Source organism: Streptomyces sp. E-08, assembly GCF_049913095.1.
Lineage (GTDB): Bacteria > Actinomycetota > Actinomycetes > Streptomycetales > Streptomycetaceae > Streptomyces.
In genome coordinates this window covers 1697212-1752693 of the sequence record NZ_CP183971.1, presented here as the reverse complement: position 1 = coordinate 1752693, position 55482 = coordinate 1697212, and the positions used below count along the sequence as shown (strand labels likewise).

The 55482-nt window shown below is 72.6% G+C and carries 53 protein-coding genes and 8 tRNA genes (2 of these 61 cut by a window edge); 42 read left to right on the top strand and 19 right to left on the bottom strand.

All coding sequences use genetic code 11. The annotated features are described in order from the left end of the window. Both ACN9MM_RS08005 and ACN9MM_RS08000 read left to right on the top strand, forming a co-directional pair. Positions 1–527 carry the 3' portion of a sigma-70 family RNA polymerase sigma factor gene (locus ACN9MM_RS08005; protein WP_426362969.1) on the top strand. The gene continues 100 nt to the left of window position 1, outside the view, so the window shows 527 of its 627 coding nt (coding positions 101–627); its start codon lies off the left edge, out of view; its stop codon occupies positions 525–527. 37 nt (positions 528–564) lie between these two features. After that, a complete protein-coding gene (locus tag ACN9MM_RS08000; protein ID WP_426362968.1) occupies positions 565–1056 on the top strand; it encodes a GNAT family N-acetyltransferase in 492 nt (163 codons plus the stop codon). Here ACN9MM_RS08000 and ACN9MM_RS07995 read toward each other — a convergent pair. Together ACN9MM_RS07995 and ACN9MM_RS07990 are read right to left on the bottom strand one after the other, a co-directional pair. Beyond that, on the bottom strand, positions 1053–1469 hold the full coding sequence (locus tag ACN9MM_RS07995) for a hypothetical protein (protein WP_426362967.1): 417 nt from the start codon (positions 1467–1469) through the stop codon (positions 1053–1055). The genes ACN9MM_RS08000 and ACN9MM_RS07995 overlap by 4 nt on opposite strands. A 2-nt stretch (positions 1470–1471) precedes the next feature. Next, a complete protein-coding gene (locus tag ACN9MM_RS07990; protein ID WP_382867021.1) occupies positions 1472–1834 on the bottom strand; it encodes a hypothetical protein in 363 nt (120 codons plus the stop codon). Positions 1835–2406: 572 nt separating this feature from the next. Here ACN9MM_RS07990 and ACN9MM_RS07985 point away from each other — a divergent pair. The 8 genes from ACN9MM_RS07985 to ACN9MM_RS07950 all read left to right on the top strand — a co-directional run bounded on the left by ACN9MM_RS07985 (position 2407) and on the right by ACN9MM_RS07950 (position 13437). After that, the gene (locus tag ACN9MM_RS07985; protein WP_426362966.1) at positions 2407–3462 is read left to right on the top strand and encodes a methionine ABC transporter ATP-binding protein; all 1056 of its coding nucleotides are present in this window, start codon (positions 2407–2409) and stop codon (positions 3460–3462) included. Continuing rightward, positions 3459–4127: a methionine ABC transporter permease gene (locus ACN9MM_RS07980; RefSeq protein ID WP_426362965.1), complete on the top strand. Its 669-nt coding sequence runs from the start codon at positions 3459–3461 to the stop codon at positions 4125–4127. The genes ACN9MM_RS07985 and ACN9MM_RS07980 overlap by 4 nt, the downstream gene beginning before the upstream one ends. 94 nt (positions 4128–4221) lie before the next feature. Further along, entirely contained in the window at positions 4222–5076 is an 855-nt protein-coding gene (locus ACN9MM_RS07975) for a MetQ/NlpA family ABC transporter substrate-binding protein (protein WP_426362964.1), read from the top strand. A gap of 207 nt (positions 5077–5283) precedes the next feature. Further along, positions 5284–5919 carry a GNAT family N-acetyltransferase gene (locus ACN9MM_RS07970; RefSeq protein WP_426362963.1) on the top strand — a complete coding sequence of 212 codons (636 nt, stop codon included), beginning with the start codon at positions 5284–5286 and terminating at the stop codon, positions 5917–5919. 72 nt (positions 5920–5991) lie between these two features. Next, positions 5992–7233, top strand: coding sequence for a precorrin-6y C5,15-methyltransferase (decarboxylating) subunit CbiE (gene cbiE, locus ACN9MM_RS07965; RefSeq protein WP_426362962.1), 1242 nt, complete (start codon positions 5992–5994; stop codon positions 7231–7233). Positions 7234–7566: 333 nt separating this feature from the next. Further along, the gene (gene cobT, locus ACN9MM_RS07960; protein ID WP_426362961.1) at positions 7567–11127 is read left to right on the top strand and encodes a nicotinate-nucleotide--dimethylbenzimidazole phosphoribosyltransferase; all 3561 of its coding nucleotides are present in this window, start codon (positions 7567–7569) and stop codon (positions 11125–11127) included. A 172-nt stretch (positions 11128–11299) separates the two neighbouring features. Then, positions 11300–12565 carry a uroporphyrinogen-III C-methyltransferase gene (gene cobA, locus ACN9MM_RS07955; RefSeq protein ID WP_426362960.1) on the top strand — a complete coding sequence of 422 codons (1266 nt, stop codon included), beginning with the start codon at positions 11300–11302 and terminating at the stop codon, positions 12563–12565. A gap of 53 nt (positions 12566–12618) precedes the next feature. Then, complete coding sequence (locus tag ACN9MM_RS07950) at positions 12619–13437, top strand: TrmH family RNA methyltransferase (RefSeq protein WP_382866997.1); 819 nt, start codon at positions 12619–12621, stop codon at positions 13435–13437. Between the two features lie 78 nt (positions 13438–13515). Here the strand turns inward: ACN9MM_RS07950 and ACN9MM_RS07945 are convergent, their stop codons facing one another. Next, positions 13516–14703, bottom strand: a complete 1188-nt coding sequence (locus ACN9MM_RS07945) for a serine/threonine-protein kinase (protein ID WP_426362959.1) — start codon at positions 14701–14703, stop codon at positions 13516–13518. A gap of 512 nt (positions 14704–15215) precedes the next feature. Here ACN9MM_RS07945 and ACN9MM_RS07940 point away from each other — a divergent pair. From ACN9MM_RS07940 to ACN9MM_RS07930, 3 genes are all read left to right on the top strand, one after another. After that, the gene (locus ACN9MM_RS07940) at positions 15216–15383 is read left to right on the top strand and encodes a hypothetical protein (protein ID WP_369143204.1); all 168 of its coding nucleotides are present in this window, start codon (positions 15216–15218) and stop codon (positions 15381–15383) included. A 172-nt stretch (positions 15384–15555) separates the two neighbouring features. After that, entirely contained in the window at positions 15556–16518 is a 963-nt protein-coding gene (locus ACN9MM_RS07935) for a phosphotransferase family protein (RefSeq protein ID WP_426362958.1), read from the top strand. A 67-nt stretch (positions 16519–16585) separates the two neighbouring features. Continuing rightward, positions 16586–16879 carry a zf-TFIIB domain-containing protein gene (locus ACN9MM_RS07930; RefSeq protein ID WP_382866987.1) on the top strand — a complete coding sequence of 98 codons (294 nt, stop codon included), beginning with the start codon at positions 16586–16588 and terminating at the stop codon, positions 16877–16879. Positions 16880–16963: 84 nt separating this feature from the next. Here ACN9MM_RS07930 and ACN9MM_RS07925 read toward each other — a convergent pair. The 6 genes from ACN9MM_RS07925 to ACN9MM_RS07900 all read right to left on the bottom strand — a co-directional run bounded on the left by ACN9MM_RS07925 (position 16964) and on the right by ACN9MM_RS07900 (position 17534). Further along, positions 16964–17038 (bottom strand) — tRNA-Val (locus ACN9MM_RS07925). A gap of 29 nt (positions 17039–17067) precedes the next feature. Further along, a tRNA-Val gene (locus ACN9MM_RS07920) sits at positions 17068–17139 on the bottom strand. A 27-nt stretch (positions 17140–17166) separates the two neighbouring features. Then, positions 17167–17241: transfer RNA gene (locus tag ACN9MM_RS07915), tRNA-Val, on the bottom strand. Between the two features lie 34 nt (positions 17242–17275). After that, positions 17276–17347, bottom strand: a tRNA-Val gene (locus ACN9MM_RS07910). Between the two features lies 1 nt (position 17348). Beyond that, a tRNA-Cys gene (locus ACN9MM_RS07905) sits at positions 17349–17422 on the bottom strand. A gap of 39 nt (positions 17423–17461) precedes the next feature. Beyond that, positions 17462–17534, bottom strand: a tRNA-Gly gene (locus tag ACN9MM_RS07900). A gap of 257 nt (positions 17535–17791) precedes the next feature. On the opposite strand from ACN9MM_RS07900, the gene ACN9MM_RS07895 reads away from it, so the two are divergent. From ACN9MM_RS07895 to ACN9MM_RS07885, 3 genes are read left to right on the top strand one after another with little or no spacing between them, the layout of a single operon-like run. Continuing rightward, positions 17792–18877 carry a chorismate-binding protein gene (locus ACN9MM_RS07895; RefSeq protein WP_426362957.1) on the top strand — a complete coding sequence of 362 codons (1086 nt, stop codon included), beginning with the start codon at positions 17792–17794 and terminating at the stop codon, positions 18875–18877. Continuing rightward, positions 18874–19704, top strand: coding sequence for an aminotransferase class IV (locus ACN9MM_RS07890; protein WP_426362956.1), 831 nt, complete (start codon positions 18874–18876; stop codon positions 19702–19704). Before ACN9MM_RS07895 ends, ACN9MM_RS07890 begins: the two co-directional genes overlap by 4 nt. 42 nt (positions 19705–19746) lie before the next feature. Beyond that, the gene (locus ACN9MM_RS07885; protein WP_426362955.1) at positions 19747–20586 is read left to right on the top strand and encodes a GNAT family N-acetyltransferase; all 840 of its coding nucleotides are present in this window, start codon (positions 19747–19749) and stop codon (positions 20584–20586) included. A gap of 3 nt (positions 20587–20589) precedes the next feature. On the opposite strand, the gene ACN9MM_RS07880 is transcribed toward ACN9MM_RS07885, so the two are convergent. Beyond that, positions 20590–21108: a DsbA family protein gene (locus tag ACN9MM_RS07880; protein WP_426362954.1), complete on the bottom strand. Its 519-nt coding sequence runs from the start codon at positions 21106–21108 to the stop codon at positions 20590–20592. Positions 21109–21257: 149 nt separating this feature from the next. On the opposite strand from ACN9MM_RS07880, the gene ACN9MM_RS07875 reads away from it, so the two are divergent. Further along, positions 21258–21671, top strand: a complete 414-nt coding sequence (locus tag ACN9MM_RS07875; protein WP_426362953.1) for a hypothetical protein — start codon at positions 21258–21260, stop codon at positions 21669–21671. A gap of 122 nt (positions 21672–21793) precedes the next feature. Further along, the gene (locus ACN9MM_RS07870; protein ID WP_177181792.1) at positions 21794–21958 is read left to right on the top strand and encodes a hypothetical protein; all 165 of its coding nucleotides are present in this window, start codon (positions 21794–21796) and stop codon (positions 21956–21958) included. 62 nt (positions 21959–22020) lie between these two features. Here the strand turns inward: ACN9MM_RS07870 and ACN9MM_RS07865 are convergent, their stop codons facing one another. Both ACN9MM_RS07865 and ACN9MM_RS07860 read right to left on the bottom strand, forming a co-directional pair. Beyond that, positions 22021–22578 (bottom strand): CGNR zinc finger domain-containing protein, encoded by a 558-nt coding sequence (locus tag ACN9MM_RS07865; protein ID WP_382866969.1) that lies wholly within the window; start codon positions 22576–22578, stop codon positions 22021–22023. Between the two features lie 191 nt (positions 22579–22769). After that, positions 22770–23183 carry an SsgA family sporulation/cell division regulator gene (locus ACN9MM_RS07860; RefSeq protein WP_015032345.1) on the bottom strand — a complete coding sequence of 138 codons (414 nt, stop codon included), beginning with the start codon at positions 23181–23183 and terminating at the stop codon, positions 22770–22772. 190 nt (positions 23184–23373) lie between these two features. Between ACN9MM_RS07860 and ACN9MM_RS07855 the strand changes: the two genes are divergently transcribed. Beyond that, positions 23374–23796 (top strand): TIGR02611 family protein, encoded by a 423-nt coding sequence (locus ACN9MM_RS07855; protein WP_383670073.1) that lies wholly within the window; start codon positions 23374–23376, stop codon positions 23794–23796. Between the two features lie 54 nt (positions 23797–23850). After that, a tRNA-Val gene (locus ACN9MM_RS07850) sits at positions 23851–23925 on the top strand. A gap of 50 nt (positions 23926–23975) precedes the next feature. On the opposite strand, the gene ACN9MM_RS07845 is transcribed toward ACN9MM_RS07850, so the two are convergent. Beyond that, the gene (locus ACN9MM_RS07845) at positions 23976–26654 is read right to left on the bottom strand and encodes an SCO7613 C-terminal domain-containing membrane protein (protein WP_426362952.1); all 2679 of its coding nucleotides are present in this window, start codon (positions 26652–26654) and stop codon (positions 23976–23978) included. An 83-nt stretch (positions 26655–26737) separates the two neighbouring features. On the opposite strand from ACN9MM_RS07845, the gene ACN9MM_RS07840 reads away from it, so the two are divergent. Together ACN9MM_RS07840 and ACN9MM_RS07835 are read left to right on the top strand one after the other, a co-directional pair. Then, positions 26738–27184 (top strand): SRPBCC family protein, encoded by a 447-nt coding sequence (locus ACN9MM_RS07840; RefSeq protein WP_426362951.1) that lies wholly within the window; start codon positions 26738–26740, stop codon positions 27182–27184. A gap of 39 nt (positions 27185–27223) precedes the next feature. After that, positions 27224–27295, top strand: a tRNA-Val gene (locus ACN9MM_RS07835). 49 nt (positions 27296–27344) lie between these two features. Here the strand turns inward: ACN9MM_RS07835 and ACN9MM_RS07830 are convergent. Next, on the bottom strand, positions 27345–28073 hold the full coding sequence (locus ACN9MM_RS07830; RefSeq protein ID WP_426362950.1) for a 3'-5' exonuclease: 729 nt from the start codon (positions 28071–28073) through the stop codon (positions 27345–27347). A gap of 122 nt (positions 28074–28195) precedes the next feature. On the opposite strand from ACN9MM_RS07830, the gene ACN9MM_RS07825 reads away from it, so the two are divergent. From ACN9MM_RS07825 to thrS, 3 genes are all read left to right on the top strand, one after another. Then, a complete protein-coding gene (locus tag ACN9MM_RS07825; RefSeq protein ID WP_382866955.1) occupies positions 28196–28771 on the top strand; it encodes a DUF4365 domain-containing protein in 576 nt (191 codons plus the stop codon). After that, a complete protein-coding gene (locus tag ACN9MM_RS07820) occupies positions 28771–30084 on the top strand; it encodes a hypothetical protein (RefSeq protein WP_426362949.1) in 1314 nt (437 codons plus the stop codon). Before ACN9MM_RS07825 ends, ACN9MM_RS07820 begins: the two co-directional genes overlap by 1 nt. A gap of 200 nt (positions 30085–30284) precedes the next feature. Further along, positions 30285–32261 (top strand): threonine--tRNA ligase, encoded by a 1977-nt coding sequence (gene thrS / locus ACN9MM_RS07815; protein ID WP_426362948.1) that lies wholly within the window; start codon positions 30285–30287, stop codon positions 32259–32261. A 68-nt stretch (positions 32262–32329) separates the two neighbouring features. Here thrS and ACN9MM_RS07810 read toward each other — a convergent pair whose 3' ends face one another. Continuing rightward, complete coding sequence (locus ACN9MM_RS07810) at positions 32330–32986, bottom strand: potassium channel family protein (protein ID WP_426362947.1); 657 nt, start codon at positions 32984–32986, stop codon at positions 32330–32332. Between the two features lie 65 nt (positions 32987–33051). Between ACN9MM_RS07810 and ACN9MM_RS07805 the strand changes: the two genes are divergently transcribed. Continuing rightward, positions 33052–33615 (top strand): HIT family protein, encoded by a 564-nt coding sequence (locus ACN9MM_RS07805; RefSeq protein WP_426362946.1) that lies wholly within the window; start codon positions 33052–33054, stop codon positions 33613–33615. Between the two features lie 69 nt (positions 33616–33684). On the opposite strand, the gene ACN9MM_RS07800 is transcribed toward ACN9MM_RS07805, so the two are convergent. Together ACN9MM_RS07800 and ACN9MM_RS07795 are read right to left on the bottom strand one after the other, a co-directional pair. Then, the gene (locus ACN9MM_RS07800; protein ID WP_426362945.1) at positions 33685–35340 is read right to left on the bottom strand and encodes a hypothetical protein; all 1656 of its coding nucleotides are present in this window, start codon (positions 35338–35340) and stop codon (positions 33685–33687) included. 176 nt (positions 35341–35516) lie between these two features. Further along, positions 35517–37733, bottom strand: coding sequence for an elongation factor G-like protein EF-G2 (locus tag ACN9MM_RS07795; RefSeq protein WP_426362944.1), 2217 nt, complete (start codon positions 37731–37733; stop codon positions 35517–35519). Between the two features lie 282 nt (positions 37734–38015). Between ACN9MM_RS07795 and pgsA the strand changes: the two genes are divergently transcribed. The 16 genes from pgsA to ACN9MM_RS07715 all read left to right on the top strand — a co-directional run bounded on the left by pgsA (position 38016) and on the right by ACN9MM_RS07715 (position 53796). After that, entirely contained in the window at positions 38016–38678 is a 663-nt protein-coding gene (gene pgsA, locus ACN9MM_RS07790) for a phosphatidylinositol phosphate synthase (RefSeq protein ID WP_382866934.1), read from the top strand. Further along, positions 38675–39589 (top strand): phosphatidylinositol mannoside acyltransferase, encoded by a 915-nt coding sequence (locus tag ACN9MM_RS07785; RefSeq protein ID WP_426362943.1) that lies wholly within the window; start codon positions 38675–38677, stop codon positions 39587–39589. Before pgsA ends, ACN9MM_RS07785 begins: the two co-directional genes overlap by 4 nt. Beyond that, the gene (locus ACN9MM_RS07780; RefSeq protein ID WP_426362942.1) at positions 39586–40740 is read left to right on the top strand and encodes a glycosyltransferase family 4 protein; all 1155 of its coding nucleotides are present in this window, start codon (positions 39586–39588) and stop codon (positions 40738–40740) included. Before ACN9MM_RS07785 ends, ACN9MM_RS07780 begins: the two co-directional genes overlap by 4 nt. Before the next feature lie 193 nt (positions 40741–40933). Beyond that, the gene (locus ACN9MM_RS07775; protein WP_426362941.1) at positions 40934–41569 is read left to right on the top strand and encodes an MBL fold metallo-hydrolase; all 636 of its coding nucleotides are present in this window, start codon (positions 40934–40936) and stop codon (positions 41567–41569) included. A gap of 11 nt (positions 41570–41580) precedes the next feature. Beyond that, positions 41581–42123: a hypothetical protein gene (locus ACN9MM_RS07770; RefSeq protein ID WP_382866922.1), complete on the top strand. Its 543-nt coding sequence runs from the start codon at positions 41581–41583 to the stop codon at positions 42121–42123. 114 nt (positions 42124–42237) lie between these two features. Further along, a complete protein-coding gene (pdxS, locus tag ACN9MM_RS07765) occupies positions 42238–43152 on the top strand; it encodes a pyridoxal 5'-phosphate synthase lyase subunit PdxS (protein WP_189804419.1) in 915 nt (304 codons plus the stop codon). Positions 43153–43158: 6 nt separating this feature from the next. Beyond that, positions 43159–43746 carry a pyridoxal 5'-phosphate synthase glutaminase subunit PdxT gene (gene pdxT, locus ACN9MM_RS07760; RefSeq protein ID WP_382866916.1) on the top strand — a complete coding sequence of 196 codons (588 nt, stop codon included), beginning with the start codon at positions 43159–43161 and terminating at the stop codon, positions 43744–43746. A gap of 63 nt (positions 43747–43809) precedes the next feature. Further along, entirely contained in the window at positions 43810–44562 is a 753-nt protein-coding gene (locus tag ACN9MM_RS07755) for a YebC/PmpR family DNA-binding transcriptional regulator (protein ID WP_382866913.1), read from the top strand. 107 nt (positions 44563–44669) lie between these two features. After that, complete coding sequence (ruvC, locus tag ACN9MM_RS07750) at positions 44670–45221, top strand: crossover junction endodeoxyribonuclease RuvC (RefSeq protein ID WP_189804416.1); 552 nt, start codon at positions 44670–44672, stop codon at positions 45219–45221. Then, positions 45218–45850, top strand: coding sequence for a Holliday junction branch migration protein RuvA (gene ruvA / locus ACN9MM_RS07745; protein WP_382866909.1), 633 nt, complete (start codon positions 45218–45220; stop codon positions 45848–45850). The genes ruvC and ruvA overlap by 4 nt, the downstream gene beginning before the upstream one ends. A 29-nt stretch (positions 45851–45879) precedes the next feature. Next, positions 45880–46959 carry a Holliday junction branch migration DNA helicase RuvB gene (gene ruvB, locus ACN9MM_RS07740; RefSeq protein ID WP_426362940.1) on the top strand — a complete coding sequence of 360 codons (1080 nt, stop codon included), beginning with the start codon at positions 45880–45882 and terminating at the stop codon, positions 46957–46959. A 165-nt stretch (positions 46960–47124) separates the two neighbouring features. Then, on the top strand, positions 47125–47604 hold the full coding sequence (gene yajC, locus ACN9MM_RS07735) for a preprotein translocase subunit YajC (protein WP_426362939.1): 480 nt from the start codon (positions 47125–47127) through the stop codon (positions 47602–47604). A gap of 144 nt (positions 47605–47748) precedes the next feature. After that, positions 47749–49497, top strand: coding sequence for a protein translocase subunit SecD (secD, locus tag ACN9MM_RS07730; protein WP_426362938.1), 1749 nt, complete (start codon positions 47749–47751; stop codon positions 49495–49497). Between the two features lies 1 nt (position 49498). Beyond that, a complete protein-coding gene (secF, locus tag ACN9MM_RS07725; protein WP_426362937.1) occupies positions 49499–50566 on the top strand; it encodes a protein translocase subunit SecF in 1068 nt (355 codons plus the stop codon). Next, positions 50563–51114, top strand: coding sequence for an adenine phosphoribosyltransferase (locus tag ACN9MM_RS07720; RefSeq protein ID WP_426362936.1), 552 nt, complete (start codon positions 50563–50565; stop codon positions 51112–51114). The genes secF and ACN9MM_RS07720 overlap by 4 nt, the downstream gene beginning before the upstream one ends. A gap of 219 nt (positions 51115–51333) precedes the next feature. Next, entirely contained in the window at positions 51334–53796 is a 2463-nt protein-coding gene (locus ACN9MM_RS07715; protein ID WP_426362935.1) for a RelA/SpoT family protein, read from the top strand. Positions 53797–53866: 70 nt separating this feature from the next. Here ACN9MM_RS07715 and ACN9MM_RS07710 read toward each other — a convergent pair whose 3' ends face one another. Together ACN9MM_RS07710 and ACN9MM_RS07705 are read right to left on the bottom strand one after the other, a co-directional pair. Continuing rightward, positions 53867–55096 carry a DUF349 domain-containing protein gene (locus ACN9MM_RS07710; RefSeq protein WP_426362934.1) on the bottom strand — a complete coding sequence of 410 codons (1230 nt, stop codon included), beginning with the start codon at positions 55094–55096 and terminating at the stop codon, positions 53867–53869. Positions 55097–55314: 218 nt separating this feature from the next. After that, positions 55315–55482, bottom strand: the end of a protein-coding gene (locus tag ACN9MM_RS07705) for a peptidylprolyl isomerase (RefSeq protein ID WP_426362933.1). Its footprint extends 636 nt past the window's final position; 168 of the gene's 804 nt are visible here — the last part of the coding sequence; its start codon lies beyond the right edge, outside the window — the gene reads right to left on this strand; its stop codon occupies positions 55315–55317.

Below are 55482 nucleotides of genomic sequence, written 5' to 3'. Positions count from 1 at the left end.
CCGGCCTCCTCGCCGCCCTCGCCCCGCTGCTCTCCGCCGAGTCCGACGCCGAGGCGCCGGCCGCCGGCGTCGAGCCGAGTGACCTCGAACAGGCCGTCTGGCTCCGCCTCCTGGAGCAGCTCGAGGAGACCGGCGCCGCCCCGGAACGCCCCGCCGAATGGCTGCGCCGGGCCGTCCGCGCGGAGGCGCGCCGCGCCCGCAGGACCCACGACCGGGAACGCCCCTACCAGGACGAACCCGTCGACGCGTCCGGCGGCGCCGAACCCCACGGCTCCCCGGAACGCTCGCTGTTGGCCGCCGAAGGGCGCCGCAGCCTCCGCGCCGCCGTCACCAGGACACCCGGCCGCTGCCCGAAGGTGCTCACCGCGATGCTCGACCCGGAGGACCCCACGTACCGGGAAATCGCAGGAGAGTTGGGTATCTCACAGGGCAGTCTGGGGCCGATGCGTTCCCGATGCCTGGGATGCCTGCGCAGAATGCTCGCGGCAGAGGTTCCCGCCCCGGGTCGACGGGGAAGGGTGCGGTAAACCGATGATCGACCAGATGAGCGGGAGGCGTGCACACATGGGTCTGAGTGTGACCATCTCAGCGGCGGACGCGCAGGACGCGGAGCACATCCTGAAGCTGCAGTACCTCTGCTACCAGAGCGAGGCGGAGCTGTACGGGGACTGGTCCATCGAACCGCTCACCCAGTCGCTCGACGCCCTGCGCGCCGAACTGGACGAGGGGTACGGGCTCGTGGCCCGGCTCGGCAACGAGGTCGTCGCCTCCGTGCGGGCCCGCCTCGACGAGGACGGCACCGTGCGGATCGCCAAGCTGATCGTCCACCCGCGCATGCAGCGGCACGGCCTCGGCGGACGCCTCCTCGACGGCATCGAGCGCCACTTCGCGGCCGCCACCGCTCCCGCGACGGCGTCCGCCAAGCGCTTCCAGCTCTTCACCGGCCACCGCAGCGAGGGCAACCTGCGTCTCTACCGCAGCAAGGGCTACGCGCAGGTGGGCACCCGGGAGCTCGGCCCGAGGCTCACCCTCGTGACCCTGGAGAAGGCCGCCTAGGCGGCCTTGGCCGCCTTCCGCAGCCACCAGATGCCGGTCAGCGGCAGCAGCACCGGAATGAAGACGTAGCCGTAGCCGAAGTCCGACCAGACCGTGGCGTCCGGGAAGGCGGACGGATCCACCAGCGTCCAGGTCCCCACGATCAGTACGCCCGCGAGCTCGGCGGCGCAGCACACCAGCGCCGCCCTGCGGGCCTTCTCCCCGCCGCGCACCAGCGTGTACGTGATGAAGACGTAGACCACCGCCGCCACCGCCGACAGGCTGTACGCGAGCGGCGCGCGGTCGAACTCGGTGGCGATCTGGTAGATCGAGCGGGAGACCGCGCCGACCGACATCACGCCGTACAGCCAGACCAGCAGCATGCCCGGGCCCGTGACGAGCCGGGCCTTTCCCTGGGTCTCGGTCGCGGTCATGGTCAGCCCACCGTCCAGATGTCGTAGAGACGCACTTCGAGCACGGCCAGGACGACCGCGCCGGCCGCCACCGTCGCCGAACCCCACCGGCTCCGCTCCGCGAGCGACATGAAGCCGGCGATGGGGACCGCGCACAGCGCGCCGAGCAGATAGGCGACGAAGATCGTCGTGCCTTCCTCGGCCTTCTCGCCGCGCGCCAGCTGCACGATGCCGGCGATCAGCTGGACCAGGACCAGGAAGGTCACCACGGCCATGCCGATGAAGTGCCAGTCCTTGGTCGGCTGGTCACGGAAGGCGGCGAAGCCGCACCAGGCGGCGAGGGCGAGCGCGGCCACGGAGACCGCGACCGTCAGGGCGTCAAGCATGCGCCCGAGGGTATTACGGGCCGAATGGCCCGATGCGCTCGACCCCCGGCTCGCCGGGGGAGGGGCCGGGGCCCGCCGGCCGCGTGGCCTTGGCCACATCCGGGCCCCGGTGACGGTCCCCGCCGGGTCCGCGCCCGGGGGCGCTTCCCTCCAGGCCACGCGGGGGAAGGCACGCCGGCCGGCGCCTCCTGCGCGTCCGCATGGCGTCTCAACGACGTCCGCTATTCGGACACGCCCCTTCCCTTCGCAGCTGCGCATGTTTTACTTGCAGACATGACCACGACGAGCAGCCGCACCCTTGCGACCGAGGCGAACACGACGCCCGGTGCTCGTTGTATGTGTCGAATGTGCGCCATCTGAGGGCCCCCGCCTGAGCCTCGCGCCCCGAAGCGAGACCCCGACGGCCGAGCCGATCCGCCCGCCATCCGGCGCCGGACCGTGCCTGCCCCGCGCACCGCTGCCGCCCGGCCACCAGCCAGAGCAGCCTCCACCGTGCGCCTGACTGTCCGAATGACGAATGCCCCGTGCACGACGGACCCCGCGTCGCGCACTCGACAGTGACGGAAACCCCTGTGATCACCACTTCGGGCCTGACCAAGGTCTACGAGTCGCGCGGCCGGCAGGTCACCGCTCTGGACGGTGTCGACCTCCACGTCCGCGAGGGCGAGGTGTTCGGCGTGATCGGCCAGAGCGGCGCCGGAAAGTCCTCGCTCATCCGCTGCGTCAACCTCCTGGAGCGCCCCACCTCCGGCACCGTGACCGTCGACGGAGTCGACCTCACCGCCCTCGCCGGGAAGGGCCGCCGCGCCGGGAAGGACCTGCGCCGGGCGCGCAGCAGCATCGGCATGGTCTTCCAGCACTTCAACCTGCTGTCCTCCCGCACGGTCAAGGACAACATCGAACTTCCCCTGGAGATCCTGGGCGTCCCCGGCGCCGAGCGCTCCCGCCGCGCCCTGGAACTCCTCGACCTGGTCGGCCTCGCCGACAAGGCGAAGTCCTACCCCGGTCAGCTCTCCGGCGGCCAGAAGCAGCGCGTCGGCATCGCCCGCGCCCTCGCCGGCGAGCCGAAGGTCCTGCTCTCCGACGAGGCCACCAGCGCCCTCGACCCGGAGACCACCCGCTCCATCCTCCAGCTCCTGCGCGACCTCAACCAGCAGCTCGGCCTCACCGTCCTGCTCATCACGCACGAGATGGACGTCGTCAAGACGATCTGCGACTCCGCCGCCCTGATGCAGCACGGCCGCGTCGTCGAGTCCGGCACCGTCGGCGAACTGCTCGCCACCCCCGGCTCCCAGCTGGCGGCCGAGCTGTTCCCGGTCAGCGGCGCGCCCACCGGCCCCGACCGCACCGTCGTCGACGTCACGTTCCACGGCGAGGCCGCGACCCAGCCGGTGATCTCCCAGCTCTCCCGCACGTACAACATCGACATCTCGATCCTCGGGGCGGCGATGGACACCGTGGGCGGGAAGCAGATCGGCCGGATGCGGATCGAACTGCCCGGACGGTACGAGGAGAACGTCGTCCCGGTCGGCTTCCTGCGCGAGCAGGGCCTCCAGGTCGAGATCGTGGAAGACGTCGTGGCCGTGGCGGACGCCGCGCCCGCACTGGTCAAGGAAGGTGCCAAGTGACCTGGTCGGAGATGCAGCCCCTCCTGGAGCAGGGCACCCTCGACACCCTCTACATGGTCCTGTGGGCCACCGTCGTCACCATCGCCGGCGGTCTGCCGCTCGGCATCCTCCTCGTCCTCACGGACAAGGGCGGACTGCTGCAGAACCGGCCCGTGAACAAGGTCGTCGGTGCGATCGTGAACATCGGGCGTTCGCTCCCGTTCATCATCCTGCTGATCGCCCTGATCCCCTTCACGACCTTCGTCGTCGGCACCTTCATCGGCCCGACCGCGATGATCGTGCCGCTCGCCATCGGCGCCATCCCCTTCTTCGCGCGCCTCGTCGAGACGGCGATCCGCGAGGTCGACCACGGACTCGTCGAAGCCGTCCAGGCCATGGGCGGCGGCATCCCCACCATCGTCCGCAAGGTACTGCTCCCGCAGGCCCTGCCCTCGCTGGTCTCGGGCGTCACCACCACCGTGATCGTGCTCATCGGCTACTCCGCGATGGCCGGCGCGGTCGGCGGCGAAGGCCTCGGCTCCAAGGCCGTCACCTACGGATACCAGCGCTTCGACACGACGTTCATGCTCGTCACCGTCGTCGTCCTGGTCGCCATCGTGACCGTCGTCCAGCTCATCGGCGACGGAGTCGTCCGACTCCTCGCCCGCCGGGGCCGCACCGCCTGACGGCCTCCCGGCCACCCCAAAGACTTCGTCTTCGAAGAACAGCCCGGACTTGTTGTCCAGGCGTCCACCGCTCCACCGGAAAGAGGCACTCTTCGTGCGTAAGAACATCAAGCTCACCGCCGGTATCGCCGCCACCGCAGCCCTGGCCCTCGGCCTCACCGCCTGCGGCACGTCCTCGGACCCGTCCTCCTCCAAGGACGCGGCCGGCTCCGCCGACAAGCCGCTCGTCGTCGCCGCGTCCCCGACGCCGCACGCCGACATCCTCAACTTCGTCAAGGACAACCTGGCCGAGAAGGCCGGCCTGAAGCTGGAGGTGAAGGAGTTCACGGACTACGTCCTGCCGAACACCGCCACCGACACTGGCCAGGTCGACGCCAACTTCTTCCAGCACAAGCCGTACCTCGACGACTTCAACAAGAAGAACGGCACCCACATCGTCCCGGTGGTCGACGTCCACCTGGAGCCGCTGGGCCTCTACTCCAAGAGCCTCAAGTCGGTGAAGGACATCAAGGCCGGCCAGACCATCGCCGTCCCGAACGACACCACCAACGGCGGCCGCGCCCTCCAGCTGCTCGCCGAGAACGGCCTGATCACCATCAAGCCGGGTGTCGGCACCAACGCCAAGCTCTCCGACATCACCGACAAGAAGGGCCTGGAGTTCAAGGAGCTGGAGGCCGCCACCGTGCCCCGCGCCCTGAACGACGTGGACGCCGCCGTCATCAACGGCAACTACGCCATCGAGGCCAAGCTCTCCCCGGCGAAGGACGCCCTCGTCCTGGAGAAGGCGGAGGGCAACCCGTACGCCAACTTCCTCGCCGTCAAGGCCGGCAACGAGAAGGACGCCCGCGTGCAGAAGCTCGCCAAGCTCCTCAACTCGCCCGAGGTGAAGAAGTACATCGAGGACACCTACAAGGGCTCGGTCATCCCGGCCTTCGGCGCCGCGAAGTAAGGCACGCCGCCCGAGGGACCGTCAGACCGGCTCCCCCGTACAGTCCTTGAGCAGAAGGCCCCCGCATCCCGTCCGGTGCGCGGGGCCTTCGCCATGCCCCCGCCCCGCACCCCCGCCACACCCGACCCGGCCATGCGCACCGGCGGTCGCATGCTGCATGCTGTGCGTTCACGGTCGATTCGGACGGTCCACGGCATGGAGCTGCGCATGACTACCACCTTTCCGGACATCTCCATCAACACGGACCGGTTGGTGCTGCGCGCGCTCGAGGAGGCGGACGCCCCCGCCCTCGCCGAGATGATGAACGACGAGATGGTCGCCGCCTGGACCGCGGTCCCCCAGCCGTACACCGAGGACGCCGCACACCGCTGGATCACCGAGTACGCCCCAACCGAACGCACCGCCGGCCGGGGCCTCGACCTCGCCGTCACCGAGTTCCTCACCCAGCGCCTCGTCGGCATCGTCCAGCTGACCAACACGAACTGGCGCGTCCGCTCCACCGAGATGTCGTACATCGTGGCCCCCTGGGCCCGCGGCGAGGGCTACGCCTCCGAGGCCGCGCTCGCCACCGCCCAGTGGCTCTTCGGCGACCAGAAGTTCGAACGCCTGGAACTGCGCACCGCCGCCGACAACACCGCCTCCCAGCAGGTCGCCCAGAAGATCGGCTGCATCAGCGAGGGCGTCCTGCGCAACGCCTGCATAGCCCGCACCCGCACCGAGGACGGCACCTGGGCCGAACTGCGCACCGACTTCATCGTCTGGGGCCTCCTCCCCGAGGACCTCGACGGCGTCGCCGACCAGATGGCCGAGGCCGGCTACTCCTCGTACACCGACTGGAGCTGAGCCCCCGCGACGATCCCGGGGTACGCTCGGCACGCCCCCGACCTGCGACGACACCCAGGGAGACAGACGACGATGGCCGACCGCGTCACGGTGATCGGCTGGGACGGCTCGCCCCTCACCGCGGCGGCCCGGTCCGCGCTCTCCGCCGCCACCCTCGTGGCCGGCGCCGCCCACCACCTGGCGCTGCCCGAAGTGCCGCCCGGCGCCGAACGCATCCGCCTGGGCAGCGTCGACCTCGCCGCCCGCCGCATCGCGATACACCGCGGCACCGCCGTCGTCCTCGCCGACGGCGACCCCGGCTTCTTCGGCGTCGTCCGCACCCTGCGCGCCCCCGAGCACGGCCTGGAGGTCGAGGTCGTCGCCGCCGTCTCCTCCGTCGCCGCCGCCTTCGCACGGGCCGGCATGCCGTGGGAGGACGCCCGGATCGTCGTCGCCCACCAGCGGACCCTGCGCCGCGCCGTCAACGTCTGCCGCGCCCACCCCAAGGTCGCCGTCCTCACCTCGCCGGGCGCCGGACCCGCCGAACTCGCCCTCCTCCTCGACGGCGTCCACCGCACCTTCGTCGTCTGCGAGGAACTCGGCACCGACCGCGAACAGGTCTCCGTCCTCACCTCGGACAAGGCCGCCGACCACGTCTGGCGCGACCCGAACGTCGTCCTCGTCATCGGCGGCACGGCCGGCGGAACCCCCACCGCCCCCTGGCTGATGGGCCAGGACCCGGCCGCGCGCCGGGTCCGTGGCTGGGGCCTTCCCACGGAGGAGTACGACTCCGAGGGCGAGGGTCCGGGAGCCGGCCGGGCCCGCCCCGGCGCGGGCACCGACCCCGCCCTCCGATCCGCCCAACTGGCCCGTCTCGGGCCCCGCACCGGCGACCTCGTCTGGGACATCGGCTGCGCGGGCGGCGCCTTCTCCGTCGAGGCCGCCCGCTTCGGCGCCGCCGTCATCGCCGTCGACACCGACCCGTCCGCCTGCGCCCGCACCGAACGCGCCGCCCGCCGTCACGGGGTGCCCCTCCAGACCGTCCAGGGGCGCGCCCCGCACGTCCTGGAGAGCCTGCCCGAACCCGACGTCGTGCGGATCGCGGCGGGCGGCGTCCCCGTCGTCACCGCGTGCACCGACCGGCGCCCGGAGCGCATCGTCGCCCACGCCTCCACCCGCGACGAGGCCGAGGCGATCGGCGGCGCCCTCGCCGACGGCGGCTACGCCGTCGAGAGCCTGCTCCTCCAGACCGTCGGACTCGACCCGGACGACTGGTCGGAACGCGAGCGTTCGGTCGTGTTCCTGCTGTCCGGACGCAGGGAGACCTCCCCCTAGCCTCGCTGGGGGGACCCCCACCCGTGACCCGGCCGCCGCACCGGGGCAGGGTAGGCTGGCCGATTGTTGTACCGCACCGGGACGTTCGGCAGTCTGTTCGCCAATGTCCCGAATGGGTGGCCGCTTTGCGCCACCGACGTGGTACGCGACAAGGGGGGACCGCGCGACGTGGCGCAGTCCACAGCGCACCGTGGCGAATCTCCCTGCCACGATGGCCGAGGGCCGCGACAATGTGTGGGTGTCCGCGTGTGCTTCGTGCCGCGCGGCGCGCGCGCTCGTTGTTGTCGACGGGCGCAGGTCTGAAGGAGCACAAGCGATGGGCGAGGGGTACGCATGACGGACACCGGCCAGGTCCCGGGCGAGGGGCTGCCGGAGAACGCAGGCATGGTCGAGCAGCCGGGCATCCCCGCACCGGGCGCGTACACCTTCCTGGACCCCTCCGAGCACACCGCCGAAGACGACGACATCCTCCTGATGCCGGGCGCCCAGGGCGCCTGGAGCGAGCACCCGCCGGGCTTCGTGCCCGCGCCGCCGGTCGCCGTACCGGCGCCGCACCTCGTCCCCGGCCAGGGCGTCCCGCACGCGGCCGTCCCCGAGGCGCAGGCCCCGATGGGCGACCCGCTCACCGACCCGCTGCCGGACCCGCTCACGGGCCCGCTCCCCGACGGGGTCGCGCTCGCCGACGTGCTGACCGCCCCGCAGGGCGCGCAGCTCGGCACGCCCGCGCACGGCATCCCGGTGCCCCCGCAGGAGCCGGCTCCCACCGAGCACGGCTACGAGCCGGGCATCCTCGACACCGGCGCCCACGAGGCGGCCGGCCGCGACACGGGCTCCGTCGACCTCGGCGGCGTCCGCATGCCGCCGCCCGCCACCGCCCCGACCCCGCCGCCGGCCCGGCGTCCCCTGCACATGGGCCCGCCGATGCCCGACGCGACGGGCGGCGTGGTGCTCTCCCTGGCCGACCGCGGCCCGGCCGCGGCGCCCGCCCCGGCCCCGCAGCCCGCGCCGGTCCCCGAGCCGGTCGTGGCCACGGCCCCCGCGCCGATGCCGGTGCGCAACCCCGGCCCGCCGACCACCGGCCCCGAGTACTTCGAGATCGCGCAGGACCAGCAGTTGGCCCCGCAGGGCGCCGAGCCGTGGGTCGCGCAGCCGCAGGAGCCGACCGAGCCGCAGGCACCCGCAGAAACGGTCGTCCCGCCGACGGCCCGGTTCGTCCAGGTCGAGGGCTCCGTCCCGACGACCCCGCACCTGGCCCCGGTCCCCGCGCCGGAGGCGCCGCAGGCGGCCGAGGAGCCCTCCGAGGCGCCCGCCGCCCCCGTGGAGACGGCCCCGGAGATCCCGGAGGGGGCCGCCGCCCCCGAGATCCAGGCCACGGTCCCCGCCCCGCGTGAGGCGGAGCCGGCCGCACCGGTCCAGGAAGCCGAGCCGCAGGCGCCCGAGCCCGCCGCGGAGGTCCCGGTCGAGCCCACGCCGACCATGGAGCCGGCGCAGGAGCCCGTGCCGGTCCAGGAGCCCGCGGCCGAGGTCGCCGAGACGGCACCGGAGCCCGTGGAGGCCGCAGCGGAGGAGCTCACGGAGCCCGCGCCGGCTGAGGCCCTGGTGGAGGCCCCCGCAGAGGCCCCGGTGGAGGCCCCGGCGCAGCCGCAGGCCGAGGAGCCGGTCGAGGCCCCGGTGGAGGCAGTGGCCGAGGAGATCCCGGTCGCGGCGGAGGAAGCACCGGTGGAGGCCCTCACGGAGCCGAGCCCGGAGACGGCCGCAGCCGCGGAGGCACAGACCGCCGCGGAGGCGCAGACGCCCGCGGATGCACCGGTCGCCGTGGAGGCGCCGGTCGCCGCCCACCCGGAGCCGACCCCGGAAGCCCAGGCCGCCCCGGAAGCCCAGACTTCCGACGTCCATGCCCCCGACGTACAGGCCACCGACAGCCAGGCCCCCGACAGCCCGGCCGCCGACCTCCCGGCCGCCGACACGGAGTCCCCCGAGGCCCCCGACGCCGAGAACCCCGTGCCGGCCGAGACGGTTGCCGTCGCCGAGGCTCCGGCCCCCGACACCGAGCCGGCCGCCGACGCGGCCGTCACCGAGGCACCGGCCGCCGACGCGGCCGTCGCCGAGGAGCAGGACGCCGACCCGGCTCCGGACGCCGACTCGGCTCCCGACGCCGACTCGGCGCCGGCCCCCGGCTACGCCGACGCGGAGCGCGAGGCGATCCTGCGGGTGATGCGCGAGCGCCGCGACATCCGCAACGGTTTCCGCAGCGACCCGATCCCGCACGAGGTGCTCCTGCGCGTCCTCGAAGCGGCGCACACCGCCCCGAGCGTGGGCCACTCCCAGCCCTGGGACTTCGTGGTCATCCGCTCGGCGGAGACCCGGCAGACGATGCACGAGCTGGCCCAGCGTCAGCGCGAGGCCTACGCCAAGTCGCTGCCGAAGGCCCGGGCCAAGCAGTTCAAGGAACTGAAGATCGAGGCCATCCTCGACACCCCGGTGAACATCGTCGTGACCGCCGACCCGACCCGCGGCGGCCGTCACACCCTGGGCCGCTACACGCAGCCGCAGATGGCCCCGTACTCCTCGGCTCTCGCCGTCGAGAACCTCTGGCTCGCGGCCCGCGCCGAGGGCCTCGGCGTCGGCTGGGTCAGCTTCTTCGACGAGCGCGAGATGGTCCGTACCCTCGGCCTTCCCGAGCACCTCGAAGTCGTCGCGTACCTCTGCGTGGGCTACGTCGACGAGTTCCCGGACGAGCCCGAGCTGATGCAGGCGGGCTGGTCCAAGCGCCGCCCGCTCGCGTGGGTCGTCCACGAGGAGACGTACGGCCGCCGGGCCCTGCCCGGCGAGGAGCCGCACGACCTCCTCCAGGAGACCGTCGCGAACATCCGCCCGCTGGACGCCAAGGCGCTCGGCGAGGCGTGGGAGCGGCAGAAGCGCATGACCAAGCCCGCCGGGGCGCTGGGCATGCTGGAGATCATCTCCGCGCAGCTCTCGGGTCTCTCCCGGATCTGCCCGCCCCCGATCCCCGAGCCGGCGGCCGTGGCGATCTTCGCGGGCGACCACGGCGTCCACGCCCAGGGCGTGACCCCGTGGCCGCAGGAGGTCACCGGCCAGATGGTGGCCAACTTCCTCGGCGGGGGAGCGGTCTGCAACGCCTTCGCGAACCAGGTGGGCGCCGAGGTCTGTGTCATCGACGTCGGCGTGGCGTCCGAACTCCCGGCCACGCCCGGCCTCCTGCCCCGCAAGGTCCGCCCGGGAACGGGCGACTTCACCACGGGTCTCGCCATGACCCGTGAGGAGGTGCTCGCCGCGATCGAGGTGGGCATCGAGACGGCCCGCGACCTCGTGGCAGCGGGCAACAAGGCCCTGCTCACGGGCGAGATGGGCATCGCGAACACCACCGCGTCCGCCGCGCTGATCTCGGTCTACACCGGCGTGGACCCGGCCGAGGTCACGGGCCGGGGCACGGGCATCAACGACGAGACGCACGCCCGCAAGGTGGACGTGGTCCGGCGCGCGCTCGACCTGCACAAGCCGGACCCGGCGGACCCGATCGGCGTCCTCTCGGCGATCGGCGGCCTGGAGCACGCGGCCCTGGTGGGCCTGATCCTGGGCGCGGCGTCGCTCCGTACCCCGGTGATCCTGGACGGCGTCTCCACGGGCGCGGCGGCCCTCGTCGCCCGCGCGATCGCCCCGGAGTCCCTCGCGGCGTGCATCGCGGGTCACCGCAGCGCCGAGCCGGGCCACGTGGCGGCCCTGAACAAGCTGGGCCTGCGCCCGCTGGTGGACCTGGACCTCCGCCTGGGCGAGGGCACGGGCGCGCTCCTGGCCCTCCCGCTGGTGCAGAGCGCGGCCCGCGCGATGCACGAGGTGGCCACGTTCGACTCGGCGGGAGTCACCGAGAAGTAGCACCACCGACGCGTCCCCCCACCCACGTCCGCCGTGGGTGGGGGAGATCCGTCACAGCGTGACAGGGCCTTGTCACCGATATCGTGGGGACGGGCGTCGAGCCCCCGCCCCACCAGCCGCTTCACCGCCGCAGCGGCCCCGCACATGCCACGCCCCGAGGAGCCGCTCACCCATGGCAGAGAACGCCGAGCACCCCGCCTACCCCGTCGGTCTGCGCCTCGCCGGCCGCCGTGTCGTCGTCCTCGGCGGCGGCCAGGTGGCCCAGCGCCGGCTCCCGGCCCTGATCGCAGCGGGAGCCGAGATCACCCTCGTCTCCCCCTCCGCGACCCCGTCCGTGGACGTGATGGCGGAGACGGGCGAGATCACCTGGATCAAGCGCCGGTACGAGGAGGGCGACCTCGCGGACGCCTGGTACGCGCTGGTGGCGACCACGGACCCGGCGGCGAACGCCGCGGCCTCGGCCGAGGCCGAGCGCACCAGGACCTGGTGCGTGCGAGCCGACGACGCCGAGGCGGCGACTGCCTGGACCCCGGCCACGGGCCGCGACGCCGGCGTGACGGTCGCCGTCCTCACGGGCCACGACCCCCGCCGCTCGGCCGCCGTGCGCGACGCCATCGTCGAGGGGCTCCGCGACGGTTCGATCGCCGCGCCCGCTCACCGCTCCCGCACCCCGTTCGTGGCCCTCGTGGGCGGCGGCCCGGGCGACCCGGACCTGATCACGGTCCGCGGCCGCAGGCTCCTCGCGGAGGCGGACGTCGTCATCGCGGACCGGCTCGGCCCCCGCGACCTCCTGGACGAGCTGCCGCCGCACGTCGAGGTGATCGACGCGGCGAAGATCCCGTACGGCCGTTTCATGGCCCAGGAGGCCATCAACAACGCGCTGATCGAGCACGCCAAGGCGGGCAGGTCGGTGGTCCGTCTCAAGGGCGGCGACCCGTTCGTCTTCGGCCGCGGCATGGAGGAGGCCCAGGCGCTCGCCGCCGAGGGCATCGCCTGCACGGTGGTCCCGGGCATCTCCAGCTCGATCTCGGTCCCGGGCGCGGCAGGCATCCCCGTGACGCACCGCGGGGTGGCGCACGAGTTCACGGTGGTCAGCGGCCACGTGGCCCCCGACGACCCGCGCTCGCTCGTCGACTGGGCGTCGCTCGCGAAGCTCACGGGCACGCTGGTGATCCTGATGGGCGTCGACAAGATCGGGAAGATCGCCGAGGCGCTGATCGCCCACGGCAAGAGCCCCGACACCCCCCTGGCCCTGGTCCAGGAGGGCACGACGGCGACCCAGCGCCGGGTGGACGCCACGCTGGCGACGGTCGCGGAGACCGTCAGGGCGGAGGAGGTCCGCCCGCCGGCCGTCATCGTCATCGGCGACGTGGTCGCCGAGGGCCCGGACAAGTTGACGAAGAACCAGGGAAGCGACACCCCGCGCAACCAGGGGTAGCGGAACCCCTCGCACACATTGGCACCACACCCCGGACAAGGCAGTATCACCTCGTGGCCGAACTCATCACGATCGACGACCCCGACGACCCGCGCCTGCGCGACTACACCGGCCTGACCGACGTCGAGCTCCGCCGCAGGCGCGAGCCGGCCGAGGGCCTGTTCATCGCGGAGGGCGAGAAGGTCATCCGCCGGGCCAGGCAGGCCGGGTACGAGATGCGGTCGATGTTGCTCTCCGCCAAGTGGGTGGACGTCATGCGGGACGTCATCGACGAGGTCCCGGCACCGGTGTACGCGATCCAGCCGGACCTCGCGGAACGCGTCACCGGCTACCACGTGCACCGGGGCGCGCTGGCCTCGATGCAGCGCAAGCCGCTGCCGGAGGCGGGGGAGCTGCTGGCCGGGGCCCGGCGCGTGGTGGTCATGGAGTCGGTGAACGACCACACCAACATCGGTGCGATCTTCCGCAGCGCCGCGGCCCTCGGCATGGACGCGGTCCTGCTGTCCCCGGACTGCGCGGACCCGCTGTACCGCCGCTCCGTGAAGGTCTCGATGGGCGCGGTGTTCTCGGTTCCGTACGCCCGCCTGGACACCTGGCCCCGGGGCCTGGAGGCGGTACGGGAGGCGGGCTTCAAGCTGCTCGCCCTCACCCCGGCGGAGAAGGCGACGTCGATCGACGAGGCCGCCCCGCACCGCCTGGACCGGGTGGCGCTGATGCTGGGCGCGGAGGGCGACGGCCTGTCCACGCAGGCGCTGCGCGCCGCGGACGAGTGGGTCCGCATCCCGATGGCCCACGGCGTCGACTCGCTCAACGTGGGCGCGGCGGCGGCCGTCGCGTTCTACGCGGTGGCGACGGGCCGCCCGGAGTCCTGAACCCCCTGGGGCCTGCAGGGCCTGTCGTCACCTTCCCGTCCGCCCTTCGGGCGACGACGGGAATGCGACGACAGGCCCTTAGCCCTGGAGGGCCTGAGCGGCGGCGATGCCCAGGGCCACCACCAGGGTCACCACCACGAAGACGAAGAGCCGCTGCCGCAGCAGCCGGGGGTTGGCGGGGCGGCGGCCGGTGGACGTGGAGCGCGCGCCGGGCCGGGTCCCGGGCCGGGACTGCGACGGCCGTGAGCCGCCGGTACGGGGCCCCGCCGACGGCCGGGACGAAGGCCCGGGCCCCCGCGCCGGCCCCCGCTCACCACCGCGCTCGGTGCCCCGCTCGGGTCCACGACCGGGCACGTCCCGCTCGGTGTACCGCTCGGTGGGCCGGACGGTGTTCCGCTCCTCGGCGCGCTCCCGCTGCACGGGCGGCCGGGCGGCGGGCAGCCCCTGGGCCTCGCGGGCGGCGATCTCCTTGAGCCGCATCGACAGCTGAAGGGTGCTGGGACGGTCCTCGGGGTCCTTGGCGAGGCAGGCCCTGATGAGCGGCGCGAGCGCGTCCGGAACCCCGTGCAGCTGGGGCTCCTCGTGCACGACGCGATAGAGCATGACCTCGGAACTGCCGTGCCCGAAGGGACTGTCTGACATCGCCGCGTACGCCAGGGTGGCGCCGAGCGAGAACACGTCGGTGGCGGGGGTGACGGCCGCGCCCCGCACCTGCTCGGGGGCGAGGAAGCCGGGTGAACCGACGGCGGTGCCCACGTGCGTCAGGGTGCTGGCCCCGGTGGCCCAGGCGATGCCGAAGTCGATGATGCGGGGGCCCTTGGGGGAGAGCAGGATGTTCGAGGGCTTGAGGTCCCGGTGCACGACACCGGCCTCGTGGACGGCGACGAGCCCCTCCGAGAGCGCCGCCCCGATGGAGGCGACGTCGGCGGCGCGCAGCGCGCCCTCCTCGGCGACCCGGTCGTGCAGCGAGGGCCCGGGGACGTACTGGGTGGCGAACCAGGGCCGCTCGGCCTCCAGATCGGCGGCCACGAGCCGGGCCGTGCAGCCGCCCCGGATGCGCCGGGCGGCGGACACCTCGCGGGCGAACCGCGACCGGAACTCCTGGTCCTCGGCCAGATCGGGCCGGATGACCTTGAGCGCCACCCGCTGGCCGCGCCGGTCGGACCCCAGGTACACGACGCCCATTCCGCCGGCCCCGAGCCTGCGGTGGAGCCGGAACGACCCGACGATCCGCGGATCCTCGCGCCGGAGCCGCATCATCGCCATGTCCGTCCCCTCGTCCGTTCGACGTGGCACAGCTTACGTAGTGGCGCCCGTACGCGCTCATAGGCCGCGCCCTCGCACCGGGATCGATTGTCAGTACTGAGGGGGACGGCGGGGGCCGGAGGACCCGAGGGTCACTCCCAACCCCTGTTCGAGGAAACCCACTTGACGCGTGCGACCGGATCCGTCCGGACGGCCCGGAGGGTGGGTCCCGGAGGCGGCGGGCCCCTCCGCGGGCAGGGCGCCGGAGGAAGTGAGCGAAGTCACACGGAGGCACCCCTTCCGGCGCCCCTCGGGGCGACCCCTCCGGGAAGACCCCGGCTTCCGGACCCCCGTCTCCACCCAGGGGAGTACGCCGCACGGGCGGGCGTCATCCTCCGGGAGGCCCGGAAGTCGATACGCGGGCATGACGCCCCGGCGCTCCCCGCTCCCTAGTGTTGAGGTCAAGCGGCGGGTGCAGCACTCGTCCCCCGAGGTCACGCACCCGCCGCGCCGGACACGACAGGAGAGGAACCATGGCCTACACGGCACACCGGACGACCCCCCGGCCTTCGAGCCGCCGTCACCCCCTGGTGGCCACCGCCATGGTCCTCCCTCTCGCGGCCCTGCTCGTGGTCGTCTTCGGCGGCTGGGAAGCGGTGGTCACACAGGCGTCGTCCGTGGGCGTGATGCTGGGGCGCTGAGAGGCGCCCCGGACCCGGGAGAGCGGCCCGGGTCGGGACATCCGGCCATCAACCCCGTGGGGACGGGGGTGCGACGGACGGCAGCGTGGGGCCGGTCAGCTGGGGAGCTGACCGGCCCTCGCGCATTCCCGGGGCCCGTCCCGGCGGCCCGGACACCCCGTACGCTCCGGGGGTGGACCCAGCACCCCTGACACCCCCCGCCCCGCCCCCCGCGCTCCACGGTCTGACGGCCCTGGCCCACGCGGCAGCGCACCCCGCCGAGGACCCCTGCCGCTGCGCGGGCGAGCTCGTCGGCGTGCTGGCGGACCGGGACGACGGGACCGTCGTACGGCACGGGGACCTGGTCGTGAAGGCGCACGCGCCCGGCACGGACCCGGAGGCCCACCGCGTACGGCTCGCGCTGGCCGCGCACCGGGACGTCGCCGGAGTCCTCCTGCCGCCCCTCCCGCCGCCCCGGTCCTCACCCGAGGCGCTCGACGGCCGCCCGGTCACGGTGTGGCCGTACGGCCCGCCCGTCGACCCGGCGGACCCCGACGCCGCACCGTGGGAGGAGGCGGCGCGACTCCTCGCCCTGCTGCACCGCACCCCGCCCCCGCCCGGCCACCGCGACCGGCTGCCGGACATGCGGGCCCCGCTGAAGGTGGCCCTGGCCGTGGACCGGATGCGGCGTACGGCTCCGGACCACCCGGCGACGGCCACGGTCCTGGACGCCTGGCGGACGGTCCCGGAAGACTCCGCGAGGGACCACCGGTTCCTCTGCCACGGAGACTTCCACCTCGGCCAGCTGGTCCGCGCCCCCCGCGCCGGGGCCCGCGCGCCCTGGCGGCTCATCGACGTCGACGACCTCGGCCTGGGCGACCCCGCCTGGGACCTGGCCCGGCCCGCCGCCTGGTTCGCCGCCGGGATCCTGCCGCCCGAGATCTGGTCGCGGTTCCTCGGCGCGTACCAGGACGCCGGCGGTCCCGCCGTGGACACCGATCCGTGGGGCCGACTCGACGTGCCCGCGCGGGCCCTGACGGTCCAGACCGCCGCGCTGGCCCTCGCCAAGTCCACGGCCGGGGCGCGCCCGCTCGACGAGGTCGAGGAAGTGATGATCGACACCTGCGCCCGCATCGCCGGACACCGAACCGGGTAGGCCCTTCCGGCGTCCACATAAGGTGAAGCCACCATTCGAACGGCAATGTCAGGGAGTTGAGCCGAGCATGCAGTGTCCCAAGTGCCATGCGGCCATGCACACGTACAACCGCAACGGCGTCCAGATCGAGCAGTGCAGCGGTTGCCGGGGCATATTCCTGGACTACGGCGAGCTGGAGGCCCTGACCCGCCTGGAGTCCCAGTGGGTCCAGCAGGCCCCGCCCGCCCCGCCGGCCTACCCGGCGCAGGCCGCTCCCGCCGCTCCCGCGTGGGGCGCCCCGCACCAGGGCGGCCACCACGGCGGTCACCACGGTGGCCACTACCGCAAGGGCGGCTTCGGGCGGATGCTCTTCTCCTCCTGACCTTCCGTACCCCGGTCGCGGCCGGGGTACGAACCGGGGCACGAAGAAGCCCCCGGTCGCGAGAGGCGACCGGGGGCTTCCTTGTGGTGCGCGATACTGGGATTGAACCAGTGACCTCTTCCGTGTCAGGGAAGCGCTCTCCCGCTGAGCTAATCGCGCGGGTACACCCGAGGGGTGCTCGTACTGTGTGCGCGATACTGGGATTGAACCAGTGACCTCTTCCGTGTCAGGGAAGCGCTCTCCCGCTGAGCTAATCGCGCGGGCGCACCCGAAGGGCGCGTGAAGTGTGGTGCGCGATACTGGGATTGAACCAGTGACCTCTTCCGTGTCAGGGAAGCGCTCTCCCGCTGAGCTAATCGCGCGGGGGATCCGGAGATCCGGGATCCGAAGATCCAGTGGACGATACTGGGATTGAACCAGTGACCTCTTCCGTGTCAGGGAAGCGCTCTCCCGCTGAGCTAATCGTCCTTGGAGGTGGAGACGGGATTTGAACCCGTGTAGACGGCTTTGCAGGCCGTTGCCTCGCCTCTCGGCCACTCCACCAGGAGTGAATACGGGGGTTCGGGAAGATCCCCCACATCGAGCGGACGACGAGACTCGAACTCGCGACATCCACCTTGGCAAGGTGGTGCTCTACCAACTGAGCTACGTCCGCTTGTCGTTTCCGTTCCGCTTGCGCGTCCCGGCGACGTGTTGAACTCTAGCGGATTCCTGGGCCAGTACAAAAACGCGTTTCCGCAGCGTGCTGACCTGCACGCCCTTCCGGGTGCCCTGCCGGACCTCCCGGAGGGTTCGCGTGGCCGTTCACTCGCCGTGTCCCCGGGGTGGCGGGGAGCCCCCGCCCCGTGCGCCTCCCGCGGCCCCTCCCCGCACGACCCCGTGCTCCCCCTCCGCCCGACCTAGACTCGATGCGTGCACGACCTTGCTCCCCTGGCCCGCTTCGGCGGCCTCGTCGCGACCGATCTCCGGGACGTCACCCACGACCCCGGGGCACTGGACTCCGCAGGCTTCTGGGCCGTCTGCGCGGACTTCGAAGGGCGCCTCACCTGCGCGCGCTTCGGGGACGTCCGGCCCGAACCGGTCCCCGCGCCCGTCCCGGGCGCCTGGCGCGGTCCCGCCCCCGGTGACTGGACGTCCTCGCTCGACCGCACCGCGTACACCGCGGCCGTACGGCGCGTGCGCGAGCACATCGCGCGCGGCGAGGTCTACCAGGCGAACCTCTGCCGGGTGCTGACCGCGCCGCTGCCGGACCCGGCCGCCGCCGACGTCGACGCCCTCACCGCCCTCCTGGCCCGGGGCAACCCCGCCCCCTATGCCGGAACGATCCGCCTGCCCGCCCACGGCGTGGAGATCGCCACGGCGTCCCCCGAGCTCTACCTGCGCAGGAAAGGGGCCCTCATCTCCTCCGGGCCCATCAAGGGCACCGGCCGCACCGCCGCCGACCTCCTCCCCAAGGACCACGCGGAGAACGTGATGATCGTCGACCTGGTCCGCAACGACCTGGGCCGCGTCAGCGAGACCGGCACCGTCGCCGTCCCCGAGCTCTGCGCCGTGGAGGAGCACCCCGGCCTGGTCCACCTCGTCTCCACGGTGACCGGACTCCTGCGCGAGGACGCCGGCTGGCCCGAGCTGCTCGACGCCACGTTCCCGCCCGGCTCCGTGACCGGTGCGCCCAAGTCCAGCGCGCTGCGGATCATCGAGGCACTGGAGACCGAGCCCCGGGGCCCGTACTGCGGAGGCATCGGCTGGGTCGACGCGGACGCGGGCACCGCCGAGCTGGCCGTCGGCATACGCACCTTCTGGATCGACCGCCCCGAGGGCGTGCTCCGCTTCGGCACCGGCGCCGGGATCACCTGGGGCTCCGACCCGGAGCGCGAGTGGGAGGAGACCGAGCTGAAGGCGGGCCGGCTCGTCGCGATAGCGTCGGGCGCCTACGAGTCATCGGGCGCCCACGAGTCTGGCGCCCGTGAGGCGAGCGGAAAGGCCATTTCTCGATGAAACTCTGGGTCAACGGCGGGCTGCACGACGCGGAGACCGCCCGGGTCTCCGTCCTGGACCACGGACTGACCGTCGGCGACGGCATCTTCGAGACGGTGAAGGCGGAGCGCGGCGAAACGTTTGCTCTCACCCTGCACCTGGAGCGCCTCACCCGCTCCGCCCGTGGCCTCGGCCTGCCCGACCCGGACCTCGACGAGGTCCGCCGCGCCTGCGCCGCCGTCCTGGAGGCGAACCCGATGGAGCTCGGCCGGCTCCGCATCACGTACACCGGCGGTCTCTCCCCGCTCGGCTCGGAGCGCGGCGACGCCGGGGCCAGCCTGGTCGTCGCCCTCGGCGAGACCGGGCGCCGCCCCGACGCCACCGCCGTGATCACCGTCCCCTGGACGCGCAACGAACGCGGCGCGCTCACGGGCCTCAAGACCACCTCGTACGCCGAGAACGTCGTCGCCCTCGCCCGGGCGCGCGAGCGGGGGGCCTCCGAGGCGCTCTTCGCCAACACCGTCGGGCAGCTCTGCGAGGGCACCGGCTCCAACGTCTTCGTCGTCGTCGACGGCACGATCCTCACCCCGCCCGTCTCCTCCGGCTGCCTCGCGGGCATCACGCGCGCGCTCGCCGTGGAGTGGACCGGAGCCGAGGAGACCGACCTGCCGCTGGACGTGCTGGGCCGCGCCGACGAGATCTTCCTGACCTCGACCCTGCGCGACGTCCAGGCCGTGCACCGGGTCGACGGCCGTGACCTCACGGACGCTCCCGGCCCCGTCACCGCCAAGGCGATGCGGATCTTCGACGAGCGCGCGGCCGCGGACCGGGACCCCGCGCTCGCGTAAATCGGGATGACGGACGGCTCCGGCGTGGGTAGAACAGCCATGATGACCACCACTCTGCGGCCGACCGAGCCGCTTCAGCAGTCCGCCGACGGCGGCCGTTCCCGCACGTTCGACATCTGTGTGAACAGCCGCCGGGTCGGCTCCGTCCACCTCGCCACCGATCAGGCCTTCGGTACGGCCTCCGGCCTGATCGAGGGGCTCCGGGTCGAAGAGCCCGACCGGGGCCGGGGCCGGGGCACCGTGGCGGCGCTCGCCGCGGAGGAGGTGCTGCGCGGCTGGGGCTGCGGCGAGGTGCAGATCTCGGTGCCCGCCGATGCGGAGGCCGCGGTCCGGATGGCCCGCGCGCTCGGGTACACCGAGCGCAGTCGCAACATGGTCAAGGAGCTGCCGGCCGAGGCGCCGCGGCTGCCGGAGGGCTTCGGGCACCGCCCGATGACCGAGGCGGAGTTCGAGGAGTGGTCCGCGAAGGCCCGGGCCGCCTTCGCGCAGAGCTGGATCGACCGGGGCGTCCCGGAGGACCAGGCCCTCGCCAAGGCAGAGGACAGCAACCGCCGCTTCCTCCCGCAGGGCCTCGCGACCCCGGGCGTCGCCGTGTCCGTCGCCGTGCGCGACGGGCAGGTCGTCGGTTTCCTGTGGGTGGGCCACCTCGAGCGCGAGCCCGGCAAGGGCACGGGCTTCGTCTTCGAGATCGAGGTCGTCGAGGAGCAGCGCGGGAAGGGGTACGGCCGGGGCCTCATGCTGCTCGCCGAGCACATCGCCCTGGCTGCCGGGGAGAGCCTGATCGAACTCCACGTGTTCGCGGGCAACACCCCGGCGATCCGGCTCTACGAGTCGCTCGGCTACCGCACGACGCTCCTCAACAGCGCGAAGCCGCTGCTCTGACGGCTACCGGTCCGCCAGCAGCCGGTCGGTGATCTCCTCGATCCGCTCCCGCAGGCCGTCCTGGCTCTGGCCGCCGTCCAGGCGCTCGCCGCCGACGACGTAGGTCGGGGTGCCCGTGACCTTGATCGCCTTGCCCTCGGCCTCGTCGGCGTCCACGGTCAGCAGGTGCCGGCCGTCGATCAGGGCCGTGTCGAACTCCTCGGCGTCCAGGCCCAGTTCCGTCGCGACCTCCAGGAGGACCGGCTCGCCCCGCTCGCCGAGCTCGGCGGTCCTGGCGAGGAGTGCCTCCGCGTACGCCCAGCCCTTGCCCTGCTCGACGGCCTCCTCGGCGGCCTGGGCGGCGGCGTACGCGTGCTTGTGCTTGGCCAGCGGGAAGTGGCGCAGCTGTACGTCGAGCCCGTCGCCGTACTTCTCGCGGAGCGCGCGGACGTCGTCGAGGGCCTGGAAGCAGTCGGGGCACTGGAGGTCGAACCACGCCTCCAGGACGACGGGGGAGGCGGGTGCGGTGGTGGAGTCGTTCATGACAGCAGTCTCCCTCACCGGGACCTGGGGAGGAGATCCCGGCCGGGTCGACCCGGAGATCTCCCTGAGACGGGCCCGTGAGCATGGCCGCGGACGGGTCCGGCGGTGCAGGATGGAAGGGACGTATCGCCCGGCACCTGGAGGATCGCATGCTCGCCGAGACCATCTGTTCCGCGGTGTCCGCGGCGGGCCTGGGCATCGCCGCGATTTCGGCGTACCGGAAGAAGTTCCTGTCGGCCGCCCGGATCGCTGCCTACGCCCTGGTGCCGCTCGGCCTGGTGATGACGGGCGCGGTCCAATGGCTCGTCGACACGGCCTTCAGCCCGGTGGCCTGGGCGGGCTTCGGCGTGCTCGGCGTCGCCTGCCTGCTCTTCCTGTCCACGAGGGCCGTGGAGCGGCGCAGGGCCGGCCGTGAGGTGACCACCGGGGGAGCGGGGCCGAGAGCCGTGGCCCCGGCCGCGTCGGCGCCCTCGCGTGCCGTGCCGGCGAAGCCGCAGGCCGGCCGGCCCGCCGGTGAGGACTTCAGCGACATCGAGGCGATTCTGAAGAAGCACGGAATCTGATCACTTCTGGCGATTCCGGTGTCCGTCCCCGTTCCGTGATCCACGGGAAGGGGTGAACGGCCCCCGCGCTGGGGCGTGTTGCGGGATTCGGCGGGCCGGGGGTGCGTCATCATCCCCCCGAGATGCTGGATACCTCGCGGGAGCCCGTGCCCGCCGCCACCGACGCCCCCGCCGAAGAGCCGCGAGGCTGCCTGTTCGCGCTCTCCCAGCCGCCGCTGATGATCTTCCTCGGGGTGATCGGCTGTCTGCTGCTGATGGCCGCGGTGCACGATCTCTTCGTACTCTGACCCGCCCGGGCCCGGACCTCGGCCTCGGCCCGACCCTCGGGTCCGGCCCGCGGCGGGGGCGGTCAGCCCGCGGCTTCCTTGCGGCGCGCCCGGTACGCGGCCACGTGCAGACGGTTGCCGCAGGTGCGGCTGTCGCAGTAGCGGCGGGAGCGGTTGCGCGAGAGGTCGACGAAGGCCCGGCCGCAGTCCGGCGCCTCGCAGCGCCGCAGCCGCTCCTGCTCGCCCGCCACCACGATGAACGCGAGGGCCATGCCACAGTCGGCCGCGAGGTGGTCCGCCACCGAGGCGCCCGGCGCGAAGTAGTGCACGTGCCAGTCGTAGCCGTCGTGGTCGGTGAGCTGGGGGGTGGTGCCCGCGCCCGCCACCAGCTGGTTGATCAGCGGGGCGGCGATCCGCGCCTCGGGCGCGGAGAAGACCGCCGCGAACTTCTCGCGCACCTCGCGCACCGCGCGCAGGTCGTCGGACCCGAGCTCGCCCACGCCGCTGACCTTGTGCGCGTCCAGGAAGTCGTGGAGCTCGTGGAGGTCCGAGAGCTCGTCGGCGCGCTCGCCCTGGGGCGCGGTGTTCATCAGATCGACGACGGTGTCGAGGGCGATCCGGGTGTCGTGGGGGATCAGCACGATTCGCTCCCTGGCCGGCCGCGTGCGGGTGCCCGCGGAATGGCGCTGACTTTAGCGCGCCCCGGAAAACGACACCGGCGCCCACCACCGCGCCGGCTGCGCGGTGGGAGCGCCGGATCTCGTGCCTATGTGACTGACCGCGCGGCGCCGTCTCCCCGAGTCGGACGGCGCCGTGCGGCTCTCGGCCTGGCTCAGCTGTCGGCCAGGATGTGGGAGAGCTCGGTGTCGAGATCGAAGTGCCGGTGCTCGGTGCCCGGTGGCACCGCGGCGTCGGTCCTCTTCAGGAACGACTCCAGGGCCCTCGCCGGGGCCTCGAGCAGGGCTTCTCCCTCGGGAGAACTCAACGCGATGCAGACGACTCCCTGACCGTGACTACGGGATGGCCAGACGCGGACGTCGCCCGTGCCGGTGGGCCGGTGCAGCCCCTCGGCGAGAAGGTCGCGGGCGAAGACCCACTCGACCGTCTCTTCGGCTCCGGTGTGGAAGGTGGCGTGCACGGCATACGGATCGGCCGTGTCATACCGCAGGCCCGCGGGTACAGGCAGTGAGGACTCGCTCGACACAACGAGGCGCAGGTGCAGCTCGCAGCTGACCGTGGTGTTCATAAGCGCCAGGGCCTTTCGCTCAGTGTGCGCTCGGGGATTCGCACGTCGGCGAAATCGACATGCCACCTACGGTGCCGTTGTAAACCCCTCTGTCGGTTTTGTGATCGTTCAGGTAGCTCGTATGGGCGCGTGTGACCTGCGGTAATACCGCCATTCCGGTGGGGGCTCCCCGTCCGGTAGGTTGGGGACCATGAATGCGGAGAGTGACGAGCGCACCGGGGAGTCCGCAGGCGGCCAGGAGGCCGAACTGGGATCCCGCGCACCGGAGTTCATCAAGTCCCGCCGGGGCCTGCATCTGAGCTGGCAGGTCGGCGTCTTCATCGTGGGACTCGCCGTGGTCGGCGCCGGAGTGGTGATGCTGCCGCTCCCCGGGCCCGGCTGGCTGGTCATCTTCGGCGGCATGGCGATCTGGGCGACCGAGTTCGTCTGGGCCCAGCTCGTGCTCCGCTGGACCAAGCGCAAGGTCACGGAGGCCGCCCAGCGCGCCCTCGACCCCAAGGTCCGCCGCCGGAACATCATCCTCACCACCATCGGTCTGGTGATCATCGCCGCACTCCTCGGGGTCTACCTCTGGAAGTTCGGCTTCGTCATGCCGTGGAAGATCGACGAGTGATCATCCGATGGTTCGGGAGCCCCGCTGACATGGGGTAATGTTTGCGGTGCGCCCGGGCGATTAGCTCAGTGGGAGAGCACTTCGTTCACACCGAAGGGGTCACTGGTTCGAACCCAGTATCGCCCACCACCCGGATCGAAGGCCCGGAGACGGAACACCGTCTCCGGGCCTTCGGCGTCTCACCGCATCCGCGCGAGCCGCTCCCGCAGGCGCCTGGCGTCCCGCCGCCGCTGCTCGTACGTGGCGCCCACCGCGAGCAGCAGCAGCCCCGCCAGGGCCGGCGGCAGCCAGCGCGGCAGCGCGCCGACCGCCTGCACCACGTACGGCGCCAGCTCGTGCAGCCCGTCCATCGCGAGCACCGTGCCGCCGAGGAGCAGCAGCGCCTGGAGCCGGAAGCGGGCGCCGAGCAGCGTCACCACGAGCGCCGCGACCCCCAGGGCCAGCGGGCGGGCCCACTCCGGGTCCGTCCAGGCCGCGCACAGGCTCGGCAGCAGCGTCACCGCGAGACCGGGGCCGTACGCCGTCCAGGACGAGGCCTCCGGGTCCCGGCGCCGCCGCAGGAACCCGAAGGCCAGCGCCGGCACCGTCACCGGGAGCGTGTACGCCTCCGGGGTCGTCACGTCCCAGACCGCGAGCCGCACCCAGGTGGCCAGCAGGAACAGCACCGCCGCCGTCCACGAGGCGAACCGCCGCCGCTCGGGCCGCACCGCCGTCGCCGCTGCGATCACCCCGCCCAGGGCCAGCGCGAGCGCGAGGAAGGCGGGCCGGGACGCGGTGAACCCGAGGGCGAGCAGCCCCACGGCCCCGCCCGTGATCTCGACCGCCAGGGCCACCGGGCGCGGCGCCCTGGCGCCGACGGCCGCGGTCGCCGCCGGGACGAGCAGCAGTGCGAGCGCCGTCCAGTGGTCCTCGAACCCGCCCGCGGCCGCCACCGCGAACACGAGCCCCGTCGCCGCGAGCACGGCTCCGCAGGCGGAGGCCACACGGCGCGCGCCCGTGCCGAGGACCGCGACGCCCGTGAGGAGCGCGAGGACCGCAGCGAGCGCGGTGAAGGTGGCCCCCCGGACGTCCAGGGCCAGGGCGACGGCGCTCACGGCGGACGCGAGACCGCCGGTGTACGCGAGCCGGCCGAGAACGGTCGCGGGCTCCCGGGGAGGCGCCTGCGGGCGCGGCGCCCACGCGTGCCAGGGGGTCCCGGGCCCGTGGGCCGCCGGCCCGGAGGGGGCGCCGGCCGGGGCCGCGGGCGTGGCAGGCGCAGGTGTGGCGGGAGGGGCCGTGGGTTCCGACTCCTGGGGCGTGGCCGAGCCGCCGGTCTCCGGTGTGCCCGTGCCCGGCTGTCCGGCCGGAGCGGTGGCCGCGCGCAGGCCGCGCGTCAGCGGGCCCGGGCGGACCGCGAGCCCGAGGGCCGCCGCCGTCGTGACCAGCTGGAGGGCGAGCGTCGCCGCGTACGGGAGGCCGGACGAGACCGGCAGGGCCGTGAGCAGCGCCCAGGCCAGGGCGAGCGCCCCGCACCGGGCCCAGAGCCGGGGGAGGGCCGCGAGAGCCGCCACGGCCACCGCCAGGACCAGGACGGCCGTCGCCGGGTACGAGGTCAGGTCACGCGCGGCGTGCTCGCCCGACCAGACGTCCGTCGTCCGCGCCACCGGCCCGAGGAGCCCCGCCACCGCCGGCGGCAGCGCCCACACGACCCCGAGCGCCGCTACACCGGCGCCCGCGCCGGCGAGGCCGAGCCGGATGCCGCGCGGCACCCGGACACCTGCACCGGCGCCGCCCGCGCCCGACGCCCCGGAAGGGCTTCCGGCCGGGACGGTCGTGACCGGAGCCCCGGAACCCTCGCCCGCCTCGCCCGCCCAGCCCGCCGAGCCCGACAGCTCGGAACCGCGCCCGCCCCACCGCCACACCGAGGCGAGGGCCAGCGCGCACAGGTCGTAGCCCGGCACCGCCCAGTCCGCGGGGAGCGCCGTGCGCAGGAGGCCGCCGGCGGCCGTCAGGGCCGCCAGGCCCGCGAGCGCCGAAGCCGCCACCGCGAACGCGGGAGCGCGCCAGGCCGCGTACAGAGCCACCGCCGCACCCGCGAGGAGGAGCGGAGCGCCGCTCCACGGGGAGACCAGGGAGAGCCAGCCGCCCGTCAGCAGCGCCCAGCCGCCCAGCGCGGCCGCGGCGGTGCCCGCCGTGATCCGGACCGCCGCGGGGCGGGTCCACAGCACGACCGCGGCATCCGCGGTCGCCGTGACCAGCGCCGCCCACGCGAAGGCCGTCGACCCGCCGCCGGCCGCGAGGACACCCACCGGCAGCGGCAGCTGCGCCGCGACCACGGCGACCGGCAGCGGGATCCGCAGCCGGGACAGCGCCGAGCCGTACGCCGTCCACACCCCCGCGAGGACCGCCGACGCCACCGCCGTGTACCCGAGGCCGTCCGTCTCCGCGAGCGCCACCCGGTGCAGCGCGTACGCGTCCAGCACCGTCAGGACCAGACCCAGCGCCGCCACCGACTCGGCCGTCGACACCAGACCCCGGCGCAGCAGCGCCACCGGCGCCGCGAGCGCCGCGCCGGTCACCACGGCCAGCACCGTCGCGCGGGCGCCGATGCCCATCGAGCCCCAGCTCACCAGGGTGAAGGCGACCGCCGCGATCGTCAGCAGCGTGCCGCCGAGCGTCAGCAGCACGTTCTGCGCGCTGTGGGGCGTCGAGTCCGCGACCGGCGGACGCGGGCGGAGCGGGGCCGCCGCGAGCGGCGGGTACAGCACCTGGACCAGCCAGGCGCGGCGGGCCAGCAACTGGGACCGGCGCGCGTCGAGTTGCGCCAGCTCGCGGTCGACGAGCACCAGCTCGTCCGCGGGCGGCAGGGAGTTGTCCATACCCGGAGTGTGGCTCCGGCCACCGCCGGCGGGAATGCGTCCCGGTACTCAGATTCCCGCCTGAGTACGCCCACACTGGGGGCATGGACTGGTGCCGGTACCGCTTCCGCTGCGACTGGCGGCTCGCCGCCCCGCCCGACGCCGTCTACGCGGTCCTCGAACGGGCGGAGGAGTACCCCCGCTGGTGGCCGCAGGTCCGCGAGGTCGTCCCCCTCGACGACACCACCGGCACCGCCCGCTTCCGTTCCCTCCTGCCGTACGACCTCGTCGTCACCGCCTCGGCGCTGCGCCGGGACCCGGCTGCCCGCGTCCTGGAGGTCGGCCTCGGCGGGGACCTGGAGGGCTGGGCCCGCTGGACCCTCACCCCGGAAGGGGGCGGCACCCACGTCCTGTACGAGCAGGAGGTCGAGGTCCGGGCCCTGCTGCTGCGGGCCCTCGCGGTCCCCGGGCGGCCCTTCTTCCGCGCCAACCACGCCCTGATGATGCGCGGCGGACGGCGGGGACTCGCGGCCCGCCTGCGCGCGGTTTGAACCGGAGGCGCGAAGGCCTGTATGGTTCAACCCGTTCCCGGGCGATTAGCTCAGCGGGAGAGCACTTCGTTCACACCGAAGGGGTCACTGGTTCGATCCCAGTATCGCCCACCGGGTAGAGGCCGGTCCGTCGAAAGACGGACCGGCCTCTGTCATGTGGTCACGCCGCCGTGCGCAGTTCCGGCCGCAGCGGCCACGCCGGGTCCACCGTCTCCGGCGTCCCCTGCCGGGTGAACCAGGCCTGGAGCCCCCGCGCCTGCGCCGCGTGCCACACCGCCTGGAGCGTGTGGAGCTCCGCCGGTGTCAGCCGCTCCAGACGGGACGAGAAGCGCCGCGCCACAGCCCGTACGACATCCATCGCGGCCGCCGCGTCCGCCGCCGCGTCGTGCGCTCCGGCCAGCTCCACCTCGTAGTGGGCGCACAGGTCCGTCAGCGTCCTGCGGCCCTTGCGGTAGCGGTCCAGGTGCTTGTCCAGGACCCGTGGGTCGAGCACGGTCAGCGGGCTGCCCGCCGTGTAGTTCCCCAGCGACGAGGCCCGGTGCCGGCGCAGCTCCCGGTCCAGGATCGTCAGGTCGAACGGGGCGTTCATCACCACCAGCGGCCGCCCCGCCGCCGACTGCTCGGCCAGCGCGCGCGCCAGCTCCTCCATCACCGGGGCCGGCCACCGGCCGTTCCGCTGGAGGTGATCGTCCGTCAGCCCGTGGACGGCCGTGGCCCCCTCCGGCACCGGTATGCCGGGGTTGACCAGCCAGCGCGTCACCCGCGGACGCGCCCCCTCCGTGTCCTGGACGACGAGGGCGGCCGAGACGATCCGGTCCTCCTCGACGTCAACTCCTGTGGTCTCCGTGTCGAAAGCGGCCAGGGGCCCTTCGTACCAGTGCATCGACATCCCCGAACTCCCTGCACACGTGCGGCAGATGGCCAACCCCCTGCCCCGAAACGGTGATACCCGGACTGTTTGCGTCGTACGCGGACCGGTCACAACACAAGGGACGGGGAAGGAACACTGACATGGCGCTCGCCCAGCCCGAGTCGGGAGGGCTGCCGCCCCAGCGGGTGGCACCGACACGCGGCTCACTCGCCACCACCGCCTGCATGGAGACCCTTCAGGTGGGATACCTGCACGCCGTCGCCGCCGCGGCCGGCTGCTCGCTGTCCCAGCCCTTTCCGGACAACGGCATCGACTGGCACGTGAGCCACAGCGCTCCCGGGCACACCGTCGACGACGAAGTGACCATCAAGGTGCAGCTCAAGTGCACCTACCAGATACCGCCGCGCGCGCCGGGGAGCGCGTCCACGGCCTTCTCCTTCACCCTCGACAACGACCACCTGGTGAAACTCGCCCGGACGCCGGTGTCCGTGCACAAGATCCTGGTGGTGATGCTCGTCCCGAGGGCGCAGGAGGACTGGCTGAGAGCGGGCCACGACCGGCTCGACCTGCGGCACTGCTGCTACTGGATCAACCTGGCCGGACACCCGGTCACGGGACGGCGCCGGACCACCGTGCGCATCCCGACGACACGGATCTTCGACGACCGGGCGCTCTGCGAGATCATGACCCGGGTCGGGGTGGGAGGGAGACCTTGATGCACCGACCGATCGACGAACCGAGGTTCGGGGACGAGGGGGACGGGGCCGGGCGCGGCCCCGTCCCCCCGCCCTACCGGCCCCATCCCGCGCCCGGCGAGACGCCCGGGCCCTGGACCGGAATCCCCGCCCCGCCCATCGGGCCCTGGGCCGACGCCCAGGGCACACCCGATCCGGGCAGGGTCGACCCCCGGGTCCTCGGCGCCCTGCTCGCCCGCCACGGCTGGCGCCGCCGAGGGGGCGCCGTCGGCCGCTACAGCCGCTGGACGCCGCCCGGCACCGGCGCCGGCACGAGCCTCCTCGTCCCGGAGAGCCGCGCCTTCCCGGACTGCGAGGACCTGCTCGGCGAGGCGCTCACCGCCCTCGCCCGCAGCGCCACGCCCTCCGCCCGCGAGGTCCTCACCGGCCTCTCCGTACCCAGCGACGAGATCCGCTGGTGGCGCGACGTGCCCCCGGGCCCGGCCGGCACCGTCCCCTGGACGGTGCAGGAGCAGCTCAGGTCCGCCGCCCGCCAGCTCCTCCTCGCCGGCGCCCTCGCCGTGCGCGGCCGGGCCGGCTACTACGGCGCCCGCCACCGGCGCGCCGCCCAGACCTCCCTGGAGACCGTCGTCGTCGGCGCGGCGCCCGGCGGGCGCGGCCTCACCGCCTTCCTGCCGGTCGAACCGGGGCGCCCGATCGCCGTCCGGCTCTACCACGCGCTGCACGCCGCCCGTGAGGCCACCGACTACCAGCGGGCCACGGGGGGCATGGAGGCCTTCGACACCGCCGTCGAGGCCGGCGTCAGCCGGGAGCTCACCGAGGCGCTCGTCGCCCTCGTCCGGGGCACCGAGGGCGCCCGCATCGCCCTGGAGTGGGCCCCGGCCGCGGGGGCGCCCGAGGGGTGCGCGGCCCGGCCCGAACCGGTCGAGTTCTCGCCCGGGGACCTGCCCGCGCTGCGGGAGGCGAGCGCCCGCTACCTCACCGACGAGCCCTCCGTGCCGGTCCGGCTCACCGGCGCCGTCGTCCGCATGCGCCGCTCCGGGCCGCGCGGCGAGGGGATCGTACGGCTCCGGGTGCTCGGCGGGGCGGAGGTCCCGCACGTCCGGGTGGCCCTCGACGAGGAGGCGTACCGCACGGCCGGCCACGCCCACCTCGTCGGCCTCCCGATCCGGGTCGTGGGGCGCCTGGAGAGCCGTGGCGGGTTCCGCCGCCTCACCGACGCCTCCGGGGTCGTCCCCGTCCAGGTCGACGAGACGGAACGGGACCGGCTGCTCAAGGCGCTCCACGAGAACCTCGACTTCTTCGAGGAGGCGTGCGGGCCCGAGGAGGAGTAGGGCGGGGGTGGCGCCCCGGGAAACCCCTTCGCGAGGCGGCGCCCCGGGAAACCCCTTCGCGGGGCGGCGCCCCGGGAAACCCTTTCGCGGGCGGTGCGAACCGGTCGGTAAGATCGGTGGCGACGCGGCACCTCGTCTCTGCCGCGCGTCGCCGGCGCCGGCACCTCGTGTCTGCCAGCGCCCTTATGTATGGAGTACCCGTGTCTGATGTCCGTGTGACCGTCCAGTCCGCCTCGGAGGCAGAGGAGAGGGCGGTGAGCGCGGGCACCACCGCCGGCGCCCTGTTCGCCGACGACCGCACCGTCATCGCCGCCCGCGTGGGCGGCGAACTGAAGGACCTGTCGTACGAGCTCGCCGACGGCGATGTCGTCGAGGGCGTCGAGATCTCCTCCCCGGACGGTCTCGACATCCTGCGCCACTCGACCGCGCACGTCATGGCCCAGGCCGTGCAGGAGCTCTTCCCCGAGGCCAAGCTGGGCATCGGCCCGCCGGTCCGGGACGGCTTCTACTACGACTTCGACGTCGAGAAGCCCTTCACCCCCGAGGACCTCAAGGTCATCGAGAAGAAGATGCAGGAGATCCAGAAGCGCGGCCAGCGCTTCGCCCGCCGCGTGGTGACCGATGAGGCCGCCCGCGAGGAGCTGGCGGACGAGCCGTACAAGCTGGAGCTCATCGGCATCAAGGGCTCCGCGTCGACCGACGACGGCGCGAGCGTCGAGGTGGGCGGCGGCGAGCTGACCATCTACGACAACCTCGACGCCAAGACCGGCGACCTGTGCTGGAAGGACCTCTGTCGCGGTCCGCACCTGCCGACCACCCGGAACATCCCGGCGTTCAAGCTGATGCGCAACGCGGCCGCCTACTGGCGCGGCAGCGAGAAGAACCCGATGCTCCAGCGCATCTACGGCACCGCCTGGCCGTCGAAGGACGAGCTGAAGGCGCACCTCGACTTCCTGGCCGAGGCCGAGAAGCGCGACCACCGCAAGCTGGGCAACGAGCTCGACCTCTTCTCGATCCCGGACGAGATCGGCTCCGGCCTCGCCGTCTTCCACCCCAAGGGCGGCATCATCCGCCGGGTCATGGAGGACTACTCGCGCAAGCGCCACGAGGAGGAGGGCTACGAGTTCGTCTACTCGCCGCACGCCACCAAGGGCAAGCTGTTCGAGAAGTCGGGCCACCTCGACTGGTACGCCGAGGGCATGTACCCCCCCATGCAGCTCGACGAGGGCGTGGACTACTACCTCAAGCCCATGAACTGCCCGATGCACAACCTGATCTTCGACGCGCGCGGACGCTCCTACCGTGAGCTGCCGCTGCGCCTGTTCGAGTTCGGCACCGTGTACCGGTACGAGAAGTCGGGCGTCGTCCACGGTCTGACCCGGGCCCGCGGCTTCACCCAGGACGACGCGCACATCTACTGCACCCGCGAGCAGATGGCCGACGAGCTGGACCGCACCCTCACCTTCGTGCTGAACCTGCTCCGCGACTACGGTCTGACCGACTTCTACCTGGAGCTGTCGACCAAGGACCCGGAGAAGTTCGTCGGCTCGGACGAGGTGTGGGAGGAGGCCACCGCGGTCCTCCAGCAGGTCGCCGAGAAGCAGGGCCTCCCGCTGACCCCCGACCCGGGCGGCGCCGCGTTCTACGGCCCGAAGATCTCGGTGCAGGCGCGGGACGCCATCGGCCGCACCTGGCAGATGTCGACCGTGCAGCTCGACTTCAACCTGCCGGAGCGCTTCGACCTGGAGTACACCTCCCCGGACGGCACCAAGCAGCGCCCGGTCATGATCCACCGCGCGCTGTTCGGCTCGATCGAGCGGTTCTTCGCCGTGCTCCTCGAGCACTACGCGGGCGCGATGCCGCCGTGGCTGGCGCCGGTCCAGGCGACCGGCATCCCGATCGGCGACGCGCACGTCGACTACCTGCACGAGTTCGCCGCCAAGGCGAAGAAGCAGGGCCTTCGGGTGGAGGTCGACTCCTCCTCCGACCGCATGCAGAAGAAGATCCGGAACGCGCAGAAGCAGAAGGTGCCGTTCATGATCATCGCTGGTGACGAGGACATGGCCGCCGGTGCCGTCTCCTTCCGCTACCGCGACGGCTCGCAGGAGAACGGCATCCCCGTCGACGAGGCGATCGCCAAGCTCGCCAAGGTCGTCGAGGACCGCGTCCAGGTCTGACGCACGCGTATCGCGGTCAGGAGGCCCCCGGGGATCGCCCCGGGGGCCTCCTGGTGCGTCGGGTCCCGTCAGCCCTCGCCCTCCCGGCGGAAGACCTGGATCAGCCAGGACGAGAACGAGCCCGTCACCGCGCCGAGCAGGGCCAGGCCGCAGGCCATCATGCCCACCGCGACCAGCCGGCCCAGCGGTGTCACGGGCACGACGTCCCCGTAGCCGACGGTCGCCAGCGTCGCGCAGGCCCACCACACCGCGTCGCCGAAGGTGACGATGGACGCGCCCGGGGCGCCGTACTCGACGTCGTAGACGGTGAGCGCGCCGGCGAAGCCGAGCAGCGTCGCGGAGAGCCCCGCGTACGCCATGACGCGGGCGTAGAGAGTGAGCCGGGGCTCCTGATTCCGGCGCTGGGCCCGGTCGTACGCGGTCACCACCCGCAGCGGCCGCAGCAGCGGCAGGATCAGTACCACCGTGTCCAGGAAGTGGCGGCGCACGAAGCGCAGCGGGCCGAGACCGCTCAGCCTGAGGCGTACCGCGTAGTCGACGACGAACACGGCCCAGGAGGAGAACAGGAGGGCGAGGCAGACGTCGTGCCAGCCGGCGGGCAGGTCGCGGCCGAGGATCCGCATCGCGTAGCTGCCGAGGAAGACGAGGGAGGTCACCGTCAGGGGGACGTCCATCCGACGGTCCCAGCGCTCCTGCCCCGGGGGAACGGGCGGCCTGTCCTTCATCCGATCAGCATGGCCCCTGCAAGGATCTTCCGCCCCGGCGACACGTTCCGAACGGGCGACGCAATATGCTGCTGGGCATGACGACTGAGCCGGAGCAGCAGATCGGAGTGGGGACGCAGGACGCGTTCCAGCGCCTGTGGACGCCTCACCGGATGGCGTACATCCAGGGCGAGAACAAGCCGACCGGGCCGGGGGCCGAGGACGGCTGTCCGTTCTGTGCGATTCCGTCGAAGTCGGACGAGGACGGCCTGGTGATCGCGCGCGGCCGGAGCGTGTACGCGGTGCTCAACCTCTACCCGTACAACGGTGGTCACCTGATGGTGGTCCCGTACCGTCACGTCGCCGACTACACCGACCTCGACGAGGCCGAGACCGTCGAGCTCGCCGACCTCACCAAGCGCGCGATGGTCGCGCTGCGGGCGGCCTCCGGCGCGCACGGCTTCAACATCGGCATGAACCAGGGCGCCGTCGCGGGCGCCGGCATCGCCGCCCACCTGCACCAGCACGTGGTGCCGCGCTGGGGCGGGGACACCAACTTCATGCCGGTCGTCGGGCACACCAAGGTGCTGCCCCAGCTGCTCGCCGACACCCGGAAGATGCTGGCCGACGCGTGGCCGGCCACCCTCTGAAACCCTGAGCCGCCCTCTGAAACCCCTGAGCCGCGCGGCTGGACCCCTGAGCCGCGCGGCGGACCCGGGTCAGGCGTCGTAGACGTCGGCCTTCTTCGGACCCGGCTCCTGGATGCCGCCGCTGAGCACCAGCGAGCGGTTGGTGAAGCGCTCCGTCTCCACGTTGTGCTCGTCGAGGACCTTGAGCGTCGCGGCGTGCACGGCGCGGAGCACGGGCGTGGCCATGCGGATGGCGTCGTCGGCCATGAAGCGGTTCTTCCAGAGCGGCCCGGCCCAGACGTGCCGCAGACCGAACGGCTCGGGCAGGCTCATCTTGCCGCCGAGGAACTCCAGGACCGGCGGGTACCAGGTGAGCGGGGCGCGCACCGCGAGCCGGACGATGTCGTTGGTCGTCAGGAGCGGCTGCTGGATCTCCTTCGTCTCCCAGAAGCGGACGGTCTTGGAGACCTCCTTGGTCTTCGCCTTCGGCTTCGTGGTGAAGAGGCCGTGGACGGGGCCGAGCGCATGACCGGTGACCTCGATCCGCAGCGTGTGGTGGAGCGAGGTGACGGTGACCATCATGGTGAGGACGAGATTCCCGTCCCAGAGGGTGAACTGCACGCCGAGGTAGTGGCGGTTGCCCGCGCCGAACTGCTGGTCGTTGCAGATGCGCTGTATCTCGTGCGGCTTGACCTGGTAGTGGACGATGTTGTCGCCCTCGGGGCGGCTGACCTCGTCGGCGCCCTCGCCGACCGGGGACACGATCCAGTGCTTGACCGTCGGCTTGGGGAAGCCGGTCTTCAGGGAGCCGCGCTCCAGGAGCGCCAGCTCGTCGTGGATCCTGCGGACGACGTCCCACGCGCGGAAGGCGTGGAGCTCCTTGCCGGCCTGCGGGACCAGCTCCTCGGCGAGCGTCCAGCTGCCCCAGCGGGTGCCCAGGCCGAGGATCCCCTTGGTGCCGGCGTAGAAGACGATGTTGGACTGCTGCTCGGCGGAGAGCTTCTCCAGGTTGACCCGGAGCGCCTCGGCGGACTTCTCGCCCGGGTCCCGCGGGGCGGACTTGGGGACGTGCGGGCCGACCCCGCCGCCGCCGAGCAGACCGCTCCAGCGCTCACGCAGGTCGATCGCGGCGTTCAGGCAGATCCGGCTCGCGAGGAACCAGCCTACGACCGGGGCCACCACCATGGCGCGCAGGTAGTTCGGCAGGATCCCGTCGAAGGGCAGCTTGAGCAGGACGAGCGCGGCGAAGATCCCGGCGGCCCAGAGGAGGGCGGTGCCGAGGGCGCTGTTGCGCTTGTTCTCGGAGCCGGCGACGAGGCGGCGGAGCTGGATGACGCCGAGCCACAGCAGCAGGCCCGGCAGGAAGAGGACCCCGCAGAAGAACGTGACCAGGGTCAGCTTCACGTCCCGCTGCCTGCGCAGATGGGTCGCGGCCAGGCAGTGCTCCACGACCGGCTGCGGTTCGGCCCCGAAGGACTGGATCAGCGCCTTGCGGGCGCCGCCGAGCATCCGGACCTGGACCGCGCGGGAGAAGGCCTCGCCGAGGTCGGGGCTGAAGAGCCCCCACTTCCCCTCCTTGACCGTGGTCTTGTAGAGGTCGTTGTCGGCGTCCTGGATGGTCTTCAGAGGACTGTCCCGGTACGCGGCGGACGCGAGCGCGTTCGTCGCGCCCGTGCCGCCTCCCGTGCTCTGGAGGGGGATCTGTGCCCCGGGTCCGAAACCGTCGATCGCCACTGCCGCCCCCATCGCGCGCGAGTATCTGTGCGGGCTGTTCCCAACTGCCGTGCCCCGCACACCTTCTGAGCTGGGCACCACAGCGTAACCGGGTACGGCACGATGCGTCACGGCCTGTGGATGTCGACGACCGAATGACGTCCGCCCGGCACGCGCCGGGCGGACGTGCACCCCTGTCGCTCGGTCAACTAGGAGCCTTTTTCGGCCTGTTCGCGGATCTTCTCCGCCAGCTGAGGAGGCATCGGCTCGTGCCGGGCGTACGTGCGGTCGAACCGTCCGGTGCCGTGCGAGATCGAACGCAGATCGATCGCGTACCGCCCGATCTCGATCTCCGGCACCTCGGCCCGGACCACGGTCCGTCCCGGCCCCGCCTGGTCGGTGCCGACGACCCGGCCGCGCCGTCCCGACAGGTCGCTCATGACCGGGCCGACGTACTCGTCGGGGACGAGGACCTCGACCTGGGCGACCGGCTCCAGGAGGTGGACGGGCACCTCGGCGGCCGCCTCGCGCAGTGCCAGCGCCCCGGCCGTCTGGAACGCGGCGTCGGAGGAGTCCACCGAGTGGGCCTTGCCGTCCCGCAGGGTGACCCGGATGTCGACGAGGGGATGCCCGGCGGCGAGCCCCCGCGCGGCCTGCGCCCGTACGCCCTTCTCCACGGACGGGACGAACTGGCGCGGCACCGCGCCGCCGACCACCTTGTCCACGAACTCGATGCCGCTGCCCGGCGGCAGCGGCTCCACGTCGATCTCGCAGATGGCGTACTGGCCGTGGCCGCCGGACTGCTTGACGTGCCGGCCCCGGCCCGATGCGGCGCCGCCGAAGGTCTCGCGCAGCGCCACCTTGTACGGCACGGCGTCGACCTGCACCCCGTACCGGCCGCGCAGCCGCTCCAGGGCGACGTCCTGATGGGCCTCGCCCAGACACCACAGCACCACCTGCCGGGTGTCCTGGTTCTGTTCGAGCCGCAGCGTCGGGTCCTCGGCGACCAGCCGGGAGAGGCCCTGCGAGAGCCGGTCCTCGTCGGCCTTGCCGTGGGCCTGGACGGCCAGCGGCAGCAGCGGCTCCGGCATGGTCCACGGCTCCATCAGGAGCGGATCGTCCTTGGCGGAGACGGTGTCACCGGTCTCCGCGCGGCCGAGCCGGGCGACACAGGCGAGGTCCCCGGCGATGCACTCCGCGAGCGGCCGCTGCTGCCGGCCGAACGGGGAGGTGAGCCCGCCGGTCCGCTCGTCCGCCTCGTGGAGTTCCTGACCGTCGTGCGACCGGTCGGCGAGGCCGTGACCCGAGATGTGCACGGTCTCGTCGGGGCGCAGGGTGCCGGAGAAGACCCTGACCAGGGAGATCCGGCCCACGTAGGGGTCGGCGGCCGTCTTGACGACCTCGGCGACCAGCGGCCCGTCAGGGTCGCAGGTGATCGCCGGCCGGGAGCGGCCGTCGGGGGTGGTGACCGCGGGCGCCTCGTGCTCCAGCGGGGAGGGGAAGCCGCCGGTGATCAGCTCCAGGAGCTCCAGGGTGCCGAGGCCCTGCGTCCCGCCGTCGGCCGCGGGGGCGGCCGCGAGCACCGGATGGAAGGTGCCCCGGGCGACCGCCTTCTCCAGGTCGTCGACGAGGGTCTTCACGTCGATCTCCTCGCCGCCGAGGTAGCGGTCCATGAGGGTCTCGTCCTCGCTCTCGGCGATGATCCCCTCGATGAGCCGGGCACGGGCCTCCGCGATGAGCTCCCGCTGCGCCTCGTCGGGCCGGTCCTCCCGGCGCACCCCCGAGGAGTAGTCGAAGATCCGCTCCGAGAGCAGGCCGACCAGGCCGGTCGCGGGCGCGTGCCCGTCGGCGCCCTCGGCGCCGCGCACCGGAAGGTAGAGGGGGAGGACCGCGTCGGGGTCGTCCCTGCCGAAGAGCCCGGCGCAGACGGCGGTGAGCTCGGTGAAGTCGGTGCGGGCGGTGTCCAGGTGGGTGACGACGATGGCGCGGGGCATGCCGACGGCGGCGCACTCCTCCCAGATCGCGCGCGTGGAGGCGGCGACGGCGTCGGCCTCCTGGGCGGCCGAGACGACGAAGAGGGCCGCGTCCGCCGCACGCAGACCGGCCCTCAGCTCCCCGACGAAGTCGGCGTACCCGGGGGTGTCGAGGAGATTGATCTTGTATCCGTCCCAGCCGACCGGGACGAGGGAGAGTTGCACGGACCGCTGCTGGCGGTGCTCGATCTCGTCGTAGTCGGAGACGGTGCCGCCGTCCTCGACCCGCCCGGCCCGGTTGACCGCCCCCGCGGTCTGCGCCAGCGCCTCGACGAGCGTCGTCTTGCCCGATCCGCTGTGGCCGACCAGCACCACGTTCCGCACGGCCGAGGGCCGGTCGGCCGTAGGAGCCCTGCCGGCGGCTCCGGCGGGCGTCTTCGCCTTGTCACCCATGATGTGTTCCTCCCGACTGCTCGCACGGTGCGGCGGGACGCGGGCGCGGGGGAGTGGTGTGTCGCGGTACGGCTCCGGCGGTGCCCGCGGTGGTCCTTCGAGCTTTGCACCGACGCCAGGACGCGTCCATACGTCGTACACCGCGGAGCCCCCCGGGGGGACCCTCGGCGGGACGCCGACGCGGCGGGGCGGGTGCCCGCCGCTACGCCGCGGCGCTCGTGGCTACGATGGGTGAGCCGGTGGTCGTAGGGGCCGCGCGGCCCACCGAACCTCGGGAAGGCCATGCTGAACAAGTACGCGCGTGCCTTTTTCACGCGTGTCCTCACACCGTTCGCCGCGTTTCTGCTCCGCCGGGGCGTCAGCCCCGACGCGGTCACGCTCATCGGCACGGCGGGGGTGATGGCCGGTGCCCTGGTCTTCTTCCCCCGCGGGGAGTTCTTCTGGGGCACGATCATCATCACCGTCTTCGTCTTCTCCGACCTCGTCGACGGCAACATGGCCCGGCAGGCGGGGATCTCCAGCCGATGGGGAGCCTTCCTCGACTCGACGCTCGACCGGGTCGCCGACGGCGCGATCTTCGGCGGCTTCGCGCTCTGGTACGCCGGCAAGGGCGACGACAACATCCTGTGCGCCGTGGCGATCTTCTGCCTCGCGAGCGGCCAGGTCGTCTCGTACACCAAGGCCCGAGGCGAATCGATTGGCCTGCCCGTCGCGGTGAACGGCCTGGTCGAGCGCGCCGAGCGCCTGGTGATCTCGCTGGTCGCCGCCGGCCTCGCCGGACTCCACACGTTCGGAGTGCCCGGCGTCGAGGTCCTGCTCCCGATCGCCCTGTGGATCGTGGCCGTCGGCAGCGCCGTGACCCTGGGTCAGCGGGTCGTGACCGTGCGCCGCGAGTCGGCCGAGGCGGACGCCGCCGCGGCCGGAGGAGGCGGGGCGGCCTCGTGAGCACCCTGAAGGAGCGCCTGAGCGACGGGCTGTACGGCGCCGGCTGGGCGACCGTGAAGAAGCTGCCGGAGCCGGTGGCGGCGGGCCTCGGCCGGCGGATCGCCGACCTCGCCTGGAAGCGGCGCGGCAAGAGCGTCCTGCGCCTGGAGTCCAACCTCGCGCGCGTGGTGCCGGACGCCACGCCCGAGCGGCTCGCCGAGCTCTCGCAGGCCGGCATGCGCTCGTACATGCGGTACTGGATGGAGTCCTTCCGGCTGCCGACCTGGAGCAAGGAGCGGGTCGAGCGGTCCATCGACATCAAGGACCGCCACATCCTGGAGGACGGCCTCGCCGCGGGGCGCGGGGTCATCCTCGCCCTGCCGCACCTGGCCAACTGGGACCTCGCGGGCGTGTGGGTGACCCGCTCGCTCGGCGTGCCGTTCACGACGGTCGCGGAGCGGCTCAAGCCGGAGTCGCTGTACGACCGGTTCGTCGCCTACCGCGAGTCCCTCGGCATGGAGGTCCTGCCCCACACCGGCGGCTCCGCCTTCGGCACGCTGGCGCGGCGGCTGCGGGCCGGCGGCCTGATCTGCCTGGTCGCCGACCGTGACCTGTCGGCGTCCGGCACCGAGGTGACCTTCTTCGGGGACACGGCGCGGATGCCCGCGGGACCGGCGATCCTCGCCCAGCAGACCGGCGCGCTGCTGCTGCCGGTGACGCTCTGGTACGACGACACGCCGGTCATGCAGGGCCGGATCCACGCACCGATCGACGTACCGGAGTCAGGTACCCGGGCCGAGAAGACGTCCCTCATGACACAGGCGCTCGCCGACGCGTTCGCCTCGGGCATCGCGGACCACCCGGAGGACTGGCACATGCTGCAACGACTGTGGCTCGCGGACCTGGACGAGCGGGAGGGACCGGCCGCGTGAAGATCGGGATCGTCTGCCCGTACTCCTGGGACGTGCCGGGCGGCGTCCAGTTCCACATCCGGGACCTCGCCGAGCACCTGATCCGGCTCGGCCACGAGGTCTCCGTCCTCGCCCCCGCCGACGACGACACGCCGCTGCCGCCCTACGTCGTCTCCGCGGGCCGGGCCGTACCCGTGTCGTACAACGGCTCCGTGGCCCGGCTCAGCTTCGGCTTCCTGTCCGCCGCGCGCGTGCGCCGCTGGCTGCACGACGGCACCTTCGACGTCGTCCACATCCACGAGCCGACCTCGCCCTCCCTCGGGCTGCTCACCTGCTGGGCCGCGCAGGGGCCGATCGTCGCCACCTTCCACACCTCGAACCCGCGCTCCCGCGCCATGATCGCCGCGTACCCGATCCTCCAGCCCGCCCTGGAGAAGATCAGCGCCCGCATCGCGGTCAGCGAGTACGCGCGGCGCACGCTCGTCGAGCACCTCGGCGGCGACGCGGTCGTCATCCCCAACGGCGTCGACGTGGACTTCTTCGCCCGCGCCGAGCCGAAGAAGGAGTGGCAGGGCGAGACCCTCGGCTTCATCGGCCGCATCGACGAGCCCCGCAAGGGCCTGCCCGTCCTCATGCGGGCCCTTCCCAGGATCCTCACCGAGCGGCCCGGAGCCCGGCTCCTCGTCGCCGGTCGCGGCGACGAGGAGGAGGCGGTCGCCTCCCTGCCGGCCGGGATGCGCTCCCGGGTGGAGTTCCTCGGCATGGTCAGCGACGAGGACAAGGCGCGGCTGCTGCGCAGCGTCGACGTGTACGTGGCGCCCAACACCGGCGGCGAGAGCTTCGGCATCATCCTCGTCGAGGCGCTGTCGGCCGGTGCGCCGGTCCTCGCCTCCGACCTGGACGCCTTCGCCCAGGTCCTCGACCAGGGGGCGGCCGGCGAGCTCTTCACCAACGAGGACGCCGACGCGCTCGCGGACGCGGCGATCGCGCTCCTCGGGGACGAGACGCGGCGCGCGGAACTGAGCGCCCGGGGCTCGGCCCATGTGCGGCGCTTCGACTGGGGGACCGTGGGGGCGGACATCCTGGCGGTGTACGAGACGGTGACGGACGGGGCGGCGGCGGTCGACACCGACGAACGAACGACCGGCCTGAGGGCCCGCCTGGGCCTGTAGGCGGGGCCCCGCACCCTGTGGGGGCCGCGCCCGGTGAGGCCCCCACAGGGTGCGGCCCCCAGGGCGTGCCCTGCGGGCCCCGCCGCCTGTGGGCCCACAGCCCGCTGCCGACGGGGCGGGCGGCGCCCACGACGAGGGCGGGCACCGCCCCGGCGGGAGGCATGCCGAGAACGGCGTGGGGCAGGGTCTCGGCATGGATTCGATCACCCGGCTCGACCTCGGTCACCTCACCCGGCCCGCCGAGGAATGGAGCGGCCCGCACGCGCGCGTGGAGCCCGTTCTCGGGTATCTCGTGCGCCACGCGGGCGTGCGGCTGGTCTTCGACACCGGGATGGGGACCGGGTCCCCCGAGACGGACGCCCACTACCGGCCCGTCCGGCACCCGCTGCCCGTCGGACCGGACGACATCGACCTGGTGGTCAACTGCCATCTGCACTTCGACCACATCGGCGGCAACCAGCTCTTCCCCGCCACCCCCGTCCTCGTCCAGCGCACCGAACTCGTCCGCGCCCGCGCCGGCGGGTACACCATCGACTCGCTCCTGCCCGGCGTCCGGTACGAGGAGCTGGACGGAGAGCACGAGATCGCACCGGGCGTGCGGATCGTGCCGACTCCCGGTCACACCGAGGGCCACCAGTCGCTCGTCCTCGACCACGGCGACCGGGTCACGGTCCTCGCGGGGCAGGCGTACGACTTCGCCCACGAGTTCGGGAGCCCGTACCTCCCCTGGCTCGACCGGCTCGGCGAGCTCGCCGGCGGCCGTCCCGCGCGTGTCCTGTTCGCCCATGACCACGACCTTTGGGAAGGTGTGCTGCCACCGCCCCGGTAGCCTGTGCGCCCGTGACCGAAACCGTGATCTGGACCGTCGTCGCGCTGATCTTCATCGGCGTCTATCTGAGCTGGACCGCCGGGAGGCTCGACCGGCTGCACGCGCGCATCGACGCCGCCCGCGCCGCCCTGGACGCGCAGCTCCTGCGCAGGGCCTCGGTCACCCAGGAGCTCGCCACCTCCGGCGTCCTCGACCCGGCCGCCTCGATCGTGCTGTACGAGGCCGCGCACGCCGCGCGGCAGGCCGAGGAGGACCAGCGGGAGGTCGCCGAGAGCGAGCTCAGCCAGGCGCTGCGGGCGGTCTTCGGCGAGCCCGAGCAGGTGGAGCTCGTACGGGAGGCACCCGGCGGCGAGGAGGCCGCGGGAGAGCTCGCGCAGGCCGTCCGGCGCGTCCCGATGGCCCGCCGTTTCCACAACGACGCCGTCCGGGCAGCCCGTGCCCTGCGCCGCCACCGCAAGGTCCGCTGGTTCCGGCTCGCAGGCCACGCGCCCTTCCCGCTCGCCTTCGAAATGGACGACGAGCCGCCGGTGGCCCTTGCTGATCGTCCGGCCTGACCCTCTCAACCTGGGAAAACGATCCACCGGGTCCACATTGGCCCTTGATGTGGACCCCAGGTGGACTGTTTCCTCATCTTGTCGTCAACCCCCGTTGTCACGAGTGAGGTATCCGTGTCCACCACGCCTTCCACCACCTTCCAGTCCCCCGAGACCGGCACCGCGCGCGTGAAGCGCGGCATGGCCGAGCAGCTCAAGGGCGGCGTGATCATGGACGTGGTCAACGCCGAGCAGGCGAAGATCGCCGAGGACGCCGGCGCCGTGGCCGTCATGGCCCTGGAGCGGGTCCCTGCGGACATCCGCAAGGACGGCGGCGTCGCCCGCATGTCCGACCCGAACATGATCGAGGAGATCATCGGCGCGGTCTCCATCCCGGTGATGGCCAAGTCCCGCATCGGCCACTTCGTCGAGGCCCAGGTCCTGCAGTCCCTCGGTGTCGACTACATCGACGAGTCCGAGGTCCTGACCCCGGCCGACGAGGTCAACCACTCCGACAAGTGGGCCTTCACGACCCCCTTCGTCTGTGGTGCCACCAACCTGGGCGAGGCCCTGCGCCGCATCGCCGAGGGCGCGGCCATGATCCGCTCCAAGGGCGAGGCCGGCACCGGCAACGTCGTCGAGGCCGTCCGCCACCTGCGCCAGATCAAGAACGAGATCGCCAAGCTGCGCGGCTTCGACAACAACGAGCTGTTCGCCGCCGCCAAGGAGCTGCGCGCCCCGTACGAGCTCGTCAAGGAGGTCGCCGAGCTCGGCAAGCTGCCGGTCGTGCTGTTCTCCGCCGGTGGTGTCGCCACCCCCGCCGACGCCGCGCTCATGCGCCAGCTCGGCGCCGAGGGCGTCTTCGTCGGCTCCGGCATCTTCAAGTCGGGCGACCCGGCCAAGCGCGCCGCCGCCATCGTGAAGGCCACCACCTTCTACGACGACCCGAAGGTCATCGCGGACGCCTCCCGCAACCTGGGCGAGGCCATGGTCGGCATCAACTGCGACACCCTCCCCGAGTCCGAGCGCTACGCGAACCGGGGCTGGTAAGCACCCATGAGCACGCCCGTCATCGGTGTCCTGGCCCTCCAGGGCGACGTACGGGAGCACCTGATCGCCCTGGCCGCGGCGGACGCCGTGGCCAGGCCGGTCCGGCGTCCCGAGGAGCTCGCCGAGGTCGATGGCCTGGTCATCCCCGGTGGTGAGTCCACCACCATCTCCAAGCTGGCCGACCTCTTCGGCCTGATGGAGCCGCTGCGCGAGCGGATCGCGGGCGGCATGCCCGTGTACGGCACCTGCGCCGGCCTGATCATGCTCGCCGACAAGATCCTCGACCCGCGCTCGGGCCAGGAGACCTTCGGCGGCATCGACATGATCGTCCGCCGCAACGCCTTCGGCCGGCAGAACGAGTCCTTCGAGGCGGGCGTCACCGTCGCGGGCATAGACACCCCCGTCGAGGGCGTGTTCATCCGTGCCCCGTGGGTGGAGTCCGTCGGCGCCGAGGTCGAGATCCTCGCGGAGCACGGGGGCCACATCGTCGCCGTCCGCCAGGGCCGGGCCCTCGCAACCTCCTTCCACCCCGAGCTCACCGGCGACCACCGCATCCACGAGCTGTTCGTGGACATGGTGCGCGCGGAACGGTGACACGATCCCGGTAGGATCTCTGGGGTTCGTTCAAGAAGTTGGTTACGCGAAGGAGACAGGCAGATGTCCGGCCACTCTAAATGGGCTACGACGAAGCACAAGAAGGCCGTGATCGACGCCAAGCGCGGCAAGCTCTTCGCGAAGCTGATCAAGAACATCGAGGTCGCGGCCCGCACCGGCGGTGCCGACCCGGAGGGCAACCCGACGCTCTACGACGCCATCCAGAAGGCGAAGAAGAGCTCGGTCCCGAACAAGAACATCGACTCCGCGGTCAAGCGCGGCGGCGGCCTCGAGGCCGGCGGCGTCGACTACGCCACGATCATGTACGAGGGCTACGGTCCGAACGGTGTCGCGGTGCTCATCGAGTGCCTCACCGACAACCGCAACCGGGCCGCCTCCGACGTCCGCGTCGCCATGACCCGCAACGGCGGCTCCATGGCCGACCCGGGCTCGGTCTCGTACCTGTTCAACCGCAAGGGCGTCGTCGTGCTCCCCAAGGGCGAGCTGTCCGAGGACGACGTCCTGGAGTCGGTGCTCGAGGCCGGCGCCGAGGAGGTCAACGACCTCGGTGAGTCCTTCGAGATCATCAGCGAGGCCACCGACCTGGTCGCGGTCCGTTCCGCCCTCCAGGAGGCCGGCATCGACTACGACTCGGCCGAGTCCAGCTTCGTCCCGACCATGCAGGTCGAGCTCGACGAGGACGGCGCGCGCAAGATGTTCAAGCTGATCGACGCCCTGGAGGACAGCGACGACGTGCAGAACGTCTTCGCCAACTTCGACGTCAGCGACGAGGTCATGGAGAAGGTCGACGCCTGATCACGGACCTTCCGAGCAGCGGGCCGACGGGACACACCCCGTCGGCCCGCTGCGTTGTCAGTGGCACCCGATAGCCTGCACGAATAGGTGATCGATAGGAGGGTGGCGTGCGCGTACTGGGGGTGGACCCGGGGCTGACCCGGTGCGGTGTCGGCGTCGTCGAAGGGGTCGCGGGCCGACCGCTGACCATGCTCGGCGTCGGCGTCGTGCGCACGGCCGCGGACGCCGACATCGGCGTGCGCCTCGTCGGCATCGAGCGCGGCATAGAGGAGTGGCTCGACCGCTTCTCGCCCGAACTCGTCGCGGTGGAGCGGGTGTTCAGCCAGCACAACGTGCGTACGGTGATGGGCACCGCTCAGGCCAGCGCCGTCGCCATGCTCTGCGCATCCCGGCGCGGCATCCCCGTCGCCCTGCACACCCCCAGCGAGGTCAAGGCCGCCGTCACCGGCAGCGGCCGCGCGGACAAGGCCCAGGTCGGGGCCATGGTGACCCGGCTCCTGAGGCTCTCCGCCCCGCCGAAGCCCGCCGACGCCGCCGACGCCCTCGCCCTCGCCATCTGCCACATCTGGCGGGCCCCCGCCCAGAACCGTCTGCAACAGGCCGTCGCCCAGCACGCCGCTGCCCGGCCCGTCACCGCGCTGAAAGGCCGTACCCGATGATCGCCTTCGTGAGCGGCCCGGTCGCCGCCCTCGCCCCCACGACCGCCGTCGTCGAGGTCGGGGGCGTGGGCATGGCCGTCCAGTGCACCCCCGGCACCCTCGCCGGCCTGCGCCTCGGTGAGCACGCCCGGCTCGCCACCTCCCTCGTCGTCCGCGAGGACTCCCTCACCCTGTACGGCTTCGCCGACGACGACGAGCGGCAGGTCTTCGAGCTCCTCCAGACCGCCAGCGGCGTCGGCCCCCGCCTCGCCCAGGCCATGCTCGGCGTGCACAGCCCCGACGCGCTGCGCCTCGCCGTCTCCACCGGCGACGAGAAGGCCCTCACCGCCGTCCCCGGCATCGGCAAGAAGGGCGCCCAGAAGCTCCTCCTCGAACTGAAGGACAAGCTCGGCGCCCCGCTCGGCAGCAGCGGCCTGGTCGGGGCCCAGCGCGCCGTGGCCTCGGGACCCGCGCCGTGGACCGAGCAGCTGTCCGCCGCCCTGATCGGCCTGGGCTACGCGAGCCGCGAGGCCGAGGAGGCCGTCGGCGCCGTCACCCCGCAGGCCGAGGCCGCCCTCGCCGAGACCGGCACCGCGCCCGTGCCGCAGCTGCTCCGCGCCGCACTGCAGACCCTCAACCGGGCCCGCTGACCTCCCGTACGAAGAGGAAGACCATCACCGTGAACTGGGACGACGACAGCACCGCCGAGCCGGACGCGCGCCTCGTGGGCGCCTCCGCCGAGGGCGACGACCAGGCCGTCGAGGCGGCCCTGCGCCCCAAGGACCTCAGCGAGTTCGTCGGCCAGGAGAAGGTCCGCCAGCAGCTCGACCTCGTGCTCAAGGCCGCCCGCCAGCGCGGCGCCACCGCCGACCACGTGCTGCTCTCCGGCGCCCCCGGCCTCGGCAAGACCACCCTCTCGATGATCATCGCCGCGGAGATGAACGCGCCGATCCGCATCACCTCCGGCCCCGCCATCCAGCACGCCGGCGACCTCGCCGCGATCCTCTCCTCCCTCCAGGAGGGCGAGATCCTCTTCCTCGACGAGATCCACCGCATGTCGCGGCCCGCCGAGGAGATGCTCTACATGGCGATGGAGGACTTCCGCGTCGACGTCATCGTCGGCAAGGGCCCCGGCGCCACCGCCATCCCCCTGGAACTCCCGCCCTTCACCCTGGTCGGCGCCACCACCCGGGCCGGACTGCTGCCGCCCCCGCTGCGCGACCGCTTCGGCTTCACCGGCCACATGGAGTTCTACGACCCGGCCGAGCTCCAGCGCGTGATCCACCGCTCGGCCGGACTCCTCGACGTCGAGATCGACGCCGCCGGCGCCGCCGAGATCGCCGGCCGCTCCCGCGGCACGCCCCGCATCGCCAACCGCCTGCTCCGCCGCGTCCGCGACTACGCGCAGGTCAGGGCCGACGGAGTGATCACCCGGGAGGTCTCCGAGGCGGCCCTCAGCGTGTACGAGGTGGACAGCCGCGGCCTCGACCGTCTCGACCGCGCCGTCCTGGAGGCCCTGCTCAAGCTCTTCGGGGGCGGACCGGTCGGCCTGTCCACCCTCGCGGTCGCCGTGGGGGAGGAGCGCGAGACCGTCGAGGAGGTCGCCGAACCCTTCCTCGTACGCGAAGGCCTGCTGGCGCGCACACCCCGTGGCCGGGTCGCCACTCCGGCGGCATGGACGCACCTGGGACTCGTTCCGCCGCAGGCTGTGGGCCCGGCCGGGCCAGGAAGCGGACAACAGGGGCTCTTCGGGGCGTGACGGTGCGGACACTCGCCCGGACCGGAACCAGGGTGCGATGCTGGACGTTGTTCCATCGATGCGGACTCGCCTAGACTCCGCCGTTGCCGCCCTTTCTGGTCGGCGCGCCCACCCCCGAAGATCAGGCCGCGGGTTCTCCGCGACCGTGCGAAGGAAACCCGTCCCGTGAGCATCGTGACCCTCCTCCCCTTCATCGTCCTCATCGGGGCCATGTTCCTGATGACCCGCTCTGCCAAGAAGAAGCAGCAGGCGGCGGCGCAGATGCGCAACGAGATGCAGCCCGGCACCGGCGTACGGACGATCGGGGGGATGTACGCCACCGTCAAGGAGATCGGCGACGAGACCGTTCTCCTCGAGGTCGCGCCCGGCGTGCACGCGGTCTACGCCAAGAACGCGATCGGCGCGGTCCTCGAGGACTCCGAGTACAACCGGATCGTCCACGGCGACGACGAGGAGTCGGACTCCGACACCGTCGTCCCGGACGACGCCTCCTCGCTGACCGAGGCCGCCGAGGCCACGGACAAGGACGCCGAGACCGTCGAGGACGCGCCGAAGGCCGACCTCACGAAGAAGTCGGACGCGGCCGAGGCCGCCGCCGAGGGTCAGAAGGACGGCAAGGCCGACGGCGAGACCGACGCGAAGTAGTCGCGGCCGGGGGCCCCGCGCACGCCCACAGGCGTGCGCGGCCCCCGGAACGGTTCCACGTCTGCGGGGGCAGGTCCCCACACACACTTCGTGGCCGTCCCACGCATACCCGGCGTGAGGCGGTTGGACAGGGAGATACGACAGGTGGCAGCACCGAAGAAGGGCCGAAGGCCGGCGGGGGGACAGAGCCGTCCGGGCCGCGCCCTGGCACTCATCCTGATCGCCATGGTCGCGCTCACCGGCGGGATGTTCTGGTCGGGGCACACCACCCCGCGCCTCGGCATCGACCTCGCCGGCGGTACGTCGATCACGCTCAAGGCGAAGGCCGAGCCCGGCCAGGAGTCGGCGGTCAACGAGACCAACATGAACACGGCGGTCGGCATCATCGAGCGCCGTGTCAACGGTCTGGGTGTCTCCGAGGCCGAGGTTCAGACGCAGGGCGCCGAGAACATCATCGTCAACATCCCTCGCGGGACGAACGAGAAGCAGGCCCGCGAGCAGGTCGGCACCACCGCCCAGCTCTACTTCCGGCCCGTTCTCGCCGTGGCGGCCGCCGCGCCGCAGCCGGCGCCGAGCGCCACCCCCTCGGGCACGCCGAAGCCGTCCGCCTCGGCCTCCTCCGGCGCGAAGGTCGGTGAGAAGTCGGCCACCCCGACCGCCACCGCCTCGACGCAGGGCCGCGCGCTCACCGAGGCCCTCAAGGCCCCGAGCCCCACGCCGACGGCCACGTCTTCCGCGAAGCCGAAGGCCACCGGTACGCCGCAGGCGACCCCGAAGCCCGACGCCGCCACCGCGGCGCTGGAGCAGAAGTTCACCACGCTGAACTGCCTCGATGCCAAGGCGCGCACCGACGCCGGTCAGGGCGTCAAGCCGTCCGACCCCACCGTGGCCTGTGGCAAGAACGCCGTCGGCCAGTGGGAGAAGTACCTCCTCGGCCCGGCCGAGGTCGACGGCAAGGACGTCGACAACGCCAAGGCCGGCCTGGACCAGCGCACCGGCCAGTGGATCGTGGACATGGAGTTCACGGACGCCGGCTCGAAGAAGTTCCAGTCGATCACCAGCAAGCTGTCGCAGCAGACCGAGCCGCAGAACCAGTTCGCGATCGTCCTGGACGGCGAGGTCGTCTCCGCGCCGCGCGTCCAGACCACGCTGAGCGCCAGCGCCCAGATCTCCGGCAGCTTCAACCAGCAGTCCGCCCAGGACCTCGGCAACGTCCTGTCCTACGGCGCCCTGCCGCTCGCCTTCCAGACCCAGAGCGTCGACACCGTCACCGCCGCGCTCGGCGGGGACCAGCTGCAGGCCGGTCTCATCGCCGGCGCCATCGGCCTCGCTCTCGTCATCATCTACCTGGTCGTCTACTACCGCGGCCTGTCGCTGATCGCCATCCTCAGCCTCGCCGTCTCGGCGCTCCTCACCTATGTGCTCATGGCCCTCCTCGGCCCGGCCATCGGCTTCGCGCTGAACCTGCCGGCCGTCTGTGGCGCCATCGTCGCCATCGGCATCACCGCGGACTCGTTCATCGTGTACTTCGAGCGCATCCGCGACGAGCTCCGCGAGGGACGCACGCTCCGCCCGGCCGTCGAGCGCGCCTGGCCGCGCGCCCGCCGCACCATCCTGGTCTCCGACTTCGTGTCGTTCCTGGCCGCGGCCGTGCTGTTCATCGTCACCGTCGGCAAGGTCCAGGGCTTCGCGTTCACGCTCGGCCTGACCACCCTGCTCGACATCGTCGTGGTGTTCCTCTTCACCAAGCCGGTCATGACGCTGCTCGCCCGGACCAAGTTCTTCGGCAACGGCCACGCCTGGTCCGGTCTGGACCCGAAGCGGCTCGGCGCCAAGCCGCCGCTGCGCCGCACCCGCCGTGCCCACGCCCCCGTCGACGCGAAGGAGGCGTGAGATGTCGAAGCTCGGCGATCTCGGCGCCCGGCTCCACCGCGGTGAGGTCGGTTACGACTTCATCGGCAACCGCAAGATCTGGTATGGCCTGTCCATCCTGATCACCATCACCGCCATCGTCGCCCTGGCAGTCCGCGGCCTGAACATGGGCATCGAGTTCCAGGGCGGCGCCGTCTTCACCACCCCGAAGTCGGAAGTCTCCGTCAGCCAGGCGCAGGAGTACGCGGAAGAGGCCTCCGGCCACGACGCGATCGTCCAGAAGCTCGGCAACGGCTCCCTGCGCATCCAGGTCGGCGGCCTCGACACCGCCAAGTCCGACCAGGTCCGCGCGGAGCTCGCCAAGGACCTGAAGCTCCCCGAGGACAAGATCGCGGCCGAGCTCGTCGGCCCGAGCTGGGGTGAGCAGATCGCCACCAAGGCCTGGACCGGTCTCGGGGTCTTCATGATCCTCGTGGTGATCTACCTGGCCATCGCCTTCGAGTGGAGAATGGCGGTCGCGGCGCTGATCGCCCTGATCCACGACCTCACGATCACGGTGGGCATCTACTCACTGGTCGGCTTCGAGGTCACCGTGGGTACGGTCATCGGTCTGCTGACGATCCTCGGTTACTCGCTGTACGACACCGTCGTCGTCTTCGACTCCCTCAAGGAGCAGACGAAGGACATCACGAAGCAGACCCGCTTCACCTACAGCGAGATGGCCAACCGCTCGATCAACGGCACCCTGGTCCGTTCGATCAACACCACCGTCGTCGCGCTGCTGCCGGTCGCCGGCCTGCTCTTCATCGGTGGCGGCGTCCTCGGCGCGGGCATGCTCAACGACATCTCGCTGTCGCTGTTCGTCGGCCTCGCCGCCGGCGCGTACTCCTCGATCTTCATCGCCACCCCGCTCGTGGCCGATCTCAAGGAGCGCGAGCCGTCGATCAAGGCGCTCAGGAAGCGCATCATGGCCAAGCGCGCGAGCGCCGCGGCCAAGGGCGAGGCGCCGGACGAGCTGGACGACCTCGCCGAGGCCGCCGTCGTCGGCCCCCGGGCGAGCCGTCGCGGCGCCCAGGAGCGCCGAGGATGACCGCCGAGGCCCAGGACGTCACCGAGCTCCTGCTCAGCCGCATCCGTGACGTACCCGACTATCCGAAGCCGGGCGTGCTGTTCAAGGACATCACGCCGCTGCTCGCGGACCCGGGGGCGTTCACGGCGCTGACCGACGCCCTCGCCGCGCTGTGCTCCGCGCACGGCGCGACGAAGATCGTCGGCCTGGAGGCCCGCGGCTTCATCCTGGCCGCCCCGGTGGCCGTCCGCGCGGGCCTGGGCTTCATCCCGGTCCGCAAGGCCGGCAAGCTCCCCGGGGCCACGCTCCGCCAGGCCTACGAGCTTGAGTACGGCACCGCCGAGATCGAGGTGCACGCCGAGGACCTGGCCGCGGGCGACCGCGTCATGGTCATCGACGACGTCCTCGCCACCGGCGGCACGGCCGAGGCCTCCGTCGAGCTGATCCGCCGCGCGGGCGCCGAGGTCGCGGGCGTCGCCGTCCTCATGGAACTCGGCTTCCTCCCGGGCCGCGCCCGACTGGAACCGGCCCTGTCCGGCGCCCCGCTCACGGCGCTGATCACGGTCTGACATCGGGGTTCACCCCGAAGGGGCGCTCCGGGGAATCCCCGGGGCGCCCCTTCGCGTTCTTCCGACGTGGCCCCCGCGCTGCCCGTGCGGGAGGCGTCCGAAACCCGGGTGCGTGAGCACGGGCACAGTTGGCTCGATACGATGGCCTTTCCGGGCCTGACCGGGGGACCCGGAACCTCCCCCAGACTCCGTCCGGGGGGACCCGCAGAGGAGCGCTTCTTGCCAGACGAGGCCCAGTCACTCTCCGCCGCGCAGCCCGACCCGAAGGCCGAGAAGGCCGCGCCGGGGACCGGCACGCCCCAGAACAAGCCAGCGGAGACCAGGCCCACGCCTGCTGCGCCCGCCCCCGCGCCCGCCGCCCCCGAGCGGCCCGCGCCCGCCCGCTCCGGCGGCTCGTCGAACCGCGTCCGGGCCCGCCTGGCCCGGCTCGGCGTGCAGCGCTCCTCCCCGTACAACCCGGTCCTGGAACCGCTGCTGCGGATCGTCCGCTCCAACGACCCCAAGATCGAGACCGCGACGCTCCGCCAGGTCGAGCGGGCCTACCAGGTCGCCGAGCGCTGGCACCGCGGCCAGAAGCGCAAGAGCGGCGACCCGTACATCACGCACCCGCTCGCCGTCACCACCATCCTCGCCGAGCTCGGCATGGATCCGGCGACCCTGATGGCCGGGCTGCTCCACGACACCGTCGAGGACACCGAGTACGGCCTGGAGGACCTGCGCCGCGACTTCGGCGACCAGGTCACCCTGCTCGTCGACGGCGTCACCAAGCTCGACAAGGTCAGGTTCGGCGAGGCCGCCCAGGCCGAGACCGTCCGCAAGATGGTCGTCGCCATGGCCAAGGACCCGCGCGTCCTGGTCATCAAGCTCGCCGACCGCCTGCACAACATGCGCACCATGCGCTACCTCAAGCGGGAGAAGCAGGAGAAGAAGGCCCGCGAGACCCTCGAGATCTACGCGCCCCTGGCCCACCGGCTGGGCATGAACACCATCAAGTGGGAGCTGGAGGACCTCGCCTTCGCGATCCTCTACCCCAAGATGTACGACGAGATCGTCCGGCTCGTCGCCGAGCGCGCCCCCAAGCGGGACGAGTACCTCGCCATAGTGACCGACGAGGTCCAGACCGACCTGCGCGCCGCCCGCATCAAGGCGACCGTCACCGGCCGCCCCAAGCACTACTACAGCGTCTACCAGAAGATGATCGTCCGCGGCCGTGACTTCGCGGAGATCTACGACCTGGTGGGCATCCGCGTCCTCGTGGACACCGTCCGCGACTGCTACGCGGCCCTCGGCACCGTCCACGCGCGATGGAACCCGGTCCCCGGCCGGTTCAAGGACTACATCGCGATGCCCAAGTTCAACATGTACCAGTCGCTGCACACGACGGTCATCGGTCCCAACGGCAAGCCCGTCGAGCTCCAGATCCGGACCTTCGACATGCACCGGCGCGCCGAGTACGGCATCGCCGCGCACTGGAAGTACAAGCAGGAGGCCGTCGCCGGCGCCTCCAAGGTCCGCGCCGACGTGCCGAAGAGGACCGGCAAGGACGACCACCTCAACGACATGGCGTGGCTGCGCCAGCTCCTCGACTGGCAGAAGGAGACCGAGGACCCCAGCGAGTTCCTGGAGTCCCTGCGCTTCGACCTCTCCCGCAACGAGGTCTTCGTCTTCACACCGAAGGGCGACGTCATCGCGCTGCCCGCCGGCGCCACCCCCGTCGACTTCTCGTACGCCGTCCACACCGAGGTCGGCCACCGCACGATAGGGGCGCGGGTCAACGGGCGGCTCGTGCCGCTCGAATCGACCCTCGACAACGGCGACCTGGTCGAGGTCTTCACCTCCAAGGCCGCCGGCGCCGGGCCCTCCCGCGACTGGCTGGGCTTCGTCAAGTCCCCGCGCGCCCGGAACAAGATCCGCGCCTGGTTCTCCAAGGAGCGCCGCGACGAGGCCATCGAGCAGGGCAAGGACGCCATCGCGCGGGCCATGCGCAAGCAGAACCTGCCGATCCAGCGGATCCTGACCGGCGACTCCCTCGTCACCCTCGCCCACGAGATGCGCTACAGCGACATCTCCTCGCTGTACGCGGCGATCGGCGAGGGCCATGTCACGGCCCAGTCCATCGTGCAGAAGCTGGTCCAGGCGCTCGGCGGCGAGGAGGCCGCCACCGAGGACATCGACGAGACGGCCCCGCCGACCCGCGGCCGCTCCAAGCGGCGCTCCAGCGCCGACCCCGGTGTCGTCGTGAAGGGCGTCGAGGACGTCTGGGTGAAGCTGGCACGCTGCTGCACGCCGGTGCCCGGCGACCCGATCATCGGGTTCGTCACCCGGGGCAGTGGCGTATCGGTTCACCGCAGCGACTGCGTCAACGTCGAGTCGCTGTCCCGGGAGCCGGAGCGGATCCTGGAGGTCGAGTGGGCCCCGACCCAGTCCTCGGTCTTCCTGGTCGCCATCCAGGTCGAGGCGCTGGACCGCTCCCGACTCCTCTCGGACGTCACCCGGGTACTCTCGGACCAGCACGTCAACATCCTGTCGGCGGCCGTCCAGACCTCCCGCGACCGGGTGGCCACCTCGCGCTTCACCTTCGAGATGGGCGACCCGAAGCACCTGGGGCACGTCCTGAAGGCCGTGCGGGGCGTGGAGGGCGTGTACGACGTCTACCGAGTGACCTCGGCCCGCAGGCCGTAGCCGGTCCGCACGAGGAAGGCCCCCGGCGCGATGCCGGGGGCCTTCCTCGTACAGCGGGAGAACCGAGGCGTCAGCCGCCGAACTCCTCCAGGCCCTTCAGGGCCTGGTCGAGCAGCGCCTGGCGGCCCTCCAGCTCGCGGGCGAGCTTGTCGGCCTTGGCGTCGTTGCCGGCGGCGCGGGCCGCGTCGACCTGCTTGCGCAGCTTCTCGACGGCGTCCTGGAGCTGACCGGTCAGACCCGCGGCACGCGCACGCGCCTCCGGGTTCGTCCGGCGCCACTCGGCCTCCTCGGCCTCCTGGATCGCCCGCTCCACCGTGTGCATCCGGCCCTCGACCTTGGGACGGGCGTCACGCGGGACGTGGCCGATGGCCTCCCAGCGCTCGTTGAGGGAACGGAAGGCCGCGCGCGCCGCCTTCAGGTCCGACACCGGCACCAGCTTCTCGGCCTCGGTCGCGAGCTCCTCCTTCAGCTTGAGGTTCTCGGTCTGCTCCGCGTCCCGCTCGGCGAAGACCTCACCGCGCGCCGCGAAGAAGACGTCCTGGGCGCCGCGGAAGCGGTTCCACAGGTCGTCCTCGTGCTCGCGCTGGGCGCGGCCGGCCGCCTTCCAGTCCGCCATCAGCTCGCGGTAGCGGGCCGCCGTGTTGCCCCAGTCGGTGGAGTTCGACAGCGACTCCGCCTCGGCGACCAGGCGCTCCTTCGCCTTGCGGGCGTCCTCGCGCTGGGCGTCCAGGGACGCGAAGTGGGCCTTGCGGCGCTTCGAGAACGCCGAGCGGGCGTGCGAGAAGCGGTGCCACAGCTCGTCGTCGGACTTGCGGTCGAGCCGGGGGAGGCCCTTCCAGGTGTCCACGAGCGCCCGCAGCCGCTCGCCCGCGGAGCGCCACTGCTCGCTCTGGGCCAGCTCCTCGGCCTCGGTGACGAGCTTCTCCTTGGCGGAGCGCGCCTCGTCGGTCTGCTTGGCCTTCTGGGCCTTGCGCTCCTCGCGGCGCGAGTCGACCGACTCGACGAGCTTGTCCAGGCGGGTCGCGAGCGCGGCCAGGTCACCGACGGCGTGGTGCTCGTCGACCTGGTGCCGGATGTGCTCGATGGCCGCGGTGGCGTCCTTCGCCGAGAGGTCGGTGGTCCTCACCCGCTTCTCGAGGAGGCCGATCTCGACAACCAAGCCCTCGTACTTGCGCTCGAAGTAGGCCAGGGCCTCCTCAGGGGTGCCGGCCTGCCACGATCCGACGACCTTCTCGCCCTCGGCCGTCCGCACGTACACGGTGCCCGTCTCGTCGACGCGGCCCCACGGGTCGCTGCTCACAGCGCCTCCTCACCATGATGCCGTCGCGGGGTCGTACCCCCCGGGCATCGTCCACAGTTTCCCGGCGGGCCTCGCCCGCCTTCCGCAGCGCGGCCGACGGCCCACGCTGCACAACGCCAATCTAGGCGAACCGCGGCCCGGCTGTCCGCACTCAGCGCGACCGAGATTCGGCGGTCGCGCGCGCGTGCGGACGAGCGGGCTCACTTCGGCGCGCGGGCTCACTTCTTCGCGACGGTCGCCTTCTCGACGGTGACGGGCTTCTTCGGGGCGCCGTCCGTGGCACCGCCGTCGACGCCCGCCTTCGCCACGTCCTGGACCGCCTTGAGTCCGGCCGCGTCGATCTTCCCGAAGGGGGTGTAGCTCGGCGGCAGCTTGGTGTCCTTGTA

Bases quoted from the DNA above. Each gene is read 5' to 3' on its own strand.
- ACN9MM_RS08000 (WP_426362968.1), top strand. From the start codon at position 565: ATGGGTCTGAGTGTGACCATCTCAGCGGCGGACGCGCAGGACGCGGAG.
- ACN9MM_RS07995 (WP_426362967.1), bottom strand. From the start codon at position 1,469: ATGACCGCGACCGAGACCCAGGGAAAGGCCCGGCTCGTCACGGGCCCG.
- ACN9MM_RS07990 (WP_382867021.1), bottom strand. From the start codon at position 1,834: ATGCTTGACGCCCTGACGGTCGCGGTCTCCGTGGCCGCGCTCGCCCTC.
- ACN9MM_RS07970 (WP_426362963.1), top strand. From the start codon at position 5,284: ATGACTACCACCTTTCCGGACATCTCCATCAACACGGACCGGTTGGTG.
- cbiE (WP_426362962.1), top strand. From the start codon at position 5,992: ATGGCCGACCGCGTCACGGTGATCGGCTGGGACGGCTCGCCCCTCACC.
- cobT (WP_426362961.1), top strand. From the start codon at position 7,567: ATGACGGACACCGGCCAGGTCCCGGGCGAGGGGCTGCCGGAGAACGCA.
- cobA (WP_426362960.1), top strand. From the start codon at position 11,300: ATGGCAGAGAACGCCGAGCACCCCGCCTACCCCGTCGGTCTGCGCCTC.
- ACN9MM_RS07945 (WP_426362959.1), bottom strand. From the start codon at position 14,703: ATGGCGATGATGCGGCTCCGGCGCGAGGATCCGCGGATCGTCGGGTCG.
- ACN9MM_RS07940 (WP_369143204.1), top strand. From the start codon at position 15,216: ATGGCCTACACGGCACACCGGACGACCCCCCGGCCTTCGAGCCGCCGT.
- ACN9MM_RS07930 (WP_382866987.1), top strand. From the start codon at position 16,586: ATGCAGTGTCCCAAGTGCCATGCGGCCATGCACACGTACAACCGCAAC.
- ACN9MM_RS07890 (WP_426362956.1), top strand. From the start codon at position 18,874: ATGAAACTCTGGGTCAACGGCGGGCTGCACGACGCGGAGACCGCCCGG.
- ACN9MM_RS07885 (WP_426362955.1), top strand. From the start codon at position 19,747: ATGACCACCACTCTGCGGCCGACCGAGCCGCTTCAGCAGTCCGCCGAC.
- ACN9MM_RS07880 (WP_426362954.1), bottom strand. From the start codon at position 21,108: ATGAACGACTCCACCACCGCACCCGCCTCCCCCGTCGTCCTGGAGGCG.
- ACN9MM_RS07875 (WP_426362953.1), top strand. From the start codon at position 21,258: ATGCTCGCCGAGACCATCTGTTCCGCGGTGTCCGCGGCGGGCCTGGGC.
- ACN9MM_RS07870 (WP_177181792.1), top strand. From the start codon at position 21,794: ATGCTGGATACCTCGCGGGAGCCCGTGCCCGCCGCCACCGACGCCCCC.
- ACN9MM_RS07860 (WP_015032345.1), bottom strand. From the start codon at position 23,183: ATGAACACCACGGTCAGCTGCGAGCTGCACCTGCGCCTCGTTGTGTCG.
- ACN9MM_RS07855 (WP_383670073.1), top strand. From the start codon at position 23,374: ATGAATGCGGAGAGTGACGAGCGCACCGGGGAGTCCGCAGGCGGCCAG.
- ACN9MM_RS07845 (WP_426362952.1), bottom strand. From the start codon at position 26,654: ATGGACAACTCCCTGCCGCCCGCGGACGAGCTGGTGCTCGTCGACCGC.
- ACN9MM_RS07840 (WP_426362951.1), top strand. From the start codon at position 26,738: ATGGACTGGTGCCGGTACCGCTTCCGCTGCGACTGGCGGCTCGCCGCC.
- ACN9MM_RS07830 (WP_426362950.1), bottom strand. From the start codon at position 28,073: ATGTCGATGCACTGGTACGAAGGGCCCCTGGCCGCTTTCGACACGGAG.
- ACN9MM_RS07825 (WP_382866955.1), top strand. From the start codon at position 28,196: ATGGCGCTCGCCCAGCCCGAGTCGGGAGGGCTGCCGCCCCAGCGGGTG.
- ACN9MM_RS07820 (WP_426362949.1), top strand. From the start codon at position 28,771: ATGCACCGACCGATCGACGAACCGAGGTTCGGGGACGAGGGGGACGGG.
- ACN9MM_RS07810 (WP_426362947.1), bottom strand. From the start codon at position 32,986: ATGAAGGACAGGCCGCCCGTTCCCCCGGGGCAGGAGCGCTGGGACCGT.
- ACN9MM_RS07805 (WP_426362946.1), top strand. From the start codon at position 33,052: ATGCTGCTGGGCATGACGACTGAGCCGGAGCAGCAGATCGGAGTGGGG.
- ACN9MM_RS07800 (WP_426362945.1), bottom strand. From the start codon at position 35,340: ATGGGGGCGGCAGTGGCGATCGACGGTTTCGGACCCGGGGCACAGATC.
- ACN9MM_RS07795 (WP_426362944.1), bottom strand. From the start codon at position 37,733: ATGGGTGACAAGGCGAAGACGCCCGCCGGAGCCGCCGGCAGGGCTCCT.
- pgsA (WP_382866934.1), top strand. From the start codon at position 38,016: ATGCTGAACAAGTACGCGCGTGCCTTTTTCACGCGTGTCCTCACACCG.
- ACN9MM_RS07775 (WP_426362941.1), top strand. From the start codon at position 40,934: ATGGATTCGATCACCCGGCTCGACCTCGGTCACCTCACCCGGCCCGCC.
- pdxT (WP_382866916.1), top strand. From the start codon at position 43,159: ATGAGCACGCCCGTCATCGGTGTCCTGGCCCTCCAGGGCGACGTACGG.
- ACN9MM_RS07755 (WP_382866913.1), top strand. From the start codon at position 43,810: ATGTCCGGCCACTCTAAATGGGCTACGACGAAGCACAAGAAGGCCGTG.
- ruvA (WP_382866909.1), top strand. From the start codon at position 45,218: ATGATCGCCTTCGTGAGCGGCCCGGTCGCCGCCCTCGCCCCCACGACC.
- secF (WP_426362937.1), top strand. From the start codon at position 49,499: ATGTCGAAGCTCGGCGATCTCGGCGCCCGGCTCCACCGCGGTGAGGTC.
- ACN9MM_RS07720 (WP_426362936.1), top strand. From the start codon at position 50,563: ATGACCGCCGAGGCCCAGGACGTCACCGAGCTCCTGCTCAGCCGCATC.